This is a genomic window from Pseudomonas sp. 3MA1, assembly GCF_029237275.1.
In the GTDB taxonomy this organism is placed as follows: Bacteria; Pseudomonadota; Gammaproteobacteria; order Pseudomonadales; family Pseudomonadaceae; genus Aquipseudomonas; species Aquipseudomonas fluorescens_AP.
On record NZ_JAACFX010000009.1, the window covers coordinates 1 to 55,751 of the forward strand.

The following is a 55,751-nucleotide window of genomic DNA, read 5'->3' on the forward strand; positions in this document are numbered from 1 at the left end:
CTCCTACACGGATCTGTAGGAGCCGGCTTGCCGGCGAACAGGGCCTTAGAAGGTAGTACGCAAGCCCACTTCCACACTGCGCCCGGCGGCCGGGGCGATATCCCGCAGGATCGAGCTGGCGTAGCGCACGGTCTGGTTGGTCAGGTTCTCGCCCTTGACGAAGGCCAGCCACTGGCTATGGCCGATATCGAAGCGATAACCGGCACTGGCGCCAAAGGTGGTGTAGCCATCGGTGCCGCTTTCGTGGTCCGGCACCCGGCCCTGGCTGGCGGCATGTTGTACATCCAGGCGTGCCTGCCAGCGGTCCAGTTCCCACAGCAGGCCGCTGTTCAGGCGCAATGGAGCAATGCGCGGCAGGTCCTGGCCGTTGTCGAGGTTCTTGGCCCGGGTGTAGTCGCCGGACAGTTCCAGGGCGAACTTGCCGTAGGCGCTTTCCCCCAGGCTCCAGCGATCCTGGGCCTCGATCCCGGCAAAACGTGCCCGTACCCCGGAATAGGCGTATTCGGGCAGGCCGCCGGCCTCTTCTTCGCCTTCATCGTTGAGGGTGCGCCCCGTGCCCAGCAGGCCGATGTAGTTGGAGAAGTGGCTGTAGAACACCCCGACGCTGCCTTTGTGGATGCCGTTGTCGAAGCGCAGGGCCAGGTCGCTGGACACGGCCTTTTCCTTGGACAGCTTGGCGTTGCCCAGCTCATAGGTGCCGGTGGCGACGTGGGCGCCGTTGGCATACAGCTCATAGAAGGTCGGGGCGCGTTCGGTGTAGCCCAGGGTCGCGGCCAGGGACCACACCGGGGTCAGGGTGTAGACCGCGCCCGAGGACAGGCTGCCGGCGGTGAAGCTGCTGGACTTGTCGGCCTGGGCGAAGCGTTGGTTGCCCTTGCTGTCCGGGTCCACGGTGGTGTGTTCCAGGCGGCCGCCGAGGCTCAGGCGCAGGCGCTCGGTGGCTTGCAGTTCTTCGAGGATGAACAGCGCGCCGCTGTTGGTATCGGTCTGTGGGACGAAGGCTTCTTCGCCCAGGGCGGAGAATTCGTTGCGATTGACCTGGGCGCCGATCACGCCTTCCAGTGGGCCCAGCGGCTGGTGCCGGGCCTCGACCCGGGCTTCGTAGCCCTTGTTCTTGAAGGTGGTGCCGGTTTCGCCACCCTCGATCTCGCGGTGTTGGTAGTCGGTGTAGCCGGCGTTGAACTTGAGCGAACTGAACGGCCCCTGCAGGTTGCGCAGTTCCGAAGCGAAGGCGTAGTGGTCCTGCTTCATGCGGATGCGCACGTCGTCTTCGGCGGGGGAGCCGTAGTTGGCGTCGTAGTTGCTGTAGGACAGGCCGGCATAACCGTCGTCCCAGGTGTAGGAACCGCCGATGGCGCCGCCGTCCTGGCGCCCGTCGCTGTTGCCCAGGCGGCCTTTCTTGCCATCGCCATCTTCGCTTTCCGGGGCGTGGCGGCTGCGGGCGTAGCCGGGAATCTTCAGGTCGTTGAACTGCCGCGAGTTGGCGTCCAGGTGCAGGGCGAAAGTGCCGTCGCCGGCCTCCAGTTTGCCGGCGCTGCTGCGGGTGGTGTCGGCGCCGCCGTAGCGCAGCTCGCCGGCGCCGTGAATCCCTTCGATGGCTTGGGTGGGAATGCGGTTGTCGAAGCTGTTGATCACCCCGCCAATGGCGTTGCCGCCGTACAGCAGGGCCGCCGGGCCGCGAACGATTTCAATGCGCTCGACGTTCACCGGGTCCAGGGGCACTGCGTGGTCGTAGGACAGTGACGAAGCATCCAGGGCACCGACGCCGTTCTGCAGGATGCGGATGCGGTCGCCATCCAGGCCGCGGATCACCGGGCGGCTGGCGCCGGGGCCGAAGTAGGACGAAGACACACCCGGTTGTTTGTTCAGGGTTTCACCGAGGCTGCCTTTCTGTTGCAGGGTCAATTGGTCGCCTTCCAGCACGGTGGTGGGCGCGGCCAGTTCGCTGCTGCCCAGGGGGTTGGCGGTGATGACCTGCGGGGGCAGTTCCACGGCATGGGCCTGGGAGGCGAGCAGCAGTGCGGCGGACAGGGGCGACAAGCGCCACAGTAAAGAGCGAGAAGGGCGTGGGATTGAGAGGGACATCGGTCATTCCTTGGCAAGCAGGGCGCAGCGCGCTTTGAGTCAGAAAACAGGCGGGACACGGGGGGCCCTGGGTGGGGTTCAGGGTCTGCCTATTGATACAATATAACATCTCTTTTATTTCAAAAAGCCAGGAACTTTTGCCTTTTCATGCGCAATCGCTGCGCTTGCCTGCGGCGTCTACAGTTAAAACAGCGCGCTGGCGCGGGCGCATGCCCTCGGCTAAGGTGCGCGGCTTTCCCTCTTTTCTTCCCGCAAAGGCCTGGCATGACCGACACCCACACCGACCCGCTGCATGGCGTGACCCTGGAACAGATCCTCAAGGCGCTGGTGGAACACTACGAATGGTCGGGGCTGGCCGAGCGCATCGATATCCGCTGCTTCAAGAGCGATCCGAGCATCAAGTCGAGCCTGACCTTCCTGCGCAAGACGCCCTGGGCGCGGGAGAAGGTCGAGAAGCTCTATGTCAAGTTGCAACGCACCAAGCGCCCGCTTTAAGGAGCCGTATGGCTGGCTTCTCGCTGCGGGGGCTGTTCACTCGGCGCGGCCTGATTGCCGTGGCGGCGGTCCTTGGCTGGTTCGGGCTGAGCGTCCAGCTGTACCTGATCCTGCTGCTGCGCTGGGAGGTGGGCGCCAGTCTGTTGGGCGGCCTGGTGAATTTCTTCAGCTTCTTCACCGTGCTCAGCAACACCCTGGTGGCCAGTGTGCTGACCTGCGCCCTGAACCTGCGGATATCCCGAGGGCAGGCGTTCATGCTCAGGCCCGCGGTCAGTGGCGCGGTAGCTGCGAGCATTGCCGTGGTGGGCTTGGCCTACAGCCTGCTGCTGCGTCACCTGTGGCATCCCCAGGGTTGGCAATGGCTGGCCGATGAGCTGCTGCACGATGTGATGCCGCTGCTGTTTTTGCTCTATTGGTGGTGTTGCGTGCCCAAGGGCGGGCTGCGGTTCAAGCACATCGGTCTGTGGATGCTCTATCCGGTGCTGTATTTCGCCTACCTGCTCTTGCGCGGGAATCTGCTGGGGCTGTACCCCTATCCCTTCATTGCCGTGGACAAGCTGGGGTATCCCCAGGTGTTGCTCAATGCCCTGGGGATATTGGCCGGATTCGTTGGGGTGTCCCTGCTGTTGCTGGGCCTGGACCACTGGCTGGGCAGGCGCCAATCCCGGCCTCTGTAGGAAGCCGGCTTGCCGGCGAAAGGGCGCTTGAGATCGTTTTCGTTGGCAAGCCAGCTCCTACAAGGGAAATGCAGTTCCGGGCATCCCGTAGGAACCGGCTCGCCGGCAGAAGGGCCTTTGAGGTCGCTTTCGCTCGCAAGCCAGCGCCTCCGGTCAGGCGGGGTTATTCCGCTTCGCTGCTGTCCAGGCGCCAGTAACCGGCGGCCTTGACGAATTCGTCGTTGAGCCGGTGTTCATCCAGCAAGATTCGACGAACCTGGCGCGACACCTTGCTCTCGGTAGCCACCCAGGCGTACAGCTTGCCTTGCGGTATCTGCAACTGCCGCACGGTGCTGAGCAGATCCTGCCCGCCACCGTCGCGTTCGACCCAGATCACCTGCACCTCGGCGGCGCTGTCCAGGGCCTGACGTTCGGCGGCGTCCTGCACCTCGATCACCGCCAGCACCTGGCGCCCGGCCGGCAGTTCTTCCAGGCGCCGGGCAATGGCCGGCAAGGCGGTTTCATCGCCGATCAGCAGGTAACTGTCGAAGATGTCCGGCACGATCATCGAGCCCCGGGGGCCGCCGATGTGCAGGTGCTGCCCCGGCTTGGCCTGCTCGGCCCAGGTCGAGGCCGGGCCGTCGCCGTGGAGCACGAAGTCGATGTCCAGTTCGCCCAACTCCAGGTCATAGCGGCGTGGCGTGTAGTCGCGCATGGCCGGCATCGGGCCGCTGTCCTTGCCCGGGCCCAGCACCAGGGTTTCCAGGGCGGCTTGCTGTTCGGCGTTCTGCGGGAACAGCAGCTTCACATGGTCGTCGCTGCCCAGGCTGATGAAGCCGGCCAGGTCGGGCCCGCCGAGGGTGATGCGGCGCATGCGCGGGGTCAGGTCGACAACGCGCAGGACCTCCAGGCGCCGGCGCTTGATCTCGTGCATGACCCGATGGATGGACAGTTCTGGGCGGGCAGTCATTGGCTTTTCTCCGGGGCAGGGTGGCTCACAGGACCATCGACAATGGCCTTGGCGGTGTTGTTCAGCAGGTCGCGCACCCGGAGGATTTCTTCCGGGCTCCAGCGGCCGTGGTGCATTTGCAGGGCGTGGCGCAGGTTGTGCACCGCCTCGTGGATTTCCGCGGGGCGATCATGCCCGCGCAGGGAACGCTTGCTGACTTCGATGCGCATGCGCACGCCGTCCAGGGCGATGGCTTGCTCCTGCAAGGACAGACGTCCGGCGTCGGTCACGCTGTAGCGCTTTTTGCCGCCTTCGGCATCGCCCTGGATCATTTCGCTTTCTTCGAGAAAGGTCAGGGTCGGATAGATCACCCCGGGGCTGGGGCTGTAGGCGCCGTCGAACATGCTTTCGATCTGGCGGATCAGGTCGTAGCCGTGGCATGGCTGCTCGGCGATCAGTGCCAACAGCAGCAGTTTCAGGTCGCCGGGGGCGAAGACCCGGGGCCCGCGGCCTCCGCGCTCGCGGCCGGGACGACGTTCGAAAATCTCATGGCTGTCCCCGTGTTCGCGATGGGGAGGGTGGTGACGCTCGCTCATTTTCTCTTTCTCCGTTTCGATTTAGACATAACTTAAGATATATCTTAAGTTGCGCGCAAGCACTTCTGCTCGCGACGCAGCGGCCGTTTGTCGGGGAGGAGGGAGTGAACAGCGGGCCCGGATTCAGCGTTGGGCGAGGCTGCCCTGGCACTGGGTACTGCTGCCCGGCTGCAGGTACGGCATGAGGATCGGCGCCATGCCCTTGAGCACCTGCACCGGCAAGGCCGAGGTGAACTTGAAGGCTTGTGCCGAGGCGCCCGGCACGTAGGCGGTGAGGGTGCCGAAGTGGTGCTCGCCGATATAGAACACGAAGGTCGCGGTGCGGTTGATGGACTTGGAGCTCAGCACCCGGCCGCCGGCGCCGATGGCTTCGATGCGGTTGTCGCCGGTGCCGGTCTTGCCACCCATGGCCAGCGGCGTGCCATCCGCCAGTTTGAAGCTGCCGGACACCCGTTTCGCGGTGCCGGCATCCACCACCTGGGACAGGGCGCCGCGCAGGGCCGTGGCGACTTCCGACGGCATGACCCGCTTGCCCTTGCCCGGGTCATTGCTCAGGCGGGTTTCGTAGGGCGTGCCGGCGGCGAAGTGCAGGCTGTCGATGCGCAGGGTCGGCAGGCGCACGCCGTCATTGAGGATGGTGCCCACCAGTTCCGCCAGGGCCGCCGGGCGGTCGCCGGAGCTGCCGATGGCGGTGGCCAGGGACGGCACCAGATGGTCGAACGGATAACCGACGCTCTGCCAGCGCTGGTGAATATCCAGAAACGCTTCGACCTCCAGCATGGTGCGGATGCGGCTGTCCCGGGCGCTGCGATGCCGACTCTTGAACAGCCAGCTGTAGACCTCCTGGCGCTCGAATTCGCTGGCCTTGACGATCTGGCTGAAGTTCGCGTCGGGGTTGTTCATCAGGTAACCCAGCAGCCACAGGTCCAGAGGATGGACCTTGGCGATGTAGCCCTGGTCCGGCAGGTCGTAGGCCCCCGGGCCATAGCTGGCGTAGAGCTTGTCCAGGCGTTCATCGGTGAGTTTTTCACTGGTCTTGGCGTTCTTCATGTGGGCCCGGACAAAGCGCTTGAAGCTTTCCTGGCTGGCGTCCGGCAGCAGGTAGCGGTGCACGGCGGCGAGGCGGATCGCCGTCGGGTGCATGCCATCGAGAAAGGTGTCCAGGCGCGATTGGGTGTCCTTGTTGCGGTACTTTTTCCAGAACCGCAGCAGGAAAGAGGTGCCTTCACGGTCGGCAAAGCGTGCCAGGTATTCCTGGCGCCGCGGGTTGGCGTCGTCGCTGAGCAGTTCGGCGCTGGCGCTGTCGCCGCCGTAGGTGCTGTAGCGCACCAGATCGCGCATCAGGCGGATGAACGGCAGGTTGATGGATTCGCGCAGGGCATCGCGCAGGGTCGGGCTGCGGCCGTTGTCCTCGTTGCGGAAGTTGTGGAAGTGATGCACCCCGCCGCCGGTGAAGAAGGCTTCGCCGGGGCTGGCGGAGTAGGTGCGGTCCAGGGCCGCGTCGAGCATCTTCGGCAGGCTGCGGTCGCTGTTCTGCAGCAGGTAGTCGAGGGCCCAGCGGCTCAGCCGGTCCTGGTCGTTGACCGCAACCTTCCTCAATTCGGCCGGGGTTTTTCCGGCGTGCTTGTCGTGCAGCTCGGCGATGATCTGCAGGTAAGTGGTCAGCACCCGCAGCTTGGCGGTGGAGCCCAGTTCCAGCTTGCTGCCTTCGTTGATGTCGAATGGCTGGTCGGTGCTGTCGGTCTGCACCCGCACCCGCGAGCCGTCCGGGGTCAGCTCGAACAGGGTGAAGCTGTAGCGCACCTGGGTGGTGCTGGTGGGCGTCAAAAGGCGCTCGCCGAGCACGCCGATCTCTGCGGCGAAGGCCGGGTCGGCCAGGTGCTTGAGGTACCCGGTGGCCTGGCGTTGCAGGTCGCTTTGCAGGGTACTGGTGGCGGACAGGTCGAGGCGGTCCAGGTCGTACAGGGGCCGGTTGAGCAGCGCCGCCAGCCGGCTGCGGGCGACGCTGATGCCCTTGTTGGTTTCGATCGGCTGGATCGTCGGCTGTTGCTGCCAGTCGCGGTAGCTGACCTTGCTGGCCAGGGCGGCGGCACTCAGGGCGGGGTCGATGACCTCGTTCTGGGCCAGCAGTCGGATATGGCTGTCGGTCAGTTCCGCCAGCTCTGCGCGACCCTTGGCCAGGTAATGGGAAGGGCGGCGTTGCGCGATCATCAGCGACAGCACCTGGCGCAGGGCCAGCCCGCGCTGGGCCAGGCTTTGCGCATCGTTGGCGGTGCTGCTCAACGCCCGGTTGACCTGATCGAAATCGGCGCCGTACCAGACCCGCAATCCTTCGGCCATGCCATGCACCTCACCGTGGCCGGGCACCGCCGACAGCGGCACGCTGTTGAGGTAGTCGCGGACGATCCGGCGCCGGGCTTCCAGGGTTTGCGGGCCATCCTGATAGGCGCGCACGCTGGCGGAAATCATCTGCCGGATCTTCTCGCCCCCGGACAGCGTCAGGCCATCGGGGGAGTGGCGGTATTTTTCCAACTGAGTGGCCAGGGTGCTGCCGCCGGCGGTCTGTCCCGGCAGGTGCATCAGCTTGGCCACCTGGGACCAGGCGGCCTTGGCGAAGCGTGGCCAGTCCACCGCCGGATTGGCCTGGGCCAGCTTGGGATCCAGCAGGTCGCGGTTCTCGATGAACAGCAGGCTGCGCACCATCAGCGGGGGAATGCTGGCGAAACTGGCATACAGCTGTTGCGGATAATCGAACCGGTACAAGGGCGCGGCGCGGCAATCGGTGATGGACAGCCCGGCCTGGATCTTTTCGGTGTAGGGCACGAAAAAGCCGTTTTTGCTGTAGTCCATCAACGCTGCGGAAAACCGCGTCTGCGCGTCGATCTGGTAGCCGCGCTTGAGCAGGCGCGGCAGGAATTCCCCCAGGGCGCTGTAGCCCAGGCGGCGGTCGAAGGGGCCGGCGCCAGGATAGAGCACGGCATCGCTGGGCCCGGGTTGCAGGGAGTAGCTCAAGTCGTTGGCCAGCTTGCTGAACTCCCGGGCCTGGAGCTTGGAGGTGCGCATCTCCCGGGACGCGGCCACCCCCAGGGCAATCAGGGCCATCAGCAGCAACAGCCAGAACAGGCGCCAGGCGTAGCGGCGCGCTCGGGGCTTTTTGGGTAAAGGCGCTTCGTCCTCGCTGTGGCCTGGCACTGCGGTATTACGCGAATCGGTCTGCCACAGAGCGCCCATAGTCGATTGATCCATTCACGCAGATTGATCGGACTTGCCTGAAGCTTAGTCGGTGGTGGCCATGGGTGAGGAAATTGTGAAAACGACTCGCCCTCGCCACATACAGAGTCATTGGAGCCAGCAGGCGTCCCACAGAGGGTAATCGCCAATGCGTTGCACCAGGCCCGCGCGCAAGGGATTGGCGATGATGTAGCGGGCAATGGGCCGAATATCCTCGCCGTCACGGACTGCCCTGTCGTGATAGCCGCTTTGCCAGAGGGCGCCGCACAGTCCCAGGTGTTGATTGAGCTGGCGGGTGCTGCGCGACTTCACCCTTTGCATCACCTGGGGCAGTGTTGCAGTGCGCAGTTGGAGCAGCCAATGCAGGTGATCCGGCATCAGGACCCAGGCCAGCGAGTCGGCGAGCTCCAGGTCCTGGACCTCTTTGAGTTCGGTCACCACCAGCCGCCCCAGGCTCCAATCGGAAAATAGCGGCCGGCGTTGATGAACCACGGTGGTGATGAGGTAGGCGCGTCCGCTTTCGGAATAGCGGCCGCGGCGTAAACGATGGGATTTTGGGCGAGAAGGCATTCCATTGCCTGCGAGGTCAGCGAGTGAATGCCGGACGCTAGCATGGTTGCCCCCGAACTGAAGGCTGCGATGGTTTGCAGTTATTTCAGCTCTGTTCCGGATTGTGGCGAGGGAGCTTGCTCCCGTCCGGCTGCGCAGCAGCCGCGGAACCTGAGCATGTGTTCTGTCAGGGAGATCATGCTGGCCGGCTTCAGGGCCGCTGCGCGGCCCAGCGGGAGCAAGCTCCCTCGCCACAGGGAGAGCCTTTGCGTAGGTAAATACGCCCTAGGTAGGGGCATGACGATGCACCAGGGCTGTGCAATACTCCGGCCCCTTTCGGAATGAGGTATTGGGGCAAAAAGCAGGTAATGCTTCTTTGTGAAAGCGCTTTTTGCCGAGATTTCTCTCTGAATTTAGCTACTTATAGAGTGAAAAGCCCTGTCGGGAGCTTTTTATACTGCGCACCCCGCTGATCTGGCAGGTCTTGTCCTACCAGACGCACCGTCCCACAAGGTCGGTGCGGTTAAGCAAGCCGTGGCTATCCGCGATGGCTTCGCAGACTCGGTGGTTCAATCCAATAACAAAATGAGGTTGTATCTCTATGTCAGTTGGCAACCAACTGCCCCACGGCGAGTCCGCTCAGGGCGGTCCGCTGAAACGCGAACTGGGTGAACGGCATATTCGCTTGATGGCCCTGGGCGCCTGCATTGGTGTCGGCCTGTTCCTGGGCTCGGCCAAGGCCATCGAAATGGCCGGCCCGGCCATCATGCTGTCCTACATCATCGGCGGCCTGGCGATCCTGGTGATCATGCGCGCCCTCGGCGAGATGGCGGTGCACAACCCGGTGGCCGGCTCCTTCAGCCGGTACGCACAAGACTACCTGGGCCCGTTGGCGGGTTTTCTCACCGGCTGGAACTACTGGTTCCTGTGGCTGGTGACCTGTGTCGCGGAAATCACCGCGGTGGCGGTGTACATGGGCATCTGGTTCCCCGATGTGCCGCGCTGGATCTGGGCCCTGGCGGCCCTGGTGAGCATGGGCTCGATCAACCTGATCGCGGTCAAGGCTTTCGGTGAGTTCGAGTTCTGGTTCGCCCTGATCAAGATCGTCACCATCATCGCCATGGTCATCGGCGGCGTCGGCATCATTGCCTTCGGCTTCGGCAACGATGGCGTGGCCCTGGGCATCTCCAACCTGTGGACCCACGGCGGCTTCATGCCCAACGGCGTGACCGGCGTGCTGATGTCGCTGCAGATGGTGATGTTCGCCTACCTGGGCGTAGAGATGATCGGCCTCACCGCCGGTGAAGCGCGCAACCCGCAGAAGACCATCCCCAACGCCATCGGCTCGGTGTTCTGGCGCATCCTGCTGTTCTACGTGGGCGCGCTGTTCGTGATCCTGTCGATCTACCCGTGGAACGAAATCGGCACCCAGGGCAGCCCGTTCGTGATGACCTTCGAGCGCCTGGGCATCAAGACCGCCGCCGGCATCATCAACTTCGTGGTGATCACCGCCGCGCTGTCGTCCTGCAACGGCGGCATCTTCAGCACCGGGCGCATGCTCTACAGCCTGGCGCAGAACGGCCAGGCCCCGGCCGGCTTCGCCAAGACCTCGAACAACGGCGTGCCGCGTCGCGCGCTGCTGCTGTCGATCTTCGCCTTGCTGCTGGGCGTGCTGCTGAACTACCTGGTGCCGGAGAAAGTGTTCGTCTGGGTGACCTCGATCGCCACCTTCGGTGCGATCTGGACCTGGGTGATGATCCTTCTGGCCCAGCTCAAGTTCCGCAAGGGCCTGAGCCCGAGCGAGCGTGCGGCGCTGAAGTACCGCATGTGGCTGTACCCGGTCAGTTCCTACCTGGCCCTGGCGTTCCTGGTGCTGGTGGTGGGGCTGATGGCCTACTTCCCGGACACCCGCGTGGCGCTGTACGTCGGCCCGGCGTTCCTGGTGCTGCTGACCGTGCTGTTCTACCTGTTCAAGCTGCAACCGACCAATGTCCAGCAAGGGGCGGTGCGTTCGGCGTCCTGAGGGGCGCCCCGGTGCTGCGGCTGGCTTGAGCATCACCGGCTGAAACGCTGAAACACGCAATCCGGCGACCTGCAAAGGCCGCCGGATTTTTTTTGCCCGGGTCAGCCGCCCAGGGTGCCGCTGCTGTCGGCGTCGAAGAGGGCCTTGGCCTGTTGCGCCGGGGCCGTCAGCAGGGCCAGCAACGCGGCCTCGCTGTAGAGCTGCCGGGCGGCCAGGGTTTTCGGCGTGGGTTCGATGGGAATCAGCTGATCTTCATCGTTGCCGTGCAGCCAGATCGCGGTCATTTGCAGGGCCGGGACGAACAGCAAGCGCAGCTCGTAGCTTTTGCCCTGCAACTGAGAAGCCTGTTCGGCAAGCTCCAGGGCACTGACCGCGGACGTCGCCAGGGTTCCGTGGTTCAGCGCCGAGAAGCCGAGCTTGCCGGCCACCTCGTTCAGTTGCGCATCGGCGATCGCCACCCCGGCGTCGAACACCAGGTAATGCCAGCCACCGGCCTCGGCCTCGGCCAGCCCTTTGCCGCGGGCCAGGTCCTCCAGGCCCAGGCTGTAGCCGCGAAAGGCCTGGGACAGGTTCAGGTTGCCGGCGCGGGCCTGGGCCAATCCGCGGTTGATGCCGAAGCCCTGGGTCTGCAGGGCCGCCTGGAGTGCCGGGCGCAGGTGCTGGACGCCATCGACGGGCGCCTTGGGGTAAGTCAGTTGCATGACGCCTCCTAGTTTTTCCGGGTGAAGTAGGTGTGGGTCCAGTGGCCGCCGCCGTTGTAGGAGGCGGGGAAGCTATTGAGGGCGCGGGTCGAGTAGCCGTAGATCGAATCCGCCACCAGGACGTAGCCGCCGTCGCTGCCATAGATCGCCAGGAAATGCGCGCCGCCGCCGTACCAGGCGCAGCGCAGGCCCACGGGGCGGCCCATGCCCAGCTGGTTGTCGATGGCCGGCATCTGCATCCGGTCCTCGCGCATGCCGCCGTAGCAGCGGGTGGTGCGCAGGGCCGAGTCCAGGTAGCCGTAGACGTTGCACGGCCCGGGCTGGCTGCAGCAGGAATTGCGGCCCAGTTCGGCGTTGGCCACGGCGCATTGGGTCCAGGAGCCGGTGCCGTAGTAGTTGCCGACCGAAGCGGACAGGGCGGCCCAGCACCAGTTGCTCTGGGTTTGTGGCTGCACGCTGAAATTCAGCCGGGCGCCGGCCTGGGGCGCCGCCTCGGCGCGTGGGTCGATTTCAGCCAGTTGCGGATCGATCAGCGTACCGGCCAGGCATTGGGGCAGGGCCTGCGGGTTGCCGGTGGGGGTCAAGGTCGTGCTTAACATGTTCATCCTCCATGAGTGAAAACCAGCCTCCGGCTGGTGTCGCTGCGGCATCTGGGCTACAGCAAGTTGCCGGACCCGGCGCTGGGTGCCGCGCGGCGCCAGCCTCGATGGCGTGCGCTGGCCGGGTCTGCAAGCAACCTTAGATGAGATATGCGCTAATGCAATTTAATTATGCGTTTGTGCATTATGGCTGGCGTGAATGTCCCTGATAAAGGGGGCGTTCGCAATCCGGCCCGGTCCGGGTTGTGAACCTTGTCTAGTGTCGAGTGAGGCTAGACGTCGATGATCACCAGGGTGCCGTGGCTGCCGGGCAGCACGCGGTGGGCCTGGCCAGCCTCCACCAGGTACATCTGGCCCGCCACGACTTCCACGCAGGCCTGGCCAATGCCCAGGCGCAGGCAGCCCTGGGTCACCAGCAGGCCTTCGTTGTAGTCGTGGGTTTCTTCCGGGTAGGGCTGCTCGTCCATGCGCAGCACCTTGATGCGGGCCGGGCCGACCTGGCCCACCCGCGTGGATTGCCAGGGGACCGGCAGCTGGCGGGACAGGTGTTCGAATGACAGCAGGGGCATGGCGGATCTCCGAAAGGTCAGTGGGGCTTGGGGCTGCTTTCGGTGGTCCGGTCAAGCAAGGGCTGGTGCGGGTTTTCTAGAATTCGTCCATCAGCAGCACGCGGCATTCGCGGCGCTGGAAGGCGTTGATCTGCGGCACCAGGCGGGTGAAGTGCTCGGTCTGGCAGTGGGCGTCGAGGGCGGCGCGGTCCGGCCACTGTTCGACGAAGATGAAGTGCCCGGGGTCTTTCTGATCAACGAACAGATCGTAGGCGATGCACAGTGGTTCCTGGCGGGTTTTTTCCACCAGTTCGGCGTACCACGGGCGCACCGTGTCCAGGTGTTCGGGTTGGATGAAGTCTTCAGCGATGACCTTGAGCATGGCAATCGTCCTTGGTTGTCGCCCGGCGCTCCCCGGCAACCGGGCAGCGTCGGGCCATTGGGGTTAAGCGGCGGCTTCGGTGTTGGGTTCGAAGCTGTCGGCCCGGGCCAGTTGCCACATGCGCGAGTAGAACTCGCCGTTGACCTCGCCGGTGAGCAATTCGCCGGGCTTGAGGAACACATGCAGCTGGGAGAACAGCTTGATCTCGGTGGCCGACATGCGTCGCACCAGGTGCTTGGCTTCCAGTTGCGAGGGGTGCTGCAGGCCGGCGGCGGCGAGCATTTCCGCCAGGGCCTTGAGGGTGTTGCGGTGGAAGCTGTAGACCCGCTGGGCCTTGTCCGGCACCACCAGGGCGCGCTGGCGCAGGTTGTCCTGGGTGGCCACGCCCGTGGGGCACTTGTTGGTGTGGCAGCTTTGCGACTGGATGCAACCGATGGCGAACATGAAGCCGCGGGCCGAGTTGGCCCAGTCGGCGCCAATGGCCAGCACGCTGGCGATGTCGAAGGCGCTGACGATCTTGCCGCTGGCGCCGAGCTTGATCTTGTCCCGCAGGTTCAGGCCCACCAGGGTGTTGTGCACGAACAGCAGGCCTTCGCGCATCGGTGCGCCGATGTGGTCGGTGAATTCCACCGGGGCTGCGCCGGTGCCGCCTTCCTTGCCGTCGACCACGATGAAGTCCGGCAGGATGCCGGTTTCCAGCATGGCCTTGGCGATGCCCATGAATTCCCAGGGGTGGCCCAGGCAGAACTTGAAGCCCACCGGCTTGCCGCCGGACAGCTCACGCAGCTGCTGGATGAAATGCATCATCTCGATCGGGGTGGAAAAGGCGCTGTGGCTCGACGGCGAAATGCAGTCCTCGCCCATGCGGATGCCGCGGGTGTCGGCAATTTCCTGGGTCACCTTGTGCTTGGGCAGGATGCCGCCGTGGCCCGGCTTGGCGCCCTGGCTCATCTTGATCTCGATCATCCGCACTTGCGGGTTCTGCGCCTGGGCGGCGAAGCGCTCGGGGTCGAAGCGACCGTCGGCGGTGCGGCAGCCGAAGTAGCCGCTGCCCAGTTCCCAGGTCAGGTCACCGCCGTGTTCGCGGTGGTAGGGGCTGATGCTGCCTTCACCGGTGTCGTGGGCGAAGTTGCCGAGCTTGGCGCCCTGGTTCAGGGCGCGGATGGCGTTGGCGCTGAGGGAGCCGAAGCTCATCGCCGAGATGTTGAATACCGAGGCCGAGTAAGGCTGGGTGCATTGCGGGCCGCCGACGGTCACGCGAAAGCTGCTGGGGTCGCTCAGGGGCGCCGGGCGCATGGAGTGGCCGATGAACTCGAAGCCGGACTGGTAGACGTCGATCAGGGTGCCGAAGGGTTTGTCGGCGCTTTCGTTCTTGGCCCGCGAGTACACCAGCGAGCGTTGGGCGCGGGAAAAGGGCAGGGCGTCGCTGTCGGATTCCAGCAGGTATTGACGGATCTCCGGACGGATGCCTTCCACCAGGTAGCGGATATTGCCCAGGATCGGGTAGTTGCGCCGCACCGCGTGGGGGCTTTGCAGCAGATCGAAGATCCCCAGCAGGCTCAGCAGGCCGGTGACCAGGGTGAATGGCCAGAGCCAGTCGTGTTCGAGAAAGGGCAGGCTGGCGAGGGTGAAAATCACGCAGGCGGCAAAGAAGGCGTAGCGGCTCAGGAGTGACAGGCTCATACGGTTTCCTTGGTTCGGACTCATCGGGTCAATCAGGCACCGGGTGCCTTGATAACGGCTAACCGACAGCGCTACCGAACGACTGGGACGGTGAGCTGCACGGGTATTTCTTATAGGAATTCACGGCGGTGTCAGAGCGTTGCAGGCCAGCATACTGGCCCGCCGGTGCCGCGCGGGCAAGCCTGAATCGGCGGATCAGGGCTGGAGTTAGACCTTTGTTGCAGGATCTTATTGCGATAAGTTCTCGTTTGTGTGGGATTTTATTGTTACTGTATAACGCTATTTTTTACCCCGCCACTGGAGACTCCGATGAAACCCGACATCCATCCCGACTATCGCACCGTGCTGTTTCACGACACCGCCGCCGACGTGTACTTCCTGATCGGCTCCACCGTCGACACCGATCGCACCCACACCCACAGCGACGGCAAGACCTACCCCTACGTGACCCTGGACGTGTCCAGCGCCTCGCATCCGGTGTACACCGGCCAGCAGCGCAAGACCCAGTCCGAAGGCCGCATCGCCGGCTTCAACAAGCGCTTCGCTTCATTCGGCTCCAGCGCCAAAGCGGCCCAGTGAGAAGCAGGCCGCTGGTGGGCGTTGCCTGAGGGTGACGCCTGCTGTCGGCTTTACGGGAACCTGGGTAACGGATCGATGGCATTAAAAAGCCATCATCTGGGCTGGAAATTCTTCTAGTCTTGAATCAGGCAACAGGGAGACAAGGTTGCCAGCACCACTCGTCAAGGACATGTGCATCGATGGTGACCCGAGGTGTCTCATGGGTGAACTAAACGTTGCCACAGTCACACGCTTGCCCGGGGTCCTGCTGGTGGATAGCCAGGACACTATTCTGCAACGCCTGCATCAACTGCTCAGCGCCCATGACTACCGCCTGTACCTGGCCCACGATGCCAGCGAGGCGTTGCAGGTGATGGCCCGCGAGGAAGTGGACCTGGTGATCAGCGCCGCCCATCTGCCACAGATGGACGGAGCGACCCTGCTGGCCCACATGCACCAGCAGTATCCAGGCACCACGCGCATCCTGCTGACCGGTGATCCGGACTTGAAGCTGATCGCCAAGGCCATCAACGAGGGGGAAATCTACCGTTACCTGAGCAAGCCCTGGGATGACCAGGAGTTGCTGCTGGCCTTGCGCCAGGCCCTGGACCATCAGCATTCCGAACGCGAGCGCCAGCGCCTGGAGGCCCTGGCCCAGCAGCAGAATCGCGAGCTCAAGGCGGTCAATGCCCTGCTGGAAAAACGGGTCGCCGCGCGCACCGCCGAGTTGCAGCAAACCGCCGACATGCTCGACCTGGCCTATGAAGAGCTCAAGCACAGTTATGCCACCGGCGCCGAGCTGTTCTCGCTGCTGGTGAACCAGCGTCTGCCCAGCGACAAGCAGACCAACCGCCGGATCATCGAACTGGTGCGCGCCTACTGCAAGGTCCAGGGCATCGACGCCGTGGCCCAGCGCGACCTGGCCATGGCCGCGGCCCTGCACAACATCGGCAAGCTGAGCTGGAGCGACAGCATGATGGTCACCCCGGTGGACTTGCTGCATCACCATGAGCGTGATCGTTACCGGGCCTATCCAGCGCAGAGCGAATCCCTGCTGATGACCCTGGAACCGGTGCAGGATGCCGCGCGGCTGATCCGTCACCATCAGGAGCACTGGGACGGCACTGGCTTTCCCGATCACCTCAAGGGCGAGGCGATTCCCCTCGGTTCGCGGCTGCTCAAGCTGGCGGTGGACTTCATCGAGTTGCAGTGCGGGCTGATCCTGGAGCGGCACATGAACAGCGACGAAGCCCTGGTGTTCATTCGCAAGTACGCCGGCCGGCTGTACGACCCGGACCTGGTGGAAGGCTTTATCCAGGTGTGCTCGGTGTACCTGAGCGACGTGACCCTGGGCGACCCTTCGGTCAAGGTGCTGAGCACCCGGGAACTGCAGGCGGGCATGATCCTGGCGCGCAACCTGAATGCCGACAACGGCATGCTGCTGCTCAACGCCGGCAAGGTATTGAGCGCGCCCCTGGTGGACAAGCTGATTGCCTTTGAAACCATGGAAGGCGGCCGCTACAGCGTATTCGTCAAACTGCCCCAGGAGCAGCCGGCGCGGGCCTGAAGCCAGGTGCTGGGAGCGTCGTAAAGTGCCGGCGGCGGATGACGGCCCACCGCCGGACATGTGATCCTTGCGCCTTCACTCTCAAGGCTTGCGGGTTCCCATGTCGCTGTCTCCTGTTGTTGCACCCTCCCTCATTCGTATTGCCGCCGCGCTGTTGATCGGTGCCGACGGCCACACCCTGCTGGTGCGCAAGCGCGGCACCCAGGCCTTCATGCAACCCGGTGGTAAGATCGAGCCCGGCGAGCTGCCGGTGCACGCCCTGGCCCGCGAACTGGAGGAGGAACTGGGGCTGCGCATCGATCCGGCCCAGGCCCGCTACCTGCAACAATTCTCGGCAGCGGCGGCCAATGAGCCGGGGCATGTGGTGGAGGCTGAGGTGTTCCTGGTCCACATCGACAGCCCGGTGACGCCGGCGGCAGAGATCGAGGAGGTGCGCTGGATCGATCCGGCCGGCGATGGCGATTTATTCCTGGCGCCGTTGACACGGGATCTGATCTTGCCGTTTTATCGCCAGGCCCAGGCCAATCTCGCCTGACCGGCCCCCCCCCGTTTGCCAAGGACTGCCATGATCCCACTGCACGACTACCTGATTTTCGCCGCCGCGTCCTTGTTGATGGTGCTGACGCCCGGGCCGAACATGATCTACCTGATATCCCGTTCGATCTGCCAGGGACGCAAGGCCGGCGTCACTTCGCTGTTGGGGGTCGTGGCGGGTTTCTTTGTCCACCTGTTCGCCGCCGCCCTGGGGCTGACTGCGGTGTTCATGGCGGTGCCCCTGGCCTATGAAGTGCTCAAATGGGCCGGTGCCCTGTACCTGTTGTGGCTGGCCTGGCAGGCGCTCAAGCCGGGCGCCCGTTCGCCGTTCGAAGCCCAGCAGCTGCCGGCGGATTCGCCGCGCAAACTGGTGACCATGGGCTTTCTCACCAGCGCCCTGAACCCGAAGATCGCGATGTTCTACCTGTCGATCTTTCCCCAGTTCATCAACCCTGAGCACGGTTCGGTGTTTTCCCAGAGCCTGATTCTCGGCCTGACCCAGATCAGCGTGAGCTTTTCGGTGAACCTGCTGATCGCGCTGTTTGCCGCGGGCATTGCCTCCTGGTTCGCCCACAACCCGACCTGGCTCGCGGTACAGCGTTATTTCATGGGCTTTGTGCTGGCGGGGCTGGCGGTGCGCCTGATGTTCGAACAGCGTCGAACCAACTAAGCGGCAGCCACTGACGATCCCCCATGAGCCTGCAGATCCAGCAACTGACGCCTGACGATGCCGAGCAATACCGCGCCTTGATGCTCGAAGCCTATGCGCGCCATCCCCAGGCGTTCACCTCCAGTGTCAGGGAGCGCGAGAAACTGCCCCTGGCCTGGTGGGGCGCTCGTCTGGACGGGGAGCTGGACCTGATCCTGGGAGCCTTTGTCCAGGGGCGGCTGGCGGGGATCGTCGGCCTGGCCTTCGAGCTGCGGGAAAAGGCCCGGCACAAGGCGACCCTGTTCGGCCTCTATGTCACCGCCGAACAACGTGGCAGCGGCCTGGGTCGGCAACTGGTGCAGCACCTGCTGGCCGAGGCGGCACTCTACGAAGGACTGCGCCTGGTGCAACTGACAGTGACGGCGGGCAATGACCCAGCGCTGTCCTTGTACCGGCGCTGCGGCTTTGTCCAGTTCGGTCTGGAACCCCAGGCGGTGCGCGTGGGGGAGGACTATTTCGACAAGATCCACATGTGGCGGGAAGTGCCGGTCGACGCTTGACCCGGGCCGTGGGGCCCGGTCGCTGGCCAGCCGGCGCCTGGCGGATCAGCGTACCGCGCTGACCCCATCCAGGGTCGAGAACGAGGTGTCCTTGGCCGTCAGCAGGAAGTCACGCATGTAGGGCGCGTCCAGCATGTCGGCGCGAACCGCGGCGTACAGCGTGGCGAACAGGCCCTTTTCCCCCAGGCGCTTGGCCTTCACATAGCCCCGTGAGCTGTATTCATGCAGGGCCCAGTGGGGCATGCCGCACACCCCGCGGCCGCTGGCCACCAACTGCATCATCATCACCGTCAGTTCCGAGGTGCGCACCTGCGCCGGCTCGATGTCCGCCGGTTCCAGGAAGCGGGTGAAGATGTCCAGGCGGTCCCGTTCCACCGGGTAGGTGATCAGGGTTTCGTTGATCAGGTCTTCGGGAACTATGTAGGGCTTGTTCGCCAGGGCGTGCTGGTTGGCCACGGCGAGCATGGCTTCGTAGGTGAACAGCGGCACATAGGTGATGCCGGTCAATTCCACGGGGTCGGAGGTCACCACCAGGTCCAGGTCGCCCCGGGCCAGGGCGGGCAGCGGGGCAAAGGAGAACCCCGAGGCCAGGTCCAGCTCCACTTCCGGCCAGGCGTCGCGAAACTGGTCGATGGTCGGCATCAGCCACTGGAAGCAGCTGTGGCATTCGATGGCCATGTGCAGGCGGCCGGCGGTGCCGCCGGCCAGGCGGGCGATGTCCCGTTCGGCGCCGCGCAGCAGGGGCAGTGTCGCGTCCGCCAGTTGCAGCAGGCGCAGGCCGGCGCTGGTGAAACGCACCGGCTTGGTCTTGCGCACGAACAGCGGCATGCCCAGGCGCTCTTCAAGTTCCTTGAACTGGTGGGACAGGGCGGACTGGGTCAGGTGCAGGCGTTCGGCGGCTTCAACCAGGCTGTCGGCTTCGCGCAGGGCGTGCAGGGTCTTCAGGTGACGGATTTCGAGCACCAGGTTCTCCATGAGTAAATTTTGTGATCAACACGAAAAGGTTGAGTTTGTCTCATGTTGCTTGGGCTGTCGACAATAGCGCCATCTTTTACAAGGAGGCACTTTTCCATGGCACTGGCCCACACCCTCGGTTTTCCCCGCATCGGCGCTGACCGCGAACTGAAAAAAGCCCTTGAATCCCACTGGAAGGGCGACCTCGATCAGGCCGCCTTGCAGGGGATTGGCCGCGAGCTGCGGGCTCGGCACTGGCAGTTGCAGAAAGACGCCGGCATCGACCTGCTGCCGGTGGGCGATTTCGCCTGGTACGACCAGGTACTTACCCACTCCCTGACCTTCGGCGTGATTCCCGAGCGCTTCGACAGCCACCGCGATGCCCAGGGCCGCCCGACCCTGGACACCCTGTTCGCCATGGCCCGCGGCGCGTCCAGCGGTTGCTGTGGCGAGCAGGGGCAGGCGCAATACGCCCAGGAACTGACCAAGTGGTTCGACACCAACTACCACTATCTGGTCCCCGAATTCAGCGCCGAACAGAGCTTCAAGCTGAGCTGGGAGCAGCTGTTCGACGAGGTCGCGGAGGCCCATGCCCTGGGGCATCAGGTCAAGCCGGTGATCATTGGTCCCTTGACCTACCTGTGGCTGGGCAAGGCCAAGGGCAACGCCTTCAACAAGCTCGACCTGCTGGAGCGCCTGTTGCCGCTGTACGGCGAGATCCTCAACCGGCTCAAGGCCCAGGGCGTGGAATGGGTGCAGATCGACGAGCCGATCCTGACCCTCGACCTGCCCCAGGAATGGAAGAGCGCCTTCGAGCGGGCCTACCACATCCTTCAGTACTCGCCGCTGAAAAAGCTGGTGGCAACTTACTTCAGCGGTTTGGAAGACAACCTGGGCCTGGCGGTGGGCCTGCCGGTGGACGGCTTGCACATCGACGCGGTGCGTGCCCCGGAACAACTGGGCCAGGTCCTGGACCGGCTACCGACCTACAAGATTCTTTCGGTGGGCCTGGTCAACGGACGCAATGTCTGGCGCTGCGAACTGGAGCAGGCCCTGCAACAGTTGCAGGTGGCCCAGGAGCGTTTTGGCGACAACCTCTGGGTCAGCAGTTCCTGCTCCCTGCTGCACAGCCCGGTGGACCTGTCCCGGGAGGATCAGCTGGATGCCGAACTGAAAAGCTGGCTGGCCTTCGCCGTGCAGAAGTGTGGCGAGATCTCGGTCCTGCGCGATGCCCTGAACGATCCCCAGGCCCCGGCGGTGCAGGCGGCCCTGGCGCAAAGCCGGGCGGTCCAGGCCAGTCGCGCGCGGTCGCCACGGATTCACAAGCCCCAGGTCCAGGCGCGGGTCGAGGCCATCAGCGCCGCCGACAGCCAGCGCCGCTCGCCCTTTGCCCAACGTATCGAGCAGCAGCGGGCGCGCCTGCAACTGCCGGCCTTTCCCACCACCACCATCGGCTCGTTCCCGCAGACGTCCTCGATCCGCCTGGCGCGCCAGGCCTACAAGCAAGGCAAGCTGTCGCTCAATGACTACACCGACGCCATGCACCGTGAGATCCGTCACGCGGTGGAGATTCAGGAGCGCCTGGGCCTGGACGTGCTGGTCCACGGCGAAGCCGAGCGCAACGACATGGTGGAGTACTTTGCCGAGCAGCTGGACGGTTACCTGTTCACCCGCTTTGGCTGGGTCCAGAGCTACGGTTCACGCTGCGTCAAGCCGGCGATCATCTACGGCGACCTGAGCCGGCCCCGGGCCATGACCGTGGACTGGATCCAGTACGCCCAGGGCCTCACCGACAAGGTCATGAAAGGCATGCTCACCGGCCCTGTGACCATGCTCATGTGGTCCTTCCCGCGGGAGGATGTGTCACGCCAGGTCCAGGCCCAGCAGTTGGCCCTGGCCCTGCGCGATGAAGTGCAGGACCTGGAGCAGGCCGGGATCAAGATCGTGCAGATCGACGAGGCGGCGTTCCGCGAGGGCCTGCCCCTGCGCCGGGCGCAATGGCAGGAGTACCTGGATTGGGCGGTGCAGGCCTTCCGCCTGAGCGCCTCTGGGGTGAAGGACGAAACCCAGATCCATACCCACATGTGCTACAGCGAGTTCAACGACGTGATCGCCGCCATCGCCGCCATGGATGCCGATGTGATCACCATCGAGACATCCCGCTCGGACATGGAGTTGCTGCAAGCCTTCGAGGCCTTCGATTACCCCAACGACATCGGTCCCGGGGTGTACGACATCCATTCGCCACGGGTGCCGGATACCGCCGAGATGGTCAAGCTGATCAGCAAGGCCGCCCGGCGCATTCCCGCCGAGCGTCTGTGGGTCAACCCCGACTGCGGCCTGAAGACCCGGGCCTGGCCGGAAACCGAAGCGGCCCTGGTGAACATGGTGGCCGCCGCGCGGCAGCTGCGCAGCCAGCTGGCCTGAGGCCCTGGCCGGCGAAGGCGATCATCGGATCCTCTTGGTCGGCCCGGCAAGCGGCGCCCGACCGTCCCCTGTCGGATAACCGCTGGGCAATCTTCATCAAACTGTCACGCAACTGTGGCAGCGCGAATCATCGAAGTTCATCAGACTCGCGCTCCACTGGGGTTCTGCGTTTCGGTGTTTTCCATGCGGGCAAGATTGTTTTCCACTGTCATCCTGCTGGCCGGGCTATTGCTCGGCCAGCTGTCCTTTGCGGCTGCGCGCTGCGACGTCAACGTACCCACGCAACGGGTCGACCTGCCACAGGTGAGCCTGGCTTATCAGAGCATTGGCCGGACTTCCGATCCGGCGTTGCTGCTGGTCATGGGCCTGGGCGGGCAATTGATCCACTGGCCGGACGAGGTGGTCATGGCCTTGTGTCAGCAGGGCTTTCGGGTGATTCGCTATGACAATCGCGATGTCGGCCTGTCCACGTGGCGTGAGACGCCGGACAGCGCCAACCTGACCTTCGAGGTGCTGCGCTACAAGCTGGGCCTGCCGGTATCGGCGCCCTACACCCTGACCGACATGGCCGACGATGCCCTGGGGCTGATGAATGCCCTGCACATCGAGCAGTTCCATGTGCTGGGGGCGAGCATGGGCGGGATGATTGCCCAGCACCTGGCGGCCATGGCGCCACAACGGGTCGAGAGCCTGACCCTGATCATGACCAGCTCCGGCGCCGAAGGCCTGCCCGCACCGAATGCGGCCCTGGTGCAGTTGCTGTCCCGGCGCAATGCGCCAAACCGCGAAGTGGCCCTGGAGCAACAGGCCGACCTGTTGGCGGCGCTGGGCAGCCCCAGGGTCGCGGATGATCGTCGGGTCCTGCTGCATCAGGCGGCCCTGGCCTATGACCGGGCGTTCAACCCGCAAGGGGTTCAGCGCCAGATCATGGCGATCCTCGCCGAACCGAGCCGGGTGGCGCTGCTCAAGCAACTGCGGGTGCCGACCCTGGTGGTGCATGGCACCGCCGATCCGCTGTTGCCGGTGATGCACGGCGTGCACCTGGCGGCGCAGATCCAGGGCAGCCAGTTGAAACTGATCCCGGGCCTGGCCCATCGTTTCCAGGAAGCTTTCAAGGCACCCTTGCTGGCGGCCGTGCTGCCGTACCTGCAAAGCCATCGCGAGGATAGGTCCCACTGGGCCCAGATCGAGCCGCTGGAAGTGGGGCGCATGCTCTGAGCCAAGCCTCAAACGGATAGATTTTCGCTTGCAGCTTGTCGCGGTTCGCGTCAGCGAACGATCTTGTCCACCTGAATGCCGAGCTTTTTCAGGCGGTACCAGAAGCTGCGCTCGGAAATGCCGATCATCTGCGCTGCCGCGGCCTGGACGCCATTGCTCTGCTGAAGGGCCGCGAGGATGTAGCTGCGTTCCACCTCCGCCAGGGCTGCGTCCAGGTCGCTGGGCACAGGCGCATTGACGCCGGGGAGGGGGCGGCCTTCGGCTCCCGCCGGCGGGGTGTCGAACAGATAGCCTGGCAGGTCGCTCTCCTCGATGACCGAGGCGCGAGCGACGATGGTGGCGCGCTCCACGCAGTTCTGCAGTTCGCGAATGTTGCCCGGCCAGGTGTAGCTGGCCATGGCCTGCAGCGCCTGCGGGCTGAAGCCGGTGATGCGCTTGCCGGCGGCGGCGCCCAGGCTGTGGGCGAAGTGGCGGGCCAGCGGGGCGATGTCTTCGACCCGTTCGCGCAGCGCCGGCAGGGGAATGGGAAACACGTTGAGGCGGTAGTACAGGTCTTCGCGGAACTCCTTGTTGGCCACCGCTTCCAGCAGGTTCTTGTTGGTCGCGGCGATCACCCGCACGTCGACCTTGCGCTCCCGTGGATCGCCCACCGGCTCGATCACCCGCTCCTGCAGGGCGCGGAGAATCTTGGCCTGCAGGGCCAGGGGCATGTCGCCCACTTCGTCGAGGAACAGGGTGCCCTTGTCGGCCTGCTGAAAGCGCCCGATGCGGTCGGCCACGGCGCCGGTGAAGGCGCCCTTGCGATGGCCGAACATCTCGCTTTCCAGCAGGCCCTCGGGAATCGCCGCGCAGTTGACCGCGACAAACGGCTTGTCGGCGCGATTGCCGTGCTTGTGGATGGCCCGGGCGACCATTTCCTTGCCGGTGCCGCTTTCGCCGGTCAGGAGAATGGTGGCATTGCTGTCGCGCACCGAGTCCACCGCCTGCAGCACCCGGCGAAAGGTCGGGCTGTCGCCCACCAGGCTGTCGAACTGCTGGTGTTCGTCGAGTTCGGCGCGCATGCGCTGGTTGTCTTTGAGAATGTCGCGAAACTGCAGGGCCTTGCTGACGGTGATGTCCAGCTCGTCGATATCGAACGGCTTGGCGATGTAGTCGTAGGCGCCGTTGCGCATGGACTGCACGGCGTTCTTCACCGTGCTGTAGGCGGTCATCACGATCACCGGCAGGTTCGGGTAGCGCTGCTTGATTTCCCCCAGCAACTGCGGCCCGTCCATGCCCGGCATGCGCCAGTCGCTGATCACCAGGTCGATGTCCTCCTGCTCCAGCACCTTGAGGGCGTGCAGGCCGTTGCTTGCGGTGAACACCTGAATGCCGTCCTGGCTCAAGGCCGAGGACAGCAGGTCGCAGAGTTTCGGTTCGTCGTCGACCACCAGCAGGTTATGCGTCATCACTGTCCTCGTCGTCCTCTTCACCGTTGGCCGGAATGTACAGGCTGAAGGTGGCGCCGGCATCTTTTTCGCTGACGCACTCGATATGGCCGTCATGGCTTTCCATGATCGAGAAGACTTTAGCCAAACCCAGGCCGGTGCCCGAGGCCTTGGTGGTGACGAATGGGGTGAAAATGCGCTCCAGCATGTCCGGCTCGATGCCCTGGCCGGTGTCGCTGACGCTGATGATGGTTTCGTCGTTCTGCTGGGCGATGCCCAGGGTCAGGCGGCCGCCTTCGGGCATGGCGTCGATGGCATTGAGGATCAGGTTCAGGCAGGCCTGCTTGAGCTGCCGGGCGTCGGCGTGGATGGTCGCGCCGGGGGCCTGGTCGTCGATGCGCGCATCGATGTTGTGGGTCGCCAGCTCCGGGGTGCAGAAGCCCAGCAATTCCTCCAGCAAAGGGCGCGCCGGCTGGGTGGCGCGGATCGGCGCGCTGGGCTTGGCGAAGTCGAGGAACTCGGTGATCAGGTCATTGATCCGGCTGACTTCGCTGATCACGTATTCCAGGTGGCGCTTGTCGTTTTCCGGCAGGTTGGCCCGGCGGTGCAGCAGTTGGGTGGCGGTCTTGATGATGCCTAGGGGGTTGCGGATCTCGTGGGCCAGGCCCATGGCCACTTCGCCCAGGGCGTGCAGGCGGTCCCGGCGACGCAGTTGGGCTTCCAGGTGCTGCAGTTCGCCGAGGCGTTCGGTCATGTGGTTGAAGGTGCTGCTCAGCTCCGCCAGTTCGTCGCCGCCGATCACCGGCACCCGTTGCCGGTAGTCGCCGGCAATCACCGCCTGGACGCCCTTGGACAGGCCCCGCAGCGGCCGGGTCAAGCGTTGCGACACCAGCCAGCCGACGCACAGCGAGGCCGCCGAGCTGAGGAGGAAGATCAGGATGAACAGGTTGCTCTGGTTGACCAGGCCCACCAGGCTGCTGTGACGCAGCAAGCCGCTGAAAATCACCCCCACCAGGTCGCCGCTGTCATTGAAGATCGGTCGGTACAGGCCGCTGTAGCGGCTGGTGAACTGTTCGGTGGGCTGGCGCGTGGCACGCAGGATGTCTTCGATCTTGTGCGGCACCCGCGCAGGGTGATCCTCGAAGCGCTGGGTGGCGAAGATCTCGGAGAAGTCATCGGCCTTGGCCAGGTACAGGCGCAGGTCCAGGGAGTGCACATCGGCCACGCTGGTGAGGAAGCTGGCGTCCAGGTAGGTGGCGATCAACAGCTGATAGTCGACGCCGTCCAGCTGGGTCTGGAAGGTCGAGACCACCGCCCCGGTGGCGACACCGCCAACCTGGATGGTCTGCAGCACGGCATTGGAGGCGGTGCTGATCTGCCCCACCACGTCGTCGGCGGCGGTGGTGAACATCACTTTGTGGTCGTTCTTGCGAATCAGCGCCACCACGTCGATGCCCATGGAGTCGGCGATGTCGGCGGTGAGCTTGTCGTGCTTGGCCGCATTGCGATCGGTGGGCGGGCGGGTGTAGCGCAGGAACAGCTGGGCGATCCGCGCGTTGTCACGCAGGATCTCGGTGATCTCGTCCTCGACGATCTTGGTGGATTCTTGCAGCCAGATCCGCACGTTGCTGTCGAAGATTTCCGACAGCGTGGTGGCCGCCAGCTCAGCCGCGATCATGGTCGGGATCACACTGACCAACCAGAAGGCCAGCACCAGCTTGCGCTGCAGGCTCCAGCGGGAGATGGCGAAGGGGCGAGGCGAGCGACGATCTTTTCTGGTCATGTACTTTCGCTTATTGCAGCAGCCATGGCGGGGTCGGAGCGATCCGGGCGGACAAAGCGTTTTATCACTTTGAGCAGGGCGTTGAGCAACGGATTGCGGTGGCGGAAAAACAGCATGTTACCGGTGAAGCGGCAACCCAGGCGCAGTTTGCTGGCATAGCCCGCCTGGCCGCACTCGTAGAGCGGAATCCGTTGCTGGATGCAGAAGTCGACATTGGCCAGCCAGCTGCGGAAATACAGGTTGTGCTCGCGACTGACATTGAGGTCGTGGGCAAAGAACTTGTCGATCAGCCGATGCTGGTCGATGAGGATCAGGTTGAACGCCACCAACTGCTCGCCGACCCAGTACAGGACGCAGGCGGCACGCTCGCCCAACTGCTCGAGGATCGCCGTGAAGTAGTCCGCCGGCAGGCGTTCGAACTGCAGGTCGCTGCGGTTCAGGGTGGCTTCGTACAGGCGCATGATGTCCGGCAGCACGTCGTCGATCTGCCGCCGCCATTCGATGCGCGGTGCCGGAGCCCGGAGCTTGCGTCGCAGGTCCTTGCGGGTGGATTTGCCCAGGGTGCCCAGGTACGCGTCGATCGAGGCGAAGGGCACGGGCAGCAACGCGGTGGGCAGGCTGGGCATGGCTTGCAGGCCGGCGGCCAGGCAGCTGTCGGCCCATTGCTGATCGTGGCTGGGGGCATCCTTGACCGCCAACAGGCCGATGCCAAAGCTGTCGGCGTCGCGCCGGGCCAGTTTCAGCAGTTCTTCGAGCAAGGCCTGACGACGCTGGGGCGGGACGTGGCTGGCGGTGCCGGCGTTGCACTGTTCGGCCACCGGCGAGCCGATGGCGTACAGGCGCAGTTGCAGGACACCGGGCCACTGGCGCTCCAGGCGTTCGGTAAAGCGCTTGGCCAATCCCGACACGGTGGTGTCGAGCCGGTACTGGGTGGTGAAGGCCGGGGCCACCGCCACCAGGGTCGAGCCCTCGAAGACCGCCAGGTAGCGCCACTGAAAGTCGGCAATGGCGGCTTTTTCCACGGCCAGGTAGTAATCCCAATCCTCCAGGGCCCCCGGAAAACAGTCATTCCAGGCACTGCGTTCGATGGCCTGTATGGTTGAAAAGGCTTGGGCGGTAATCACGTCTCTTCCTTAAGTCACGCCAGCTGTCGGTAGTCTTCACGTTCGGCGGGTTGGGTCACTCGTTGCTGGATGAAGTCGACGCTCAGCTCGATCACCCGCTGGTACTGCAGGTCCACGGTGATCATGTGATAGCAGTTGTCGAGGAGGATCTTGGTCACCGGCCCGCCGAGCTTGCGCTCCACGTAGTTGGCGTTCCAGGGACTGGTGATGTCGTCCTCGCTGGAGTGCAGCACCAGAGCCGGGGTCATGATCGAAGGCATGCGTTTCTTGACCACGGCGTTCATCCGATGCAACTCGCGCACCGTCACGCCCTCCATGGTCAAGAGGCCCGCGTCGCTGCTCTGGCCGGCTTTCATCTGCTTCTCGACGATGGCCCGCAGGCGTTCGTTCTTGATGCCGTAGGGCGGTTTCTCTTCGAAACGGCAGATGTGCACGCCAAAGGGGATCTTCATCAGCAGCGGCGTGAGGAACGCCAGCTTGTTGATGCTCCAGCCGTCGTACTTGAGGGTGGTGGAGTACATCAGCAGGCCGCTGATCTGCCCCGGATGCTCGGAGGCCAGGTACATGGACATCACCGCGCCCATGGACAGGCCGCCGACGAACACCTGCTCGTGACGCTGCTGCACGCCGACAAAGGTCTGGCGCACGCCTTCGTACCAGTCCTGCCAGCCGGTGGCCTGCAGGTCGCTGTTGTCCCCGCAGTGCCCGGGCAGGGTCGGAACGTACACCGTGCACGTCCCGTCCTTGGCCAGGCCCTGGGCCACCCGACGCAGTTCCGTCGGGGTGCCGGTCAGGCCGTGGATCAACAAGACCCCGACCGGACCCGTGCCGAGAACGAAGCCGGCGTCGCCTTCGCCCAGATCGATCTCAGCGGCGCTCATCGCTTCATGGCCCGATCCAGCAGGCGGTCCAGCAGAGCGATGCCCAGGTCGATTTCCGCGTAGCTGATTTCCAGCGACGGGGCCAGGGTGATGACGTTCTTGTAGTAGCCGCCCACGTCGAGGATCAGGCCCAGGCGCTGGCCGTTGATTTCGATGTCGCCCTTCATGCCTTCCTCGACCATGAAGTCCAGGGTCGCCTTGTCCGGGGTGAAGCCGTCGGTGGTGCAGATTTCGCAGCGCAGGGCCAGGCCCAGGCCGTCGACGTCGCCGATGATCGGGTAGCGCTTCTGCAGGTCTTGCAGGCCGGCCAGGAAGTACTTGCCCTTTTCCATGACCATCGCGCCGTAGTCGATCTCGCTGGTCATCTTGAACATTTCCAGGCCCACGGCGGTGCCCAGCGGGTTGGAGGCGAAGGTGGAGTGGGTCGAACCTGGCGGGAACACGCCCGGGTTGATCAGCTCTTCACGGGCCCAGATGCCGCCCAGCGGGTTGAGGCCGTTGGTCAGTGCCTTGCCGAACACGATCACGTCGGGTTTGACGTCGAAGTGCTCGATCGACCACAGCTTGCCGGTGCGGTAGAAGCCCATCTGGATTTCGTCCACCACCAGCAGGATGCCGTGCTGGTCCAGCACATGCTTGAGTTCGCTGTAGAAGTTCATCGGCGGGATCACGTAGCCGCCGGTGCCCTGGATCGGCTCGACGTAGAAGGCGGCGTATTCGCTCTGGCCGACTTTCGGGTCCCACACGCCGTTGTATTCGGTTTCGAACAGGCGGGCGAACTGCTGCACGCAGTGGCTGCCGTACTCTTCCTTGGTCATGCCTTTAGGACCGCGGAAGTGGTACGGGAACGGGATGAACTGCGCGCGCTCGCCGAAGTGGCCGTAGCGGCGACGGTAGCGGTAGCTGGAGGTGATCGACGAGGCGCCCAGGGTACGACCGTGGTAGCCGCCTTCGAAGGCGAACATCAGGCTCTTGCCGTTGGTGGCGTTACGCACCACTTTCAGTGAGTCCTCGACCGACTGCGAACCGCCGACGTTGAAGTGCACGCGACCGTCCAGGCCGAACTTCTTCTTGGCGTCCACGGCGATCATTTCCGACAGTTCGATCTTGCCTTTGTGCAGGTACTGGCTGGCGATCTGCGGCAGGGTGTCGATCTGTTGCTTGAGGGCGTTGTTCAGGCGCGGGTTGGCGTAGCCGAAGTTCACCGCCGAGTACCACATCTGCAGGTCGAGGTAAGCCTGGTCGCTGGTGTCCCAGACATAGGAGCCTTCGCAGCGGCTGAAAATGCGCGGTGGTTCGATGTAGTGAACGGTATCGCCGTAGGAGCAGTACTTGGCTTCTTTTTCCAGAAGGATCTGGTCTTCTGGGGTCGCGATGCGGATATCAGACATGGTGGAAGAGTTCCTGGGTTTCAAGAGAGAAATTGGTCGCGTTGGCGGCGTTGTTCGGCAGCTTGGCCAACAGCGCCGGCAGTTCGGCGAAGGAGTCGAACCGCGCGTGGGGAATCTTGTTGCGTTCGCAGTAGTCGGCCAGGCGGTCCTTGGCGAACACGAAGTCGGCGGTGGACGCCACGCACATGTCCGACTGGCCGTCGCCGATCACCAGCACGCGCTTGCCGCGCGGGGTGGACTTGCATTTGCAGTTGCCGGAAGCAGCGCGGCAGGCGTCGCTGGCGTAGGGGAAGTCGATGCGCCAGCTGTTGTGGTCGACCTGGCGCAGGCGGTTGGCGAGGATCGGCAGCAGGGTCACGTAGTTGCGTGCCAGGATGCGGGCGATGCCTTGCTCGATGCCGTCGCTGACCACTTCGATGGAAGCGCCCAGGCCGATCACGTGATCGACGAAGTCGGGGAAGTCGGGGTCGATTTCGACACTGTCGAAGTAGCCCAGCAGTTCGGCGGGCGAAGCCTTGACCAGGGCCAGTTGGCGGCTGAGGCATTCACGGGAGCCGATGTGACCGTCCAGCCATTCCTGCTCGATGCCTTCCCAGCTCGGGTCGGCGAAGCGTTGGAGAACGTTATCGATCACGTCGGCGCGGGAGATGGTCCCGTCGAAGTCACATACGATATGCCAGTGCATCATCTGCTGTTACCTGTTGAATAAGAGCGCTGCTTGCGCTTGTGGCAGGGGTAGAGCAGGGACTGTGCCAAGTGGGAAAAACCCAGCAGGGCCGGGGCTCTGGCCGCAGGGGGAAGTGATTTGTAGCTTTCTGGCTACAATTTTTGTAGCTTGCTACAACCAACATCAGTGCTTGCGTCGCAAGGGCGCTCTGGTGATTGATGCGCGGCTGTTCAGACAAGGAAACTCACGCATGCCTAGGCTTTCTCTTCCCGCCATACTGGCCGGCCTGCTCTCGCTGGGCGCGGCAATGGGCGCCGCCGCCGACTCCGGCATCACCGGTGAACTGGGCCTTGGCCTCGGTTACCAGCCCCACGACCCGACCGGCAGCAGCTACGACACGGTGCCGCTGCCTTATATGGATCTGGAATGGGGCGATGTCAGCCTGAGCACCGACGACGGCCTGACCTGGAGTGCCTTCAAGGCCAATGGCTTGAGCGTCGGTCCCTATGTCAATTACCTGCAGGGGCGCAACGCCGACGGCAAGCTGCGCGGCTTGCGGGACGTGCGCGACATGGCCGATATCGGCGGATTCGTCGAGTACGCTCCGGATGACTTCTGGCGACTGTTCGCCAGCCTCGGCCAGGCGGTCGGCGGTGCTGGTGGCCAGGGCGGCCTGCTGGGCAAGCTCGGCGGCGAGATCGGCTATCCCCTGGGCATGGGCATCATTGGCAGCAATGAATTGACCCTGCACTTTGCCGACGACCGTCAGGCCAATACCTTCTATGGCGTCAGCGCCAAAGAGTCCCTGGCCTCCGGTATCGACCGCTACAACGCCGGCGCTGGCCTGCAGAACTTCACCCTGAGCCAGAGCTTCCAGTTCCCCCTGGGGGACAACTGGTCGCTGGTGGCCAGCGCCAGCTGGATCCGTCTGGTCAATTCCGCCGCGGACAGCACCATCGTTCGCGATCGGGGCGAGGTCAACCAGGGCCAGGTGCAGACCGCCATCAGCTACAAGTTCTGACGTGTGCTACCGCAGGCCGCGCCCCGGCCTGCGGTGGTCCCTGTGAAACTGGTCTGGCCTTTGCAAAGGCGCTCATGAATTCAATTTCTCAGGAAGTGCTTCATGGCCCGACCCGCCTACCGTCTGCTTGCCCATTCCCTCTGGGACCTGATCCCGATTGCCATGGCCCTGGCGCATTTCGCCTTTGTCCTGTGGCTGGTGCTGGACTTTCACGCCCTGTCCTGGTGGGTCATTCTCCCGGCGGCGCTGCTGTACGCGGTCAGCCTGTCGTGGAGCATCAACAGCATTTCCCACAATCAGATCCATAACGCCTACTTCACCCCGGGATGGATGAACCGCGCCTTCGATCTGCTGCTGTCGGTGACCATCGGTTTTTCCCAGACCCTGTACCGCGACATCCACAACCGCCACCACCGTGGCAACTCCGATCGTCCCGATGCCCAGGGCAAGACCGTGGACCCGCTGTCGATCTACCTGCACGGCAAGAATGGCCAGCCGGACAATCCCTGGGCCTACACCTTCCTGAGCTTCTTTCGCGACGATCCCAAGGAGATCTACCAGGAAATGCAGCGCAAGCGGCCTGACGATGCACGCTGGGTGAAGGTGGAAATCGGCGTCACCGTGGCCTTCTACCTGGCCCTGGCGCTGTATGACTGGCACGCGGTGCTGGTGCTGCTGCCGTTCTGGTACCTGGGGCAATCGCTGTCGTCCCTCAACGGCTACTACGAGCATCTGGGGGGCAACCCCGACCTGCCGATTGCCTGGGGCGTGAGTTCCTACAGCCCGCTGTACAACCTGATCTGGATGAACAACGGCTACCACGCCGAGCATCACTACCGGCCGAAGATGCACTGGACCAAGGTCAAGGCCTTCCACCGCGAGATTCGCGAGCAGCAGCAGGCGGCGGGGGTCAAAGTGATTCCCGTGTCCCACGGCCTGGGCTTCCTGGTAGCCCACCGCAAGGCCTGACCGCAAGATCGCCTTCGTCGGCCAGCCGACTCCTACCAAGGCACGACGCCAATCCCCCGCCGTAGGAGCTGGCTTGCCAGCGAAGAGGCCGTCAGGCCTCTTCACCTTCCGCCAGCAGGGCAATCCCGCCGATGATCACGAAGACGCCGATCCAGTGCAGCAGGCTGATCTGTTCACCCAGGCCCAGCCACGAGCCCAGCAGCACCACCACGAACACCAGGGAACTCAAGGGGAAGGCCAGGGACAGGCTGCTGCGACGCAGGATCAGCATCCACACGAAAAACGCGCCGATGTAGCAGGCAATCGCCAGCAGCACGCCCGGATTGACCGCCACCGCCGCCAGCCATTGCAGGTTGAAATCCATCTGCCCCAATTGGTCGCCGCCGACCTTGGTGGCGATCTGCCCGGCGCTCTCGAAGCCGATCAGCAGGGCCCAGAGCACGATGGTGCCCAGACGCTCGTGCAGCCAGCCGTGGGAGGTGTTCGAACTCATGAAACGCTTCCTTCTATTCGTTGAATAAGGCTCAGGTACTGGCCACGCAGACCAGCATCACCCCGGCGGTGATCACCAGGGTGCCCAGCCAGCGCCGGCGGCTGACGGTCTCGCCCAGCACCACCTTGCCCGCCAGGACCACCCCGCAATAGGCCAGGGCCGCGGCCGGGAACAACAGGCTCAGGGGCGCCCGGGACAGGGCTTCGAGCCAGACGAAGAACTCGATGGCGTAGGCGCCGATGCCGCACCACAGCAGGGGCGCGTTGAACACCTGGCCCCAGAAGGCATTCAGGCGAAAGCCGCCTTCCAGCTCCGGCAGGCGGTCGAGGCCGAGCTTGAAACAGAGTTGGCCGACCACGTCCAGGACAATCGAAAAGGCCACCAGCAGAACTACGGTCAGGGTCACGGAAACAGCTCCTCGAACAGCGATATCAGGGCTTCATTGGTCACTGAGTTGCGCAGCAGGTCGTCCTGGCTCCAGCGTTCGGCCGGGGGCTGGTCGGACTTGGCTTCCCAGCGTTTGAAGGCGTTGCTGAAGGCCGGCTGGGCGAACTCGCCGCAGACGTCGATGCCCAGGATGCGCTTGCGCGCCGCCAGTGCGCGCAGTGCCTGCAGCAGGTGGGTCAGGCGCATGCCGCCCTGGTCCCAGTTGGTGGCGGCGTCTTCGCTGGCCAGCACGTCCTTGTCGATGGTGATCCACACCGCTGCGGTGGGCAGGCTGTCGATCATCTGCGCGAGGAAGGTGGCCCAGTCCAGGTCCGCCAGATTGCGCCAGTGCAGGTGGTTTTCCTGCTGTTGATGACCGGCGCCGTCGCCGACCCGGCCCCAGACCTTGGACGGCGCGTGCTGCCAGGGAAACAGCTGCAGCTTGCCGTGCTTCAGGGCGCCGAGGTTGCCGCCGCGCAGCTGCGGATTGTGCAGGTCTTCACTGCACGGGCCCAAGGTGACGATGCGCTGGATATTGGGCAGTTGCAGCGCCCGGTTGACCCAGGAACCGCAGTGCCGGCGCGGGGCGAAGCGCACCCAGTCGGGGTGATTGTCGAAGTGGATCAGGCTCACCGGCTCGGGCAGGTCGCACAGAAAGGCCGGGGTCAGGTGGTGATAGTCGCCGGAGCCGACAAAGAAGATTTCCGGTTGCGGGCCGCTGTGCCGGGGACGTTGACCCAGGCGCTCGCGAAAATGGCGGTAGGTGCGCTCGGTGGACCAGAGGCGCAGCTTGGGGCCCAGGTCCAGCAGGTCCAGGCGTCGCGCTTGGCCGCTTTTCAGGCGCCGGAGAATGGGCTCCTGGGCGGTCAGGCTGTGGTCGAGATCTAAAATATTCAAGGCGTTCTTTACCCATGGCAGCGCCCTCCAGAAACTGCGTGATACCGCTCAAACGCAGGCTGGACGGGCTTTAGCGGGTAAATGCAAGGGTCGGGCCAGGGTGGCTGGCGACAGACCGCGGCGCAGGCTTCGCGAGCAAGCTCGCTCCTACGGGAATGGAGGGCGGCTCAGGCGTGCAGGCGCACCCAGACGCTGACCAGGATCGTCGCGGCGATCAGCCAGGCCACGGCGGCCACCGCCAGGGAGGCTTCTAGGCGCAGGCGGTCGACCATCACATACAGGGTCGCCAGGTAGACGAAGTAGGGAATGATCGACCACATGCCGAACAGGATGGTGGTCTTCAGGTCGTCGAGGGAGCGGCCCTTGCCGACGATGTAGTGGGCGATCAGGGCAAAGGTCGGGAACAGCGGCACCAGCCCGGCGATGTAGTAGTTCCGGGTCTTGGCCAGGGCCGCCAGGATCACCACCACCGCCGCGCCCAGGGCGGCCTTCAACAATAGATCCATGGGTATGCGCGCCTTTCGGTTAGTGGTTCAGGCCGTACTTCTTGACCTTGTCAAACAGCGTGGTCTTGGCCATGCCCAGCTCCTGGCTGGCCTGGGTCAGGTTGCCGCCGCTGCGCTGCAAGGCGTCGTTCAGCAGGTTGCGCTCGAAGGCTTCCACCGCCTCGGCAAACCCCAGGCCCTGGGCTGCGCTGGCGCCGCTCTTCTTGAACGCCGGCAGGCCCAGGGCGAAGCGCTCGGCGACGTTGCGCAGTTCGCGCACGTTGCCCGGCCAGTCGTGGCTCATCAGGCTCGACAGGGTCTGGTTGTCCAGCTCCGGCACGGCGCGGTCGAAGCGCAGGGACGACTGCTGCAGAAAGTGTTCGAACAGTTGCAGGATGTCCTCGCGGCGCTCGCGCAGGGGCGGCAGTTCCAGGGTCACCACGTTGAGGCGGTAATACAGGTCGCTGCGAAATGCCTTGGCCCGGCTCATCTCGTCCAGGTCCGACTTGGTGGCGGCGATCACCCGGCAGTCGACGGCCACGCTCTGGTTCGAACCCAGGCGCTCCAGGGTGCGCTCCTGCAACACCCGCAAAAGCTTGATCTGCAGGTTGATCGGCATGCTTTCCACTTCGTCGAGGAACAGCGTGCCCTGGTGAGCGTGCTCGATCTTGCCGATCCGGCGCTTGCCGGCGCCGGTGAAGGCATTGGCCTCGTGGCCGAAGATTTCGCTTTCGAAGAGGTTTTCCGGCAGGCCGCCGCAGTTCAACGCAACGAACTGTTGCTGGTGGCGCCGGCTGAAGTCGTGCAGGCAGCGGGCGACCAGTTCCTTGCCGGTGCCGGTTTCGCCTTCGATCAGCACGTTGGCCGAGGTATCGGCGACGTTGGCGATCAACTCCCGCAGGTTCTGCATGGCCGGCGAGCGGCCGATGATCCGCCCTTCCAGGGAGCTGCGTTCGGCCAACTGGCGGCGCAGGGAAGTCACTTCCCGGGCCAGTCCCCGCTGTTCCAGGGCGCGGCGGGCCACGTCCACCAGGCGCTCGGGGGAAAAGGGTTTCTCCATGAAGTCGTAGGCGCCTTGCTGCATGGCGCCGACGGCCATGGAGATGTCGCCGTGGCCGGTGATCAGCACCACCGGCAGGCTGCGATCCCGGGCCTTGAGGCGTTTCAGCAGCTCCAGGCCATCGATGCCCGGCAGGCGGATATCACTGACCACGATGCCGGGGAAGTTGTCGCCGACCTGGGCCAGGGCCTCTTCGGCGCTGCCCACGCCAATGCAGGGAATGTCTTCCAGGGCCAGGGCCTGCTGGCAACCCAGCAGGACATGGGGGTCGTCTTCGACGATCAGCACGGTCAGCTCGTTGTTCATATCGGCTCGGCTTGAGTGGGGCTTGCCAGGGGCAAGCTGAGGACAAAGGCGGTGCCGCCGCTTGCCGGGTGTTCCACCCCCAGGCTGCCGCCGGTGGCGGCGGCCAGGCTCGCGGACAGGGTCAGGCCGAGGCCCAGGCCTTGCTCGCCGGGTTTGGTGGTGAAGAAGGGTTCGAACAGGTGCTTGCGCGCCTCAAGATCGATGCCGTGGCCGTTGTCGCGGACCCGCAGGCGGTACTTGCCGTCGCCGGGTTCGCCTTCCAGCCACAGCTCCGGCGCCGGCTGCGCTTGCATGGCGTCCAGGGCGTTGCCGATCAGGTTGACCAGGATCTGCTCCAGGCGGGTCTGGTCGATCTGCAGGGTCTGTTCGCTGAAGTCGCGGTGCAGTTGCAGGGGCAGGGGTTCGATACGGGCGTTGAGAATCTGCAGCGCGGCGTCCACCGCCTTGTCCAGGCTGGCCTGGCCCTGGTCGTCGCCACGGCGGGCGAAGGCGCGCAGGCTGGCGGTGATGCGCCCCATGCGGTCGATCAGTTCGTTGATGGTCTTGAGGTTGGCGCTGGCGGTGTCCAGGGCGCCGCGCTCAAGAAAGCGCACGGTGTTGCCGGACAAGGTGCGCAGCGCCGCCAGGGGCTGGTTGAGTTCGTGGGCGATGCTGGTGGACATCTGGCCGATGGCCGCCAGCTTGCCGGCCTGGACCAGCTCGTCCTGGGCCCGGCGCAGGGTTTCCTCGGCCTGGCGGCGTTCGCGGATCTGGCTCTTGAGGCGCTCGTTGCTGGCCCGCAGGTCGGCGGTGCGCTCGGTGATTCGTCGCTCCAGCTGGCTGTTGGCTTCCTGCAGGGCTTCACGGGCGGCCAGGCGCGTGGCGATGACCTTGCGCCGCTCGTTCCAGGCGATCAGCAAGAAGGCCACCAGGGCAAAGGCCACGGCCACCAGGATGCCTTGGTTGATGGCTTCGCGGCGCAGGTCCTGCAGCGGCGTGAGCAGGGTGAAATTCCACGGGGTGTCGCTCAGGGGCCGGGTCTGGGACAGGTAGCTGATGGCCTTGCCGTCCGATTCGAGTTCGGTGTTGGCGGGGAAGGTCAGTTTCTCCACGCCTTCGGCCAGGCGCTCGCGGGCCAGGGGTTCGAGTTCGTTGAGCGGGAACCAGTAGTACTGCAGGCTGCGGGCCAGGCGTTCCTTGGTGTCGTCGCTGAGCGGGCGGACCGACTTGAGTCGGCGCGCCGGATCGCTGGAGAGAATGATGATGCCGTTCTCGTCGCTGACGAACGCCTCCAGGCGAGCCCGTTGCCAACGCTCTTCCAGGGCTTCCAGGCGCACCTTGACCACCGCTACGCCGATGATCTTGCCTTGCTCTTCCAGGCCGTGGGCCAGGTAGTAGCCGGGCTCGCCGTTGGTGCTGCCGATGCCGTAGAAGCGTCCGGGCTGGCCGCGCACGGCGTTCTGGAAGTAGGCGCGAAACGACAGGTCCTCACCCAGGTAGCTGTCGACGTCGCGCCAGTTGCTGGTGGCCAGCACCCGGCCGGTGGTGTCCATGACATAGATGGCCCGGCTGCGACTGCGGCGGTTCAGGCCTTCGAGGTACTGATTGACGGTTTGCCGGTGTTCCGGCGAGGGATCGTCCAGCAAGCGCGAGACACTGGATTCCAGTTCCAGCAGGCTGGGCAGATAGGTGTATTTGCTGATCTCGCTTTCTACGGCGCGGGCGTGCAGTTCCAGCTGGCGTTCGCCATTTTCGCTGAGGGTGCGGATGCCGTTGTGTTCGCTGACCCAGAAGCCGATGTAGCCCAGGCCGATCATCAGCAGGATGACCAGGGGCGGCAGGAACAGTTGGCGGATCAGACGGGGTTTCACGGCAAGTGATGGCGGCGCGGCGCGATAGAGAGAGGGGTCGCATTTCATCACAGATGCCTTGGGTCAACCAGCGTGGCGAGGGAGCTTGCTCCCGCTCGGCTGCGAAGCAGTCGCGGACCGCCCATGCGTGTCTCGGGTAGCACGCATGGGGCGGTTTTGCGGTCGCTGCGCGACCCAGCGGGAGCAAGCTCCCTCGCCACAAGGGTCAGCACAGCGCTAGCGGCTTAGTGCTGCAGGATCTTCTCGAGGAAGTGCTGGGCACGTTCGGAACGGGCGCTGATATCGCCGAAGAATTCTTCTTTCTGGCAGTCTTCGATGATCTGGCCCTTGTCCATGAAGATCACCCGGTTCGCCACTTTGCGGGCAAAGCCCATTTCGTGGGTCACGCACATCATGGTCATGCCTTCCTGGGCCAGTTGCACCATCACGTCCAGCACTTCATTGACCATTTCCGGGTCCAGGGCCGAGGTCGGTTCGTCGAACAGCATGACGATCGGGTCCATGGCCAGGGCGCGGGCGATGGCCACACGCTGTTGCTGGCCACCGGAGAGCTGGCCCGGGTGCTTGTGGGCATGGGCGGCGAGGCCAACCCGATCCAGCAGTTGCAGGCCTTTCTTGGTGGCCTCTTCCTTGCTGCGGCCCAGGACCTTGATCTGCGCGATGGTCAGGTTTTCGGTGATGGTCAGGTGCGGGAACAGCTCGAAATGCTGGAACACCATGCCGACGCGAGAGCGCAGTTTCGGCAGGTTGGTCTTCGGGTCGGCAATCGAGGTGCCGTCGACCACGATGTCGCCCTTCTGGAAGGGTTCCAGGGCGTTGACGCACTTGATCAGGGTCGACTTGCCCGAGCCGGATGGCCCGCAGACCACCACCACTTCACCCTTTTTGACCTCGGTGCTGCAATCAGTCAGCACCTGGAAGTCCCCATACCACTTGTTGATGTTCTTGATAGAGATCATACGGCGAACCTTTTTTGCAGACGCTTGACCAGCAGCGAGGCGGCAAAGCTGATTGTGAAATAGACCAGACCAGCGATGATCAGGAATTCATTGGAGCGGCCGATGATGTCGCCGCTGGAACGCGAGGCGTTGAGGAAGTCCACCAGGCCCACGGTGTACACCAGGGAGGTGTCCTGGAACAGGATGATGCTCTGCTGCAGCAGCAGCGGGGTCATCTTGCGGAACGCCTGGGGCAGGATGATCAGGCGCATGGTCTGGCCATAGCTCATGCCCAGCGCCTGGGCGGCGCCCATCTGGCCCTTGGGAATCGACTGCACGCCGGCGCGGACGATTTCGCAGAAGTACGCCGCTTCGAACATCATGAAGGCCACGATGCACGAGGTGAACGCGCCGATCGGCGTGTCTTCGCCGGTGATCCAGCGCAGCACGAACGGCACCGCCAGGTAGAACCAGGTGATCACCAGCAGCAGCGGGATCGAGCGGAAGTAATTGACGTAGGCGCCGGCCAGGTTCGACAGCAGCTTGTTGTGGGACAAGCGCATCAAGGCCAGCAAGGTGCCGAGGATGATCCCGCCGACCACGCCCATGACCATCAGCTTGAGGGTCATCAGCATGCCGTTCCACAGACCGGGAATGGCCGGGACTATGCCCGAGAAGTCGAATTCCATTATTTACCTCCCACGGAGATCAGGCCGGGGACCGAGACTTTCTTCTCCACCAGGCGCATCAGCAGCATCAGGCTCATGTTCAGGGTGAAGTAGATCAGGGTAGCCAGGGTGAAGGCTTCGAACAGGTTGGCCGAGAACTCGGCGGTCTGCTTGGTCTGGGCCAGCAATTCCATCAAGCCGATCAGGGACGCCACCGAGGAGTTCTTGAAGACGTTGAGGAATTCCGAGGTGAGCGGCGGAATGATGATCCGGTAGGCCTGGGGCAGCAGCACGTTCCAGTAGATCTGCGGCAGCGAGAAGCCCATGGCGCGGGCGGCGGATTCCTGGCCGCGGGGCAGCGCCTGGATACCGGTACGGACTTGTTCGCAGACCCGGGCGGCGGTGAACAGGCCCAGGCACACGACGACGCTCAGGTAGGCCGAGGTGGTCGGGTTGAGGTCCTGCTTGTACCACTCCTGCAGGTTTTCCGGCAGCAGGTCCGGCACCAGGAAGTACCAGATGAACAGCTGCACCAGCAGCGGCACGTTACGGAAGATCTCCACGTAGACGGTGGCGATGCCCGACACCAGACGGTTCGGCACGGTGCGCATGACGCCCAGGATCGAGCCCAGCAGCAGCGCGATGATCCAGGCCACCACGGCGATGGCGATGGTCCAGCCCAGGCCGGAGATGAACCAGTCGAGATAGGTCTCGCTGCCCACGCCGGTGGACTTGAAGAACACGCCCCAGTCCCAGTTGTAATTCATTAGGGTTACCCCTCAGATCGTTCGATGTACAAGCACCCGCCTGGGGACGTCCGTTCCCGCCTGATCATGACGATCAGGCACACGCGATCGGCTCGACAACCACCGGTTCGAGTGTTTCCAAAAAAATGCCAGCAGGTAGTGACAGACTCCGGAAGGGGCGGCGCCCCTTCAGGAGATAAGGTTAGTCAGGAATCAGGACTTTTTATCGTCAGCCGCTTTGTCGGTCGGGTTGGCGATCAGGGCCTTGAGCTCGTCGCTCATCGGGAACATCAGGTTCAGGCCTTTTGGCGGAATCGGCGATTGGAACCACTTGTCGTAGATCTTGTTGATTTCGCCCGACTTGTAGGTGGCAACGATGGCGTCGTCCACGGCTTTCTTGAACGGGGCATCGCCCTTGCGCACCATGCAGCCATAGATTTCGTAGGACTGTGGAGTACCGGTCACGGCCCAGTCGGTTGGCTTCTTGGCCTTGGCCATTTCACCGGCCAGCAGCGCGTCGTCCATCATGAACGCAACGGCGCGACCCGATTCCAGCATCTGGAACGACTCACCGTGGTCCTTGGCGGAGATCACGTTCATGCCCATCTGCTTGTCGGCGTTCATCGCCTTGAGGATGCGCTCGGAAGTGGTGCCGGCGGTGGTCACCACGTTCTTGCCTTTGAGGTCAGCGAAATCCTTGTAGGCCGAGTCCTTTTTGGACAGCAGGCGGGTACCGATTTCGAAGATGCCGACCGAGAAGTCGACCTGTTGCTGACGCTCGACGTTGTTGGTGGTGGAGCCGCACTCGACGTCGACGGTGCCGTTCTGCACCAGCGGGATACGGGTCTGGGAGGTGACCAGGTTGTACTTGACCTTCAGGTCAGGCATGTCGAGGTCTTTCTTGATCGCTTCGACGATTTTCAGCTGGATGTCGTGGGAGTAGCCCACTGGCACGCCGGAAGCGTCAGCGATGTAGGAAAACGGGATGGAAGCGTCGCGATGTCCGAGGGTGATGGTGCCGGACTCTTTGATTTTCTTCAGTGTGCCGGTGAGCTCGGCAGCGAAAACTGGAGTGCTAATCAGAGCGGCAGCGATAGCTGCGCCCAACAGATGGGGAACGATGCGCATCAATATTTCCTCGACATTTGTTTTTTTTATGAAGCCAGTTCGACGGCTCTTTTATACAGCGAATGCCTTGACGGCTCCTGTTGTGTTGGCGCGACAGGCATTCGTCGCACAGTGTAGAGCATGAGTCGTGCCAGACCCATTGATCATGCTCAAGTCATTGATTTTAAAGGTAATAAAATATTATCGGGGCATGAGTTTCCGCACTTTTATCCGGTTATCCGAATCCCTTTCGGTCGGGCATTCGGAAAACCGAACGCGGTACTTCGCCGTTGGTGGGGCGGCCAGGCCGAGGCCAGCGACTTGCGATGACCCACAAAAAAGCCCCTGGACCTTGCGGTGCAGGGGCTTTGCGTGATGCCGGGGGTTCAGGCCGCCTTGATCTTGCCGCGATTGTCCTCGACCTTTTGCAGATAATCCTGCAACTGCCGTTGTTCGGCGGCGGTGGTGAACAGGCCCAGCTTGCTCCGGCGCCAGAGAATATCCTCGGCCTTCAGTGCCCATTCCTCGGCGCACAGGTAGTCCACTTCGCGGGTGTACAGGCCGCCCCCCAGGTGTTCACCCAGGTCGTTGAGGCTGTGCACGCCTTCCAGCAGGCGCCAGGTGCGGCTGCCATAGGTGGTGGCCCAGCGGCGGGCGATCTGGCTGGGCACCCAGTCGAACTTCTTGCGGATGGCTTCCGCCAGGGCTTGGGGCGTGCTCATGTTTTCGCCGCCGGGCAGGGTGGCCTGGGCGGTCCAGCTGGGCTTGGCCTGCTTGAAGTAGGGCGCCAGTTGCGCCATGGCCGATTCCGCCAGCTTGCGGTAGGTGGTCAGCTTGCCGCCGAACACCGAGAGCAGCGGAGCTTCCTCGCCAGTGCCGGAAAGGGCCAGGGTGTAGTCGCGAGTCACCGCCGAAGGGTTGTCGGATTCGTCGTTGCACAGCGGGCGAACACCGGAGTAGCTGTGCAGGATGTCGCTGCGGCTCAGCTGCTTCTTGAAGTGCGCGTTGACCACTTGCAGCAGGTAGTCGGTTTCGCCTTCGGTGATTGCGACCTTGGCCGGATCGCCGGTGTATTCGCGGTCGGTGGTGCCGATCAGGGTGAACTGATCGAGGTAGGGAATGGTGAAGACAATGCGCTGGTCTTCGTTCTGCAGAATGTGCGCGTGCTCGCCTTCGTACAGCTTGGGCACGATCAGGTGGCTGCCCTGGATCAGGCGGATGCCGTAAGGCGATTCCAGCTTGAGGTCGTCCTTGATGAACTTGGCGACCCAAGGGCCAGCGGCGTTCACCAGGGCCTTGGCGCTGATGGAGAACAGGCTGCCGTCGGCGCGCTCCAGTTCCAGTTGCCACAGGCCCTTGCTGCGCCGGGCGCTGACGCAACGGGTCTGGGTGTGCACGTGGGCGCCGTGTTCACGGGCGGCCATGGCGTTGAGCACCACCAGGCGCGCATCGTCGACCCAGCAGTCGGAGTATTCGAAGCCTTTGCTGATTTCGGCCTTCAGGGGGCTGTCGGCAGCGAATTTCAGGCTGCGCGAACCGGCGAGTTTTTCCCGCTTGCCCAGGTGGTCATACAGGAACAGGCCGGCGCGAATCATCCAGGCCGGGCGCAGGTGTGGCCGGTGTGGCAGGACAAAACGCATGGGCTTGACGATATGCGGGGCCTTGGCTAGCAGCACTTCGCGCTCGGCCAGGGCTTCGCGTACCAGGCGGAATTCGTAATGTTCGAGGTAGCGCAGGCCACCGTGGATCAGCTTGCTGCTGGCCGACGAGGTGTGGCTGGCCAGATCGTCCTTTTCGCAAAGGAACACGGACAAGCCGCGACCTGCCGCATCCGCGGCAATTCCAACACCGTTGATCCCACCGCCGATGACGGCGATATCGTAAACCTCGGAGAGAGGGCGCGCGGGCAAGGTAGAAGTGGGCATCGACGGGCCTCGTGTTGCTTTGGTATTTGAATTCGAACATTAATGTTCATTTTCGAAAATACTAGCGCATAAGCAGGCGCGTATCCAGCGCGCTTCGATTGAAAAAACTGATCGAAGCGCTCTGAAAGGAAAGTTTTCGAACATTAACCAGGATGGTGGGCTTGATGGGCGTCGATGGGCGAGGGGCGGGTGGTCGGCCGCGCGTTTTCGACAATGCCGGACTCCCGGGTTGGGGGCCTTGGCGCGCGGCTCGATCCTTTGTGGCAGGGAGGGGAGGGCTCAGACCACTTCGAGGCGGATCTTGTGCTGGTTGAGCAGTTGGGTCAGGGCCGGGACCGGTTGCTGGTCGGTGACCAGGCAGTCGATCAGGCTGATGGGGCCGAGGCGGATCATGGCGTTGCGCCCGAACTTGCTGGAGTCGGCGGCCAGGATCACTTGCCGGGCATTGGCGATGATCGCCTGGGATACCCGCACTTCCTGGTAGTCGAAGTCCAGCAGGCTGCCGTCCTCGTCGATGCCGCTGATGCCCACCAGGGCGAAGTCGACCTTGAACTGATTGATGAAGTCGACGCTGGCCTGGCCCACCACGCCGCCGTCACGGCGCACATTGCCGCCGGTGAGCAGCACGTCGAAATCATCCTTGGCACTGAGCATCGAAGCCACGTGCAGGTTGTTGGTGATGATCTTCAGGTGGCTGTGGTTGAGCAGGGCGCGGGCGATGGATTCGGTGGTGGTGCCGATGTTGATGAACAGCGAGGCGTGATCGGGGATCTGCGCGGCAACGGCTTCGCCGATGCGCTGCTTTTCGTCGCGCATCTGGTCGGCGCGCATGGCGTAGGCGGTGTTTTCGACGCTGGAGTCATAGGCTGCGCCGCCATGGTAGCGGCGCAGCAGATTGGCTTCCGCCAGCTGGTTGATATCGCGGCGGATGGTTTGCGGGGTCACAACGAACAGCTGGGCCAATTCCTCGATGCTGACGTAGCCGCGTTCGCGGACCAGATCGAGGATTTGCTGCTGACGGGGAGGCAGATTCATGGGGCTTCCTTTGGGCTGCCGTGCAAAATTTGCCCATGATGCCGCAGGAATCCCCTCCCGACCAGTTACAAGCGGTTACCTATCCACGGCTTGGCTTATTTGGCCTCTTCGTGGGGTTCCCAGTCGCGGGTGCGGCTGACCGCCTTCTTCCAGCCTGCGTACAGGCCTTCTTTTTCCGCTTCGGCCAGTTGCGGTTCGAACTCGCGCTCGATCACCGCCTTGCCCCGCAGCTCTTCCAGGCTGCCCCAGAAACCGCAGGCCAGGCCTGCCAGGTAGGCGGCGCCCAGGGCGGTGGTTTCGCGCATTTGCGGGCGCTCCACCTGAGTGCCGAGGATGTCGGCCTGGAACTGCATGAGGAAGTTGTTGGCCACCGCGCCACCGTCCACCCGCAGGGCTTTGAGGCGTTCGCCGGAATCCTGCTGCATGGCGTCGAGCACGTCGCGGGTCTGGTAGGCGATGGATTCCAGGGCGGCGCGGATGATGTGATCCACGCGCACGCCACGGGTCAGGCCGAACAGCGCGCCACGGGCGTAGGGGTCCCAGTAGGGCGCGCCCAGGCCGGTGAAGGCCGGTACCAGGTACACGCCGTTGCTGTCCTTGACCTTGTTGGCGAAGTATTCGGTGTCGTGGGCGTCGTTGATGATCTTCAGTTCATCACGCAGCCACTGCACGGTGGAGCCGCCATTGAATACCGCGCCTTCCAGGGCGTAGGCCACTTCGCCGCGTGGGCCGCAAGCGATGGTGGTGAGCATGCCGTGCTGGGATTTGACCGCCTTGTCGCCGGTGTTCATCAGCAGGAAGCAGCCGGTGCCGTAGGTGTTCTTGGCCTGGCCCGGTTCGACGCACATCTGGCCGAACAGCGCCGCTTGCTGGTCGCCGGCGATGCCGCCGATGGCGATACCGCTCTTGGTGCGGCCGTAGATTTCCGACGAGGACTTCACCTCGGGGAGCATTTCCCGCGGGATATCCAGCACCTCCAGCATCTTCGCGTCCCACTCCAGGGTGTGGATGTTGAAGAGCATGGTGCGCGAGGCGTTGGTGTAGTCGGTGACGTGGGTCTTGCCGCCGGTGAATTTCCAGATCAGCCAGCTGTCGATGGTGCCGAACAGCAACTCGCCGCTACGGGCGCGTTCGCGGCTGCCTTCGACGTTGTCGAGGATCCACTTGAGCTTGGTGCCGGAGAAGTAGGGGTCGGTGACCAGGCCGGTGGTTTCACGGATGTAGTCTTCCAGGCCGTCGCGCTTGAGCTGCTGGCAGATCTCGGTGCTACGGCGGCACTGCCAGACGATGGCGTTGTAGATCGGCCGGCCGGTGGTCTTGTCCCAGACCACGGTGGTTTCCCGCTGGTTGGTGATGCCGATGGCGGCCACCTGGTCGTGATGCAGGCCGGCTTGCGCCAGGGCCTCGACCATTACCGCGCTCTGGGTGGCGAAGATTTCCATCGGGTCATGTTCGACCCAGCCGGCTTGTGGGTAGTGCTGGGCGAACTCGCGCTGGGCGGTGCACACCACGTTGGCGTCGCGGTCGAAAATGATCGCCCGGGAGCTGGTCGTACCCTGATCGAGGGCAATGATGTAGTTCTTATTCTGAATGTCGGTCATGTCGATTGCCTTGGACGAAATAAGGGAGTGGAAACAGGCGCGTGATCGATTTGGGCAGGATCACGCGCCGCGAGATTCAAGAAACTTTGACTTTGCCATCGGCGGCCGATGCGCTCTCGGGAGCAGCGACGGCGTTGGGCAGGTGCCGGGCAATCAGTCCGCGATAAGCGGCCGCACCCAGGCAGGCGCCGAGGATCGGGGCGAAGACCGGCACCAGGAAGTACGGAATGTCACGGCCGCCGGTGAAGGAGATTTCACCCCAACCCATCACGAACGTCATCAGTTTAGGTCCGAAGTCCCGCGCCGGGTTCATCGCGAAGCCGGTCAGCGGGCCCATGGCGCTGCCGATCACGGCGATCAGCAGGCCGATCAGCAGGGGCGCCATCGCGCCGCGAGGCAAGCCGTTGTTGTCGTCGGTCAGGGACATGATCACGCCCATCAGGATCGCAGTGATCACCACTTCCACCAGGAACGCCTGGGCCGTGGACAGCGCCGGGTTGGGGAAGGTCGAGAACACCGAGGCCAGTTCCAGGCTGGCCTGGGAGCCGCGGATCATCTGGTGAGCCTGTTCGAAATCGAAGAACAGGTTGCTGTACAGCGTGTAAACCAACAGCGCCGCGCAGAAGGCGCCAGCGACCTGGGCCAGGATGTAGAACGGCAGTTTGCGTTTTTCAAAGTCGGCGAACAGGCACAGGGCGATGCTCACGGCAGGATTGAGGTGCGCGCCGGAAACGCCGGCGGTGAGGTAGATCGCCATGCTCACGCCGATCCCCCAGATGATGCTGATTTCCCACAGGCCGAAGCTGGCTCCCGCGACCTTGAGCGCCGCGACGCAGCCGGTGCCGAAGAAGATCAGCAGCGCAGTACCCAGGAACTCGGCCATGCATTGGCCCGATAGTGACGGTTGTTGCAGAGCAGTTGTCATTGTGAACCTCGTTTTTTGTTGTTGTCTGGCGCTGCTGCAAAAGGCATGGAGCGCGACTTCCAACGAAGACGGAATCCCCATTCCGGCCTCGTCTTGCTGCTGGGTGCAACGGTGCATCTACTGCATGATATTCAGAAACGAAAAAATATAGACAAGAAACACCGCTGTCAAAGGTCGAAAGTGAACGGCTGGTCATTTTATAGATATCAATCAAATGAATGATCCAGGGTGATAGTCCCGGGAGTGACAGGTGGTGCTGCGCTGCTGTCCGTGGCCAGGGCTTATCAAGGCCTGGAATAGAGCCTTTTGCCGATTAATGGCCTAAAATTCGCGCGCTCGGTTTTGCCTTTTCGTCCCCCTTGGAGCTGCCATGACCCCTGCACTGGATCTGCTGAAAAAAGTTCGCGCCGAACATCGTATCCACAGTTACGAACATGATCCCAAGGCGGCCTCCTACGGTCTGGAGGCGGCGGAGAAGCTCAGTCTCGATCCGGCGCGGGTGTTCAAGACGCTGCTGGCCAGCAGCGAGAAGGGGGAGTTGCTGGTGGCGGTGGTGCCGGTCGCCGGCAGCCTCGACCTCAAGGCCCTGGCCCACGCGGCCGGGGTGAAGAAGGCCGAAATGGCCGATCCGGCCGCGGCCCAGCGCGCCACCGGCTACCTGCTGGGGGGCATCAGCCCGCTGGGGCAGAAGAAGCGTCTGCGGACCTTCATCGACAGCAGTGCTCAGCCTTTGGCCAGTATTTTTGTCAGTGCCGGTCGTCGTGGCCTGGAAGTGGAGTTGGCTGCAACCGTGCTGGCCGAGCAGACCCAGGGCAAGTTCGCCGACATCGGTCGCCCTTGAGCCCAGGCGTTGGTGGTTGAACAGGCCGCTGCTGTATGCCGGAAAATCTTCTCGTCTGTGTCTGTCGCGCTCCCGGTCACGCAGGCCATGCTGGCCGCCGACTGATCAGGGAGAAAGGCTATGCAGCTTGAGTTTCAACAGATCGATGCGTTCAGTGATCAACCCTTTGCCGGCAACCCGGCCATGGTTTACCGGCTTGATGCATGGCTTGACGACACACTGATGCAGCAGATCGCCGCCGAGCACAATCTGGCGGAGACCGCGTTTGTGGTGCGTGAAGCCCAAGGCTGGCGGATTCGCTGGTTTACCCCGGCCACCGAGGTGCCCTTGTGCGGGCACGCCACGCTGGCCAGTGCCTACGTGCTGTTCGAGGTGCATGGCGAGCCGGGGCCGCGCATTGAGTTTCTCAGTCGCTCGGGGCCCCTGAGCGTTACCCGTGAAGGCGGCGTGTTGTGGCTGGACTTTCCTCTGCGCAGCCCGCGTCGCCAGCCCGACGCGGAGCAGGTGGCGCAGATACTCGGCGCCAGGGTCATCGATCTGCAAGGTGCCAATGAACTGTTGGCGGTACTGGAGTCGGAGCAGGCGGTGCGTGATTGCCGGCCGGATATGGCGGCGCTGGCCAAGTTGCCCTGGCCGGGAGTGATTGTCACCGCGCGGGGTGAGCGGCATGACTTTGTCTCGCGGTATTTTGCCCCGGCCATCGGCATCGACGAGGACCCGGTGACGGGCTCGACCCATTGCTGCCTGACGCCTTACTGGGCGCAGCAATTGGATAAACAGCAGTTGAGCGCGTATCAGTGTTCGGCGCGAGGCGGGGCGTTGTTCTGTCGTTTGGAGGGCGAGCGGGTGAAGATCGGCGGGCATGCCCGGCTGATTGCCAGCGGGCATTTGCACCTGGAATGACTGCGGTGGGGTTTTCGCCGGCAAGCCGGCTCCTACAGTGTGTTGTTGTAGGCGCTGGCTTGCCGGCGAAGGCGGCTCAATGAGCGCTGCTGTAGCGCCTTACCCCTGAGTCGCTATGGGGAATCTGGGCCGCTGTGCTACCCGAGGCCTGGAATAGCACCAGGTGTTCCGCCGCGACCCGAATGCCCACATCCGCTCCGACCTGATGGTCGGCGTGGCTGGGGAAGATCGATTCCAGTTGGCTGCCGGTGGGCAATTGCAGGCGATACAGGGTCGAGGCGCCGAGGAAGGTCTTGCCGACGACTCGGGCTTTCAGGTCACTGTCCGGCGCGTGGACGATGTCGTCCGGGCGCAGCAGGACGTCCACCGCGCCACCGGTCGGCCAGGTATAGGCCCGGTTGCCCTGCAGTACGCCCAGTTCGGTCTGCACCGATTCTGGCGTGTGCAACTGGCCACGAATGAAGTAGCCCTGGCCAATGAAGCTGGCGACGAAGGGCGTCTGTGGTTCGTGATAGAGGTTGTAGGGGGTGTCCCACTGCTCCAGGCGGCCCTCCTTGAACACGCCGACCTGATCGCTCACGGCAAAGGCTTCTTCCTGGTCGTGGGTGACCAGGATCGCGCTGGTGCCGCGGGCCTTGAGAATGTCGCGCACCTCGTGGCTGAGCTTGCGCCGCAGTTCGCCGTCGAGGTTGGAGAAGGGCTCGTCCAGCAGCAGCAATTGCGGTTCTGGCGCCAGGGCGCGAGCCAGGGCCACGCGTTGCTGCTGGCCGCCGGACAGTTCGTGGGGAAAGCGCTGGCCGAGGTTTTTCAGGTTGACCAGCTCCAGCAGTTCGGCGACCACTCGCTCTTTGTGCGGATGCTTGCGGATGCCGAATGCGATGTTGTCCGCCACGCTCAGGTGCGGGAACAGCGCATAGTCCTGAAACACCATGCCGATCCGGCGTTTCTCCGGGGCCAGGGTGAAACCGGCGCTGGAAATGGTTTCCCCGGCCAGTTGGATCTCGCCTTCGTGCACCGGCTCGAACCCGGCAATGGCACGCAGGGTGGTGGTCTTGCCGCAGCCGGACGAGCCCAGCAGGCAGCCGATGTCCCCGGCGTTGAGGTGCAGATTGAGGTTCTGCACCACGCGTTGGTCCTGGTAGCCGCATGCCAGATTGCGCAGGTTCAGCAGTAATGGCTGGCTCATGCGTGGTGGTACGCCGGCTCGACGAGAAACTCGAGCAGGGCCTTTTGCGCGTGCAGACGGTTTTCCGCCTGGTCCCAAGCCACTGAGCGAGGGTCGTCCAGCAGGTCGAGGCTGATTTCCTCGCCGCGGTGGGCAGGCAGGCAGTGCATGAACAGTACGTCCGGGGCGGCCAGGTCGAGCAGCGCGCGGCTGACCTGGAAGGGCGCAAACAGTTGCAGGCGCTTGGCGGTCTCTTCTTCCTGGCCCATGGAGGTCCAGACGTCGGTGCTCACCAGATGGGCGCCGATCACGGCCTCGCGAGGGTCGCGGACGATGGTCACGCGATCGCCGGCCCTGGCGACAAATTCCGCGTTGGGCTCGTAGCCTTCGGGACAGGCGATGCGCAGCTGGAAGTCGAACTGGATGGCCGCTTCTATATAGCTGTTGCACATGTTGTTGCCGTCACCGATCCAGGCCACGGTCTTGCCCTGGATCGAGCCGCGGTGTTCGAGGAAGGTCTGCATGTCCGCCAGCAGTTGGCAGGGGTGCAGGTCATCGGACAGGCCGTTGATCACCGGTACCCGGGAATTGGCCGCGAACTCGGTCAGGGTGCTGTGGGCAAAGGTGCGGATCATCACCGCATCGAGCATGCGCGACATGACGATGGCGCAGTCGCCGATCGGTTCGCCGCGACCCAGCTGGGTGTCCCGTGGCGAAAGGAAGATGGCTTGGCCGCCCAGTTGGATCATGCCGGCTTCGAAAGACAGTCGAGTACGGGTCGACGACTTCTCGAAAATCATGCCCAGTACACGATTTTTCAAAGGCTCGAAGAGTACGCCGCGGTTACGCAGGTCCTTCAGCTCGATGCCTCGACGAATCACACTGACCAGCTCTTCGGGCGTGCAATCCATCAGGGAGAGAAAGTGCCTTGCGCTCATCATTAACTACCTTTTTGCAACGGACCGCAGATTCTCAAAGCCTTGTTTAATCGAGCAACGGGCTGGACCTGCGGCGAAAGCCGCACGGGGCGACGAAATAGGAGAAGGCGCGATCTTATAATTAAATGTCGCGTCTTACCAATAGTGCTACGGCGTTCATGGGCATTCAGAGAGGCCAGGACGCGAATGCGCTGGCGCTTTTGAGACCGTTTTTCAGACAGCAGCCGGGCATTTGTACACTGCCCCGACGCGGCTTGGCAATCGAGTGTGACGCCCGTTGTGCGGCGCAAACCCGGTGATTCGTGGCGCCGGACTGACAGCATTGATCATGACCTGGGCTGATGGCCGTGAATTCATGGGGCGAACGTCGCTGGTGTCGGCAGAGCCCAGCCGCCATAGTTTTGGCTTCCTGCGGCCCTGTGCGGGGCGCCTTCAAACAATAGAGACTGGCCATGACCAAGACTCTCCATCACCGTGCCTGCCACCTGTGTGAAGCCATCTGCGGCCTGACCCTGGAAATCACTGAAGAGCCGGGCAGCGCTCCGCGCATCACCTCGATCAAGGGCGACCCCCTGGACAGTTTCAGCCGTGGCCATGTGTGCCCCAAGGCCGTGGCCCTGCAGGATATCCAGAATGATCCCGACCGCCTGCGCCAGCCGGTGCGCCGTGTGGGCAACCAATGGCAGCCCATCGGCTGGGACGAGGCCTTTGCCCTGGTGGCCGAGCGTCTGGCGGGCATCCAGCAGCGCCATGGCAACAATGCCGTGGCGACCTACCAGGGCAATCCCAGCGTGCACAACTATGGGCTGATGACCCACAGCAACTACTTTCTCGGCCAGCTCAAGACTCGCAACCGCTTCTCGGCCACATCGGTCGATCAATTGCCTCATCATCTGACCAGCTACCTGATGTATGGCCACGGCCTGCTGTTGCCGATTCCGGATATCGATCACACCGATTTCATGCTGATCCTGGGCGGCAATCCCCTGGCCTCCAATGGCAGCATCATGACCGTGCCGGATGTGGAGAAGCGCCTCAAGGCCATTCAGGCCCGGGGCGGCAAGGTGATCGTGGTCGACCCGCGGCGCAGCGAAACCGCGGCGATGGCCGATCAGCACCTGTTTATCCGGCCGGGGGGCGATGTGGCGCTGCTGTTCGGTCTGCTCAACAGCCTTTTAGACGCGGGGCTGACCCGCGACAGCCATTTGCCGGTGGATGGGCTGGCGGAGGTGCGCCAGGCGATTTCTCGGTTCACTGCCGAAGCCATGAGCCCGTTGTGCGCCATTCCGGCAGCGCAGATTCGTCAGCTGGCGCGGGATTTCGCTTCGGCGGACAAGGCGGTCTGTTATGGGCGCATGGGCGTGTCGGCCCAGGCCTTCGGCACGCTGTGCCACTGGCTGCTGCAGTTGCTCAATCTGGTCACCGGCAACCTCGACCGGGTCGGCGGTGCCTTGTGTACCCAGCCGGCGGTGGACCTGGTGGCGGCGACCTCGGGCGGTCATTTCAATGTCTGGCAGAGTCGGGTTTCCGGGCTTCCCGAGTACGCTGGCGAGCTGCCGGTATCGGCCCTGGCCGAAGAGATGCTCACCGAGGGCGAAGGGCAGGTGCGGGCCCTGATCACCGTGGCCGGCAACCCGGTGTTGTCCACGCCCAATGGCCGGCAACTGGAGCAGGCCCTGGAAGGGTTGGAGTTCATGCTCAGCATCGATCTGTACATCAATGAAACCACCCGTTATGCCGACCTGATCCTGCCGTCCACCTCGGCTCTGGAGAATGATCACTACGACACCACCTTCAATCTGTTCGCGGTGCGCAATGTCAGTCGCTTCAATCGGGCGATCCTGCCCAAGCCTGAAGGGGCGCTGCATGACTGGGAGATCTTCGTCGGCCTGGCCAAGGCATTTGCCGCGCAGACCGCCAGCCCGTTGAAGCCAACCCTGGCACCCGCACAGATGATCGACATGGGCTTGCGCGCCGGGCCTTACGGCGACGCCTCGCCGCTCAAGCTGTCCCTGGCGACTCTGGATGAGCATCCCCACGGTATTGATCTTGGGGCGCTGCAGCCGAACCTGGCGGCCCGCTTGAAAACCGAGAATCGGCGGATCCAGGCCGCACCGGCGCCGATCATGGCCGATCTGCAGCGCTTTGCCGCGTTGAGTGCGCCAGCGCCGGGCGAGTTGTTGCTGATCGGGCGTCGTCATGTGCGCAGCAATAACTCCTGGATGCACAACTATCACCGCCTGGTGAAGGGCAAGCCTCGTCATCAGCTATTGATGAATCCCGATGACCTGGCCCAGCGGGGCCTGAGTGATGGTCAGCGGGTGCGAGTCAGTTCCCGGGTAGGCGCGGTGGAGGTGGAAGTGCTGGCCAGCAGCGAGATGATGCCGGGCGTGGTGAGTCTGCCCCATGGCTGGGGGCATCGGCGTCCCGGTGTGCAGATGAGCATCGCCATGGAGCAGCCCGGATGCAGCGCCAATGATCTGACCGATGAGCGTCAGCTCGATGCGTTGTCCGGGAATGCGGCATTGAATGGGGTGCCGGTGACCGTGGAAGCGGCCTGAGGTGTCTGTCGGAGAGGCCGAGCAGGGCGCTCAGGATTCCGTTACAATGCGCCACCGTGCCGACAACAGAGTCGGAAAGTTCAGCCGAGGTGTTCCATGGATATCATCGAAACTATTAAAGAGCAGATTGCCAACAACACCATTCTGCTCTACATGAAAGGCTCGCCGAATGCCCCGCAGTGTGGCTTCTCCGCAAAAGCCGCTCAGGCCGTAATGGGCTGTGGTGAGAAGTTCGCTTACGTGGACATCCTGCAAAACCCTGAGATTCGCGCCAACCTGCCCAAGTACGCCAACTGGCCAACTTTCCCGCAACTGTGGGTGGCCGGTGAGCTGGTCGGCGGTAGCGACATCATGGCTGAGATGTTCGCCAATGGTGAGCTGCAGAGCCTGATCAAGGCTGCTGCCGAAAAAGCGGCTGCCAAGACCGAAGCCTGACGCGAACTTCTTATTCGCGGTCAATAAAAAGCCCCGCCTCTCTTACGAGGGCGGGGCTTTTTATTGCTTGGGATCGGACGTTGGTTATTCGTCGCCCATTTGCGATTGCAGGTAGTTCTCGATACCCACTTTATCGATCAGGCCCAGTTGGGTTTCCAGCCAGTCGATGTGTTCTTCTTCGGATTCCAGAATGTCTTCCAACAGTTCACGGCTGCCGAAGTCACCCACCGACTCGCAGTGAGCGATGGCGGCCTTGAGGTCGGCGTGGCCGGTGCGTTCGATTCGCAGGTCGCACTCGAGCATTTCCTTGGTGTGTTCGCCGATGTGCAACTTGCCCAGGTCCTGGACGTTGGGCAGGCCTTCGAGGAAGAGGATGCGCTTGATCAGCTTGTCCGCATGCTTCATCTCGTCGATGGACTCGTGGTACTCGTGCTTGCCCAACTTGTTCAGGCCCCAGTCTTCATACATGCGCGCATGCAGGAAGTACTGATTGATCGCGACCAGTTCATTGGCAAGGATTTTATTGAGATGCTGGATGACTGTAATGTCGCCTTTCATGTTGGGGTCCTGCCCTTTAATTAGTGAAATAAGGGCAGAGTCTGAGCCGCACACACATTACTGTCAAACCTAAGTTATTGAATAATATATGAAAATTAATCGGAATAAGAATGTTTGTGTTCCGCGTTTTGCGCCTAAGCGATTGAATTACAGACATAAAAAAACCGGACGCTAGGTCCGGTTGTTTCAAATGCGGCTATTTATTCGGCACATCAAGCAACATTAAATTCCACTGGATAGGGAATGGCCGCCTGGCTGCTCTGCAATTCGGTCAGGGTTTCGCGAACCACTTGCTTGGCCAGGCAGGCGCATTTGCCGCATTGGCTGGCGACGCCGGTGGCCTGGCGCACTTCACGGTAGCTGCAGCAGCCTTCGTAGATTGCTTCGCGAATTTGTCCGTCGGTGACACCGGTGCAGAGGCAGACATACATGGGATGAGAACCGTCGCTGGTTAGGGCTCAATTGCGATGGATCTTAATGTTAACGAGAATGATTGTCAAAGTTGTTTCGGCGACCTTTGTTGCAGTTTCCTACCGGGGTGACGAACGGTTTTGTTCGCGATAGTGACAGATGATTCGCATTTTCCGCTTTGTGAGCCGGGCAGATGAAAAACCGTTAAGGACAGCTCAAAGACGCGGTGTATGATGGCCGGTCCTTGCGAAGCGGGGTCGGGTCACAGAGCTGTCGCATCAGCGTGGCAGGCTCAAGGCCAATCCCCTTCTTCATTACTACGTCCACACCAGGAGATATCCAATGAGCGTACTCGTAGGCAAACAAGCCCCTGACTTCACCGTACCGGCCGTTCTCGGCAATGGCGAAATCGTCGACAGCTTCACCCTGTCCTCGGCCATCAAAGGCAAATACGGCCTGGTGTTCTTCTACCCACTGGACTTCACCTTCGTTTGCCCGTCCGAGCTGATCGCTCTGGACCACCGCATGGCTGACTTCAAGGCGCGCAACGTCGAAGTGATCGCTGTTTCCATCGACTCGCACTTCACCCACAACGCCTGGCGCAACACTCCGATCAATGCCGGCGGCATCGGTCAGGTTCAATACATCATGGCCGCTGACATGAAGCATGAAATCGCCAAGGCCTACGACGTTGAGTCCGAAGGCGGCGTGGCTTTCCGTGGCGCGTTCCTGATCGACGACAAAGGCGTTGTCCGCTCGCAGATCGTCAACGACCTGCCGCTGGGCCGTAACATGGAAGAGCTGATCCGTCTGGTCGACGCTCTGCAATTCCACGAAGAGCACGGCGAAGTCTGCCCTGCCAACTGGAAGAAAGGCGACAAGGGCATGACCGCTTCGCCAGAAGGCGTTGCTGCTTACCTGAGCGAGAACGCCGGCAAGCTGTAAGGCTTGGCGTCACGCATAAAAAAACCGGCCTCAGGGCCGGTTTTTTTATGGGGCTGTGACATTCGACATTCAGTCGTCGAAATCCTGCCAGCCGCCCATTTGCTTCCAGCGGTTGACGATGCCGCAGAACAGCTCGGCGGTTTTCTCGGTGTCGTAGCGGGCCGAGTGGGCCTCGCGACCGTCGAAGTCGATGCCGGCGCTCTGACAGGCCTTGGCCAGAACGGTCTGGCCGTAAGCCAGGCCCGCCAGGGTGGCGGTGTCGAAGCTGGAGAACGGGTGGAACGGGTTGCGCTTCATGTCCAGGC

53 protein-coding genes (1 of these 53 running past the window's edge) are annotated in these 55,751 nt (G+C 63.4%); 17 read left to right on the plus strand and 36 right to left on the minus strand.

Going from position 1 to position 55,751, the window contains the following annotated elements; translation table 11 throughout:
• Positions 1-45 precede the first annotated feature (45 nt).
• Positions 46-2,085, minus strand: coding sequence for a TonB-dependent receptor (locus GWQ44_RS22270; RefSeq protein WP_047305898.1), 2,040 nt, complete (start codon positions 2,083-2,085; stop codon positions 46-48).
• Between the two features lie 264 nt (positions 2,086-2,349).
• Here GWQ44_RS22270 and GWQ44_RS22275 point away from each other — a divergent pair, with 264 nt between their 5' ends.
• Together GWQ44_RS22275 and GWQ44_RS22280 are read left to right on the plus strand one after the other, a co-directional pair.
• Complete coding sequence (locus tag GWQ44_RS22275; protein WP_019093117.1) at positions 2,350-2,580, plus strand: VF530 family protein; 231 nt, start codon at positions 2,350-2,352, stop codon at positions 2,578-2,580.
• A gap of 8 nt (positions 2,581-2,588) precedes the next feature.
• The gene (locus GWQ44_RS22280; RefSeq protein ID WP_275928284.1) at positions 2,589-3,257 is read left to right on the plus strand and encodes a Pr6Pr family membrane protein; all 669 of its coding nucleotides are present in this window, start codon (positions 2,589-2,591) and stop codon (positions 3,255-3,257) included.
• A gap of 163 nt (positions 3,258-3,420) precedes the next feature.
• On the opposite strand, the gene GWQ44_RS22285 is transcribed toward GWQ44_RS22280, so the two are convergent.
• The 4 genes from GWQ44_RS22285 to GWQ44_RS22300 all read right to left on the minus strand — a co-directional run bounded on the left by GWQ44_RS22285 (position 3,421) and on the right by GWQ44_RS22300 (position 8,582).
• Positions 3,421-4,206 carry a siderophore-interacting protein gene (locus GWQ44_RS22285; protein ID WP_275928285.1) on the minus strand — a complete coding sequence of 262 codons (786 nt, stop codon included), beginning with the start codon at positions 4,204-4,206 and terminating at the stop codon, positions 3,421-3,423.
• A complete protein-coding gene (locus GWQ44_RS22290; RefSeq protein WP_016966711.1) occupies positions 4,203-4,781 on the minus strand; it encodes a PadR family transcriptional regulator in 579 nt (192 codons plus the stop codon). Before GWQ44_RS22290 ends, GWQ44_RS22285 begins: the two co-directional genes overlap by 4 nt.
• A 123-nt stretch (positions 4,782-4,904) precedes the next feature.
• Positions 4,905-8,012, minus strand: coding sequence for a transglycosylase domain-containing protein (locus GWQ44_RS22295; RefSeq protein ID WP_275928286.1), 3,108 nt, complete (start codon positions 8,010-8,012; stop codon positions 4,905-4,907).
• A gap of 108 nt (positions 8,013-8,120) precedes the next feature.
• On the minus strand, positions 8,121-8,582 hold the full coding sequence (locus GWQ44_RS22300) for a transposase (protein ID WP_016966709.1): 462 nt from the start codon (positions 8,580-8,582) through the stop codon (positions 8,121-8,123).
• A gap of 580 nt (positions 8,583-9,162) precedes the next feature.
• Between GWQ44_RS22300 and GWQ44_RS22305 the strand changes: the two genes are divergently transcribed.
• Complete coding sequence (locus GWQ44_RS22305; RefSeq protein ID WP_016968550.1) at positions 9,163-10,584, plus strand: amino acid permease; 1,422 nt, start codon at positions 9,163-9,165, stop codon at positions 10,582-10,584.
• Positions 10,585-10,685: 101 nt separating this feature from the next.
• On the opposite strand, the gene GWQ44_RS22310 is transcribed toward GWQ44_RS22305, so the two are convergent.
• From GWQ44_RS22310 to GWQ44_RS22330, 5 genes are all read right to left on the minus strand, one after another.
• The gene (locus GWQ44_RS22310; protein ID WP_275928287.1) at positions 10,686-11,285 is read right to left on the minus strand and encodes a hypothetical protein; all 600 of its coding nucleotides are present in this window, start codon (positions 11,283-11,285) and stop codon (positions 10,686-10,688) included.
• A gap of 8 nt (positions 11,286-11,293) precedes the next feature.
• Entirely contained in the window at positions 11,294-11,884 is a 591-nt protein-coding gene (locus tag GWQ44_RS22315) for a papain-like cysteine protease family protein (protein WP_275928288.1), read from the minus strand.
• Positions 11,885-12,156: 272 nt separating this feature from the next.
• Positions 12,157-12,453 carry a cupin gene (locus GWQ44_RS22320; protein ID WP_275928289.1) on the minus strand — a complete coding sequence of 99 codons (297 nt, stop codon included), beginning with the start codon at positions 12,451-12,453 and terminating at the stop codon, positions 12,157-12,159.
• Positions 12,454-12,529: 76 nt separating this feature from the next.
• Positions 12,530-12,814, minus strand: a complete 285-nt coding sequence (locus tag GWQ44_RS22325) for a putative quinol monooxygenase (RefSeq protein ID WP_275928290.1) — start codon at positions 12,812-12,814, stop codon at positions 12,530-12,532.
• A gap of 63 nt (positions 12,815-12,877) precedes the next feature.
• Entirely contained in the window at positions 12,878-14,497 is a 1,620-nt protein-coding gene (locus tag GWQ44_RS22330) for an FMN-binding glutamate synthase family protein (protein ID WP_016968546.1), read from the minus strand.
• A 309-nt stretch (positions 14,498-14,806) separates the two neighbouring features.
• Here GWQ44_RS22330 and GWQ44_RS22335 point away from each other — a divergent pair, with 309 nt between their 5' ends.
• The 5 genes from GWQ44_RS22335 to GWQ44_RS22355 all read left to right on the plus strand — a co-directional run bounded on the left by GWQ44_RS22335 (position 14,807) and on the right by GWQ44_RS22355 (position 18,365).
• Positions 14,807-15,076 (plus strand): type B 50S ribosomal protein L31, encoded by a 270-nt coding sequence (locus tag GWQ44_RS22335; protein ID WP_016968545.1) that lies wholly within the window; start codon positions 14,807-14,809, stop codon positions 15,074-15,076.
• 199 nt (positions 15,077-15,275) lie between these two features.
• Positions 15,276-16,622, plus strand: a complete 1,347-nt coding sequence (locus GWQ44_RS22340; RefSeq protein ID WP_275928291.1) for an HD domain-containing phosphohydrolase — start codon at positions 15,276-15,278, stop codon at positions 16,620-16,622.
• 100 nt (positions 16,623-16,722) lie between these two features.
• Complete coding sequence (locus tag GWQ44_RS22345) at positions 16,723-17,157, plus strand: NUDIX domain-containing protein (protein ID WP_047305882.1); 435 nt, start codon at positions 16,723-16,725, stop codon at positions 17,155-17,157.
• A 30-nt stretch (positions 17,158-17,187) separates the two neighbouring features.
• On the plus strand, positions 17,188-17,826 hold the full coding sequence (locus GWQ44_RS22350) for a LysE family translocator (protein ID WP_103741432.1): 639 nt from the start codon (positions 17,188-17,190) through the stop codon (positions 17,824-17,826).
• 23 nt (positions 17,827-17,849) lie between these two features.
• Positions 17,850-18,365, plus strand: coding sequence for a GNAT family N-acetyltransferase (locus GWQ44_RS22355; RefSeq protein WP_199010549.1), 516 nt, complete (start codon positions 17,850-17,852; stop codon positions 18,363-18,365).
• 45 nt (positions 18,366-18,410) lie between these two features.
• Here the strand turns inward: GWQ44_RS22355 and metR are convergent, their stop codons facing one another.
• On the minus strand, positions 18,411-19,328 hold the full coding sequence (gene metR / locus GWQ44_RS22360; protein WP_042940928.1) for a transcriptional regulator MetR: 918 nt from the start codon (positions 19,326-19,328) through the stop codon (positions 18,411-18,413).
• A 108-nt stretch (positions 19,329-19,436) separates the two neighbouring features.
• On the opposite strand from metR, the gene metE reads away from it, so the two are divergent.
• Together metE and GWQ44_RS22370 are read left to right on the plus strand one after the other, a co-directional pair.
• The gene (metE, locus tag GWQ44_RS22365; protein WP_275928292.1) at positions 19,437-21,746 is read left to right on the plus strand and encodes a 5-methyltetrahydropteroyltriglutamate--homocysteine S-methyltransferase; all 2,310 of its coding nucleotides are present in this window, start codon (positions 19,437-19,439) and stop codon (positions 21,744-21,746) included.
• Between the two features lie 183 nt (positions 21,747-21,929).
• A complete protein-coding gene (locus GWQ44_RS22370) occupies positions 21,930-22,964 on the plus strand; it encodes an alpha/beta hydrolase (protein WP_042940929.1) in 1,035 nt (344 codons plus the stop codon).
• 50 nt (positions 22,965-23,014) lie between these two features.
• On the opposite strand, the gene GWQ44_RS22375 is transcribed toward GWQ44_RS22370, so the two are convergent.
• Genes GWQ44_RS22375 through GWQ44_RS22400 form a run of 6 tightly spaced genes read right to left on the minus strand, consistent with a single transcriptional unit; the run spans position 23,015 to position 30,258 of the window.
• Positions 23,015-24,412 (minus strand): sigma-54 dependent transcriptional regulator, encoded by a 1,398-nt coding sequence (locus GWQ44_RS22375; protein WP_275928293.1) that lies wholly within the window; start codon positions 24,410-24,412, stop codon positions 23,015-23,017.
• Complete coding sequence (locus GWQ44_RS22380) at positions 24,402-26,174, minus strand: HAMP domain-containing sensor histidine kinase (protein ID WP_016964649.1); 1,773 nt, start codon at positions 26,172-26,174, stop codon at positions 24,402-24,404. The genes GWQ44_RS22375 and GWQ44_RS22380 overlap by 11 nt, the downstream gene beginning before the upstream one ends.
• Entirely contained in the window at positions 26,171-27,298 is a 1,128-nt protein-coding gene (locus GWQ44_RS22385; protein ID WP_016964650.1) for a GNAT family N-acetyltransferase, read from the minus strand. The genes GWQ44_RS22380 and GWQ44_RS22385 overlap by 4 nt, the downstream gene beginning before the upstream one ends.
• A gap of 14 nt (positions 27,299-27,312) precedes the next feature.
• Positions 27,313-28,179 (minus strand): alpha/beta fold hydrolase, encoded by an 867-nt coding sequence (locus GWQ44_RS22390; protein WP_103741435.1) that lies wholly within the window; start codon positions 28,177-28,179, stop codon positions 27,313-27,315.
• Entirely contained in the window at positions 28,176-29,570 is a 1,395-nt protein-coding gene (locus tag GWQ44_RS22395; protein WP_016964652.1) for an aminotransferase class III-fold pyridoxal phosphate-dependent enzyme, read from the minus strand. The genes GWQ44_RS22390 and GWQ44_RS22395 overlap by 4 nt, the downstream gene beginning before the upstream one ends.
• Complete coding sequence (locus tag GWQ44_RS22400; RefSeq protein WP_011063137.1) at positions 29,563-30,258, minus strand: HAD-IB family phosphatase; 696 nt, start codon at positions 30,256-30,258, stop codon at positions 29,563-29,565. Before GWQ44_RS22400 ends, GWQ44_RS22395 begins: the two co-directional genes overlap by 8 nt.
• 229 nt (positions 30,259-30,487) lie before the next feature.
• On the opposite strand from GWQ44_RS22400, the gene GWQ44_RS22405 reads away from it, so the two are divergent.
• Both GWQ44_RS22405 and GWQ44_RS22410 read left to right on the plus strand, forming a co-directional pair.
• Positions 30,488-31,258, plus strand: a complete 771-nt coding sequence (locus GWQ44_RS22405) for a MipA/OmpV family protein (protein WP_047305877.1) — start codon at positions 30,488-30,490, stop codon at positions 31,256-31,258.
• Positions 31,259-31,360: 102 nt separating this feature from the next.
• Positions 31,361-32,227: a fatty acid desaturase gene (locus GWQ44_RS22410; RefSeq protein WP_016964654.1), complete on the plus strand. Its 867-nt coding sequence runs from the start codon at positions 31,361-31,363 to the stop codon at positions 32,225-32,227.
• Positions 32,228-32,318: 91 nt separating this feature from the next.
• On the opposite strand, the gene GWQ44_RS22415 is transcribed toward GWQ44_RS22410, so the two are convergent.
• The 14 genes from GWQ44_RS22415 to GWQ44_RS22480 form a co-directional block, all read right to left on the minus strand.
• A complete protein-coding gene (locus GWQ44_RS22415; RefSeq protein WP_016964655.1) occupies positions 32,319-32,720 on the minus strand; it encodes an EamA family transporter in 402 nt (133 codons plus the stop codon).
• 31 nt (positions 32,721-32,751) lie between these two features.
• The gene (locus tag GWQ44_RS22420; RefSeq protein WP_011063133.1) at positions 32,752-33,126 is read right to left on the minus strand and encodes a transporter; all 375 of its coding nucleotides are present in this window, start codon (positions 33,124-33,126) and stop codon (positions 32,752-32,754) included.
• Complete coding sequence (locus tag GWQ44_RS22425; protein ID WP_047305875.1) at positions 33,123-34,043, minus strand: arginase; 921 nt, start codon at positions 34,041-34,043, stop codon at positions 33,123-33,125. The genes GWQ44_RS22420 and GWQ44_RS22425 overlap by 4 nt, the downstream gene beginning before the upstream one ends.
• Before the next feature lie 167 nt (positions 34,044-34,210).
• Positions 34,211-34,540, minus strand: coding sequence for a GlpM family protein (locus tag GWQ44_RS22430; protein ID WP_169892259.1), 330 nt, complete (start codon positions 34,538-34,540; stop codon positions 34,211-34,213).
• A gap of 28 nt (positions 34,541-34,568) precedes the next feature.
• Complete coding sequence (locus tag GWQ44_RS22435) at positions 34,569-35,894, minus strand: sigma-54 dependent transcriptional regulator (RefSeq protein WP_275928294.1); 1,326 nt, start codon at positions 35,892-35,894, stop codon at positions 34,569-34,571.
• Positions 35,891-37,792 carry a sensor histidine kinase gene (locus tag GWQ44_RS22440; protein WP_047305874.1) on the minus strand — a complete coding sequence of 634 codons (1,902 nt, stop codon included), beginning with the start codon at positions 37,790-37,792 and terminating at the stop codon, positions 35,891-35,893. Before GWQ44_RS22440 ends, GWQ44_RS22435 begins: the two co-directional genes overlap by 4 nt.
• A gap of 176 nt (positions 37,793-37,968) precedes the next feature.
• Complete coding sequence (locus tag GWQ44_RS22445; protein WP_016964662.1) at positions 37,969-38,703, minus strand: amino acid ABC transporter ATP-binding protein; 735 nt, start codon at positions 38,701-38,703, stop codon at positions 37,969-37,971.
• Complete coding sequence (locus GWQ44_RS22450; protein ID WP_016964664.1) at positions 38,700-39,371, minus strand: ABC transporter permease subunit; 672 nt, start codon at positions 39,369-39,371, stop codon at positions 38,700-38,702. Before GWQ44_RS22450 ends, GWQ44_RS22445 begins: the two co-directional genes overlap by 4 nt.
• Positions 39,371-40,117 carry an amino acid ABC transporter permease gene (locus GWQ44_RS22455; protein WP_011063126.1) on the minus strand — a complete coding sequence of 249 codons (747 nt, stop codon included), beginning with the start codon at positions 40,115-40,117 and terminating at the stop codon, positions 39,371-39,373. Before GWQ44_RS22455 ends, GWQ44_RS22450 begins: the two co-directional genes overlap by 1 nt.
• Positions 40,118-40,309: 192 nt before the next feature.
• On the minus strand, positions 40,310-41,224 hold the full coding sequence (locus GWQ44_RS22460; RefSeq protein ID WP_103741437.1) for a glutamate/aspartate ABC transporter substrate-binding protein: 915 nt from the start codon (positions 41,222-41,224) through the stop codon (positions 40,310-40,312).
• A gap of 365 nt (positions 41,225-41,589) precedes the next feature.
• Positions 41,590-43,128, minus strand: a complete 1,539-nt coding sequence (gene glpD / locus GWQ44_RS22465; protein WP_275928295.1) for a glycerol-3-phosphate dehydrogenase — start codon at positions 43,126-43,128, stop codon at positions 41,590-41,592.
• Positions 43,129-43,407: 279 nt separating this feature from the next.
• Complete coding sequence (locus GWQ44_RS22470; protein WP_011063123.1) at positions 43,408-44,163, minus strand: DeoR/GlpR family transcriptional regulator; 756 nt, start codon at positions 44,161-44,163, stop codon at positions 43,408-43,410.
• A 95-nt stretch (positions 44,164-44,258) separates the two neighbouring features.
• The gene (glpK, locus tag GWQ44_RS22475; protein ID WP_016963983.1) at positions 44,259-45,764 is read right to left on the minus strand and encodes a glycerol kinase GlpK; all 1,506 of its coding nucleotides are present in this window, start codon (positions 45,762-45,764) and stop codon (positions 44,259-44,261) included.
• Between the two features lie 76 nt (positions 45,765-45,840).
• The gene (locus GWQ44_RS22480) at positions 45,841-46,689 is read right to left on the minus strand and encodes an MIP/aquaporin family protein (protein ID WP_016963982.1); all 849 of its coding nucleotides are present in this window, start codon (positions 46,687-46,689) and stop codon (positions 45,841-45,843) included.
• Positions 46,690-47,059: 370 nt separating this feature from the next.
• Here GWQ44_RS22480 and ybaK point away from each other — a divergent pair, with 370 nt between their 5' ends.
• Positions 47,060-47,530 (plus strand): Cys-tRNA(Pro) deacylase, encoded by a 471-nt coding sequence (gene ybaK, locus GWQ44_RS22485; RefSeq protein ID WP_047305870.1) that lies wholly within the window; start codon positions 47,060-47,062, stop codon positions 47,528-47,530.
• Positions 47,531-47,650: 120 nt separating this feature from the next.
• Positions 47,651-48,433, plus strand: a complete 783-nt coding sequence (locus GWQ44_RS22490) for a PhzF family phenazine biosynthesis protein (RefSeq protein WP_275928296.1) — start codon at positions 47,651-47,653, stop codon at positions 48,431-48,433.
• Between the two features lie 76 nt (positions 48,434-48,509).
• Here GWQ44_RS22490 and GWQ44_RS22495 read toward each other — a convergent pair whose 3' ends face one another.
• Positions 48,510-49,619: an ABC transporter ATP-binding protein gene (locus tag GWQ44_RS22495; protein ID WP_016963979.1), complete on the minus strand. Its 1,110-nt coding sequence runs from the start codon at positions 49,617-49,619 to the stop codon at positions 48,510-48,512.
• Positions 49,616-50,536 carry an ornithine carbamoyltransferase gene (gene argF, locus GWQ44_RS22500; RefSeq protein WP_020372525.1) on the minus strand — a complete coding sequence of 307 codons (921 nt, stop codon included), beginning with the start codon at positions 50,534-50,536 and terminating at the stop codon, positions 49,616-49,618. The genes GWQ44_RS22495 and argF overlap by 4 nt, the downstream gene beginning before the upstream one ends.
• 452 nt (positions 50,537-50,988) lie before the next feature.
• Between argF and GWQ44_RS22505 the strand changes: the two genes are divergently transcribed.
• Together GWQ44_RS22505 and grxD are read left to right on the plus strand one after the other, a co-directional pair.
• Entirely contained in the window at positions 50,989-53,097 is a 2,109-nt protein-coding gene (locus tag GWQ44_RS22505) for a molybdopterin oxidoreductase family protein (RefSeq protein ID WP_275928297.1), read from the plus strand.
• A 96-nt stretch (positions 53,098-53,193) separates the two neighbouring features.
• Positions 53,194-53,532, plus strand: a complete 339-nt coding sequence (gene grxD, locus GWQ44_RS22510) for a Grx4 family monothiol glutaredoxin (RefSeq protein WP_011063114.1) — start codon at positions 53,194-53,196, stop codon at positions 53,530-53,532.
• Positions 53,533-53,616: 84 nt separating this feature from the next.
• On the opposite strand, the gene bfr is transcribed toward grxD, so the two are convergent.
• Both bfr and GWQ44_RS22520 read right to left on the minus strand, forming a co-directional pair.
• Entirely contained in the window at positions 53,617-54,090 is a 474-nt protein-coding gene (bfr, locus tag GWQ44_RS22515) for a bacterioferritin (protein WP_011063113.1), read from the minus strand.
• A gap of 212 nt (positions 54,091-54,302) precedes the next feature.
• Positions 54,303-54,521, minus strand: a complete 219-nt coding sequence (locus GWQ44_RS22520; protein WP_011063112.1) for a bacterioferritin-associated ferredoxin — start codon at positions 54,519-54,521, stop codon at positions 54,303-54,305.
• Between the two features lie 322 nt (positions 54,522-54,843).
• Here GWQ44_RS22520 and GWQ44_RS22525 point away from each other — a divergent pair, with 322 nt between their 5' ends.
• A complete protein-coding gene (locus tag GWQ44_RS22525) occupies positions 54,844-55,446 on the plus strand; it encodes a peroxiredoxin (protein WP_011063111.1) in 603 nt (200 codons plus the stop codon).
• 69 nt (positions 55,447-55,515) lie between these two features.
• Here the strand turns inward: GWQ44_RS22525 and rnt are convergent, their stop codons facing one another.
• On the minus strand, positions 55,516-55,751 hold the final stretch of the coding sequence (gene rnt / locus GWQ44_RS22530) for a ribonuclease T (RefSeq protein ID WP_016965320.1). 436 nt of this gene lie beyond the right edge of the window; only the last 236 of its 672 coding nucleotides appear in the window; its start codon lies beyond the right edge, outside the window; the stop codon is at positions 55,516-55,518.

Bases quoted from the DNA above. Each gene is read 5' to 3' on its own strand.
- GWQ44_RS22270 (WP_047305898.1), bottom strand. From the start codon at position 2,085: ATGTCCCTCTCAATCCCACGCCCTTCTCGCTCTTTACTGTGGCGCTTG.
- GWQ44_RS22275 (WP_019093117.1), top strand. From the start codon at position 2,350: ATGACCGACACCCACACCGACCCGCTGCATGGCGTGACCCTGGAACAG.
- GWQ44_RS22280 (WP_275928284.1), top strand. From the start codon at position 2,589: ATGGCTGGCTTCTCGCTGCGGGGGCTGTTCACTCGGCGCGGCCTGATT.
- GWQ44_RS22285 (WP_275928285.1), bottom strand. From the start codon at position 4,206: ATGACTGCCCGCCCAGAACTGTCCATCCATCGGGTCATGCACGAGATC.
- GWQ44_RS22290 (WP_016966711.1), bottom strand. From the start codon at position 4,781: ATGAGCGAGCGTCACCACCCTCCCCATCGCGAACACGGGGACAGCCAT.
- GWQ44_RS22295 (WP_275928286.1), bottom strand. From the start codon at position 8,012: ATGGGCGCTCTGTGGCAGACCGATTCGCGTAATACCGCAGTGCCAGGC.
- GWQ44_RS22300 (WP_016966709.1), bottom strand. From the start codon at position 8,582: ATGCCTTCTCGCCCAAAATCCCATCGTTTACGCCGCGGCCGCTATTCC.
- GWQ44_RS22305 (WP_016968550.1), top strand. From the start codon at position 9,163: ATGTCAGTTGGCAACCAACTGCCCCACGGCGAGTCCGCTCAGGGCGGT.
- GWQ44_RS22310 (WP_275928287.1), bottom strand. From the start codon at position 11,285: ATGCAACTGACTTACCCCAAGGCGCCCGTCGATGGCGTCCAGCACCTG.
- GWQ44_RS22315 (WP_275928288.1), bottom strand. From the start codon at position 11,884: ATGTTAAGCACGACCTTGACCCCCACCGGCAACCCGCAGGCCCTGCCC.
- GWQ44_RS22320 (WP_275928289.1), bottom strand. From the start codon at position 12,453: ATGCCCCTGCTGTCATTCGAACACCTGTCCCGCCAGCTGCCGGTCCCC.
- GWQ44_RS22325 (WP_275928290.1), bottom strand. From the start codon at position 12,814: ATGCTCAAGGTCATCGCTGAAGACTTCATCCAACCCGAACACCTGGAC.
- GWQ44_RS22330 (WP_016968546.1), bottom strand. From the start codon at position 14,497: ATGAGCCTGTCACTCCTGAGCCGCTACGCCTTCTTTGCCGCCTGCGTG.
- GWQ44_RS22335 (WP_016968545.1), top strand. From the start codon at position 14,807: ATGAAACCCGACATCCATCCCGACTATCGCACCGTGCTGTTTCACGAC.
- GWQ44_RS22340 (WP_275928291.1), top strand. From the start codon at position 15,276: ATGGGTGAACTAAACGTTGCCACAGTCACACGCTTGCCCGGGGTCCTG.
- GWQ44_RS22345 (WP_047305882.1), top strand. From the start codon at position 16,723: ATGTCGCTGTCTCCTGTTGTTGCACCCTCCCTCATTCGTATTGCCGCC.
- GWQ44_RS22350 (WP_103741432.1), top strand. From the start codon at position 17,188: ATGATCCCACTGCACGACTACCTGATTTTCGCCGCCGCGTCCTTGTTG.
- GWQ44_RS22355 (WP_199010549.1), top strand. From the start codon at position 17,850: ATGAGCCTGCAGATCCAGCAACTGACGCCTGACGATGCCGAGCAATAC.
- metE (WP_275928292.1), top strand. From the start codon at position 19,437: ATGGCACTGGCCCACACCCTCGGTTTTCCCCGCATCGGCGCTGACCGC.
- GWQ44_RS22370 (WP_042940929.1), top strand. From the start codon at position 21,930: ATGCGGGCAAGATTGTTTTCCACTGTCATCCTGCTGGCCGGGCTATTG.
- GWQ44_RS22375 (WP_275928293.1), bottom strand. From the start codon at position 24,412: ATGACGCATAACCTGCTGGTGGTCGACGACGAACCGAAACTCTGCGAC.
- GWQ44_RS22380 (WP_016964649.1), bottom strand. From the start codon at position 26,174: ATGACCAGAAAAGATCGTCGCTCGCCTCGCCCCTTCGCCATCTCCCGC.
- GWQ44_RS22390 (WP_103741435.1), bottom strand. From the start codon at position 28,179: ATGAGCGCCGCTGAGATCGATCTGGGCGAAGGCGACGCCGGCTTCGTT.
- GWQ44_RS22395 (WP_016964652.1), bottom strand. From the start codon at position 29,570: ATGTCTGATATCCGCATCGCGACCCCAGAAGACCAGATCCTTCTGGAA.
- GWQ44_RS22400 (WP_011063137.1), bottom strand. From the start codon at position 30,258: ATGATGCACTGGCATATCGTATGTGACTTCGACGGGACCATCTCCCGC.
- GWQ44_RS22405 (WP_047305877.1), top strand. From the start codon at position 30,488: ATGCCTAGGCTTTCTCTTCCCGCCATACTGGCCGGCCTGCTCTCGCTG.
- GWQ44_RS22410 (WP_016964654.1), top strand. From the start codon at position 31,361: ATGGCCCGACCCGCCTACCGTCTGCTTGCCCATTCCCTCTGGGACCTG.
- GWQ44_RS22415 (WP_016964655.1), bottom strand. From the start codon at position 32,720: ATGAGTTCGAACACCTCCCACGGCTGGCTGCACGAGCGTCTGGGCACC.
- GWQ44_RS22435 (WP_275928294.1), bottom strand. From the start codon at position 35,894: ATGAACAACGAGCTGACCGTGCTGATCGTCGAAGACGACCCCCATGTC.
- GWQ44_RS22440 (WP_047305874.1), bottom strand. From the start codon at position 37,792: ATGAAATGCGACCCCTCTCTCTATCGCGCCGCGCCGCCATCACTTGCC.
- GWQ44_RS22445 (WP_016964662.1), bottom strand. From the start codon at position 38,703: ATGATCTCTATCAAGAACATCAACAAGTGGTATGGGGACTTCCAGGTG.
- GWQ44_RS22450 (WP_016964664.1), bottom strand. From the start codon at position 39,371: ATGGAATTCGACTTCTCGGGCATAGTCCCGGCCATTCCCGGTCTGTGG.
- GWQ44_RS22455 (WP_011063126.1), bottom strand. From the start codon at position 40,117: ATGAATTACAACTGGGACTGGGGCGTGTTCTTCAAGTCCACCGGCGTG.
- GWQ44_RS22460 (WP_103741437.1), bottom strand. From the start codon at position 41,224: ATGCGCATCGTTCCCCATCTGTTGGGCGCAGCTATCGCTGCCGCTCTG.
- glpD (WP_275928295.1), bottom strand. From the start codon at position 43,128: ATGCCCACTTCTACCTTGCCCGCGCGCCCTCTCTCCGAGGTTTACGAT.
- GWQ44_RS22470 (WP_011063123.1), bottom strand. From the start codon at position 44,163: ATGAATCTGCCTCCCCGTCAGCAGCAAATCCTCGATCTGGTCCGCGAA.
- glpK (WP_016963983.1), bottom strand. From the start codon at position 45,764: ATGACCGACATTCAGAATAAGAACTACATCATTGCCCTCGATCAGGGT.
- GWQ44_RS22480 (WP_016963982.1), bottom strand. From the start codon at position 46,689: ATGACAACTGCTCTGCAACAACCGTCACTATCGGGCCAATGCATGGCC.
- ybaK (WP_047305870.1), top strand. From the start codon at position 47,060: ATGACCCCTGCACTGGATCTGCTGAAAAAAGTTCGCGCCGAACATCGT.
- GWQ44_RS22490 (WP_275928296.1), top strand. From the start codon at position 47,651: ATGCAGCTTGAGTTTCAACAGATCGATGCGTTCAGTGATCAACCCTTT.
- GWQ44_RS22495 (WP_016963979.1), bottom strand. From the start codon at position 49,619: ATGAGCCAGCCATTACTGCTGAACCTGCGCAATCTGGCATGCGGCTAC.
- argF (WP_020372525.1), bottom strand. From the start codon at position 50,536: ATGAGCGCAAGGCACTTTCTCTCCCTGATGGATTGCACGCCCGAAGAG.
- GWQ44_RS22505 (WP_275928297.1), top strand. From the start codon at position 50,989: ATGACCAAGACTCTCCATCACCGTGCCTGCCACCTGTGTGAAGCCATC.
- grxD (WP_011063114.1), top strand. From the start codon at position 53,194: ATGGATATCATCGAAACTATTAAAGAGCAGATTGCCAACAACACCATT.
- bfr (WP_011063113.1), bottom strand. From the start codon at position 54,090: ATGAAAGGCGACATTACAGTCATCCAGCATCTCAATAAAATCCTTGCC.
- GWQ44_RS22520 (WP_011063112.1), bottom strand. From the start codon at position 54,521: ATGTATGTCTGCCTCTGCACCGGTGTCACCGACGGACAAATTCGCGAA.
- GWQ44_RS22525 (WP_011063111.1), top strand. From the start codon at position 54,844: ATGAGCGTACTCGTAGGCAAACAAGCCCCTGACTTCACCGTACCGGCC.